The organism is Rhizobium sp. WSM1274 (assembly GCF_025200775.1).
GTDB classification, from domain to species: Bacteria; Pseudomonadota; Alphaproteobacteria; order Rhizobiales; family Rhizobiaceae; genus Rhizobium; species Rhizobium leguminosarum_I.
Genome location: NZ_CP104138.1, coordinates 2,670,313 through 2,726,210, shown reverse-complemented (window position 1 = coordinate 2,726,210; position 55,898 = coordinate 2,670,313). Strand labels below are relative to the sequence as shown.

The 55,898-nt window shown below is 61.2% G+C and carries 55 protein-coding genes and 4 pseudogenes (2 of these 59 only partly in view); 32 read left to right on the top strand and 27 right to left on the bottom strand.

All coding sequences use genetic code 11. The features are described 5' to 3' along the window. Both N2600_RS13785 and N2600_RS13780 read left to right on the top strand, forming a co-directional pair. Positions 1–271 carry the 3' portion of an ArsR/SmtB family transcription factor gene (locus N2600_RS13785; protein ID WP_222384039.1) on the top strand. Its footprint begins 374 nt before the window's first position, so the window shows 271 of its 645 coding nt (coding positions 375–645); its start codon lies beyond the left edge, outside the window; the stop codon is at positions 269–271. Beyond that, a complete protein-coding gene (locus tag N2600_RS13780; protein WP_260108979.1) occupies positions 268–1,497 on the top strand; it encodes an MFS transporter in 1,230 nt (409 codons plus the stop codon). Before N2600_RS13785 ends, N2600_RS13780 begins: the two co-directional genes overlap by 4 nt. On the opposite strand, the gene N2600_RS13775 is transcribed toward N2600_RS13780, so the two are convergent. Together N2600_RS13775 and N2600_RS13770 are read right to left on the bottom strand one after the other, a co-directional pair. Beyond that, positions 1,484–2,419 carry a LysR family transcriptional regulator gene (locus tag N2600_RS13775; protein WP_260296523.1) on the bottom strand — a complete coding sequence of 312 codons (936 nt, stop codon included), beginning with the start codon at positions 2,417–2,419 and terminating at the stop codon, positions 1,484–1,486. The genes N2600_RS13780 and N2600_RS13775 overlap by 14 nt on opposite strands. A 194-nt stretch (positions 2,420–2,613) precedes the next feature. Further along, positions 2,614–3,537 carry a phytanoyl-CoA dioxygenase family protein gene (locus tag N2600_RS13770; RefSeq protein WP_260296522.1) on the bottom strand — a complete coding sequence of 308 codons (924 nt, stop codon included), beginning with the start codon at positions 3,535–3,537 and terminating at the stop codon, positions 2,614–2,616. 97 nt (positions 3,538–3,634) lie between these two features. Here N2600_RS13770 and N2600_RS13765 point away from each other — a divergent pair. From N2600_RS13765 to N2600_RS13755, 3 genes and pseudogenes are all read left to right on the top strand, one after another. After that, a pseudogene (locus tag N2600_RS13765) lies at positions 3,635–4,457 on the top strand (AraC family transcriptional regulator). Positions 4,458–4,655: 198 nt separating this feature from the next. Then, positions 4,656–5,762 (top strand): AI-2E family transporter, encoded by a 1,107-nt coding sequence (locus N2600_RS13760; protein ID WP_260108977.1) that lies wholly within the window; start codon positions 4,656–4,658, stop codon positions 5,760–5,762. Beyond that, entirely contained in the window at positions 5,759–6,208 is a 450-nt protein-coding gene (locus tag N2600_RS13755) for a potassium channel family protein (RefSeq protein WP_222384044.1), read from the top strand. Before N2600_RS13760 ends, N2600_RS13755 begins: the two co-directional genes overlap by 4 nt. 96 nt (positions 6,209–6,304) lie before the next feature. On the opposite strand, the gene N2600_RS13750 is transcribed toward N2600_RS13755, so the two are convergent. Further along, the gene (locus N2600_RS13750) at positions 6,305–7,327 is read right to left on the bottom strand and encodes an LLM class flavin-dependent oxidoreductase (protein WP_260108975.1); all 1,023 of its coding nucleotides are present in this window, start codon (positions 7,325–7,327) and stop codon (positions 6,305–6,307) included. A 161-nt stretch (positions 7,328–7,488) separates the two neighbouring features. Here N2600_RS13750 and N2600_RS13745 point away from each other — a divergent pair, with 161 nt between their 5' ends. After that, complete coding sequence (locus N2600_RS13745) at positions 7,489–8,271, top strand: class I SAM-dependent methyltransferase (RefSeq protein WP_260296521.1); 783 nt, start codon at positions 7,489–7,491, stop codon at positions 8,269–8,271. 125 nt (positions 8,272–8,396) lie between these two features. On the opposite strand, the gene N2600_RS13740 is transcribed toward N2600_RS13745, so the two are convergent. The 3 genes from N2600_RS13740 to N2600_RS13730 form a co-directional block, all read right to left on the bottom strand. Continuing rightward, on the bottom strand, positions 8,397–9,278 hold the full coding sequence (locus N2600_RS13740) for a transglutaminase-like domain-containing protein (RefSeq protein ID WP_222384046.1): 882 nt from the start codon (positions 9,276–9,278) through the stop codon (positions 8,397–8,399). Between the two features lie 72 nt (positions 9,279–9,350). After that, positions 9,351–10,064 (bottom strand): DNA helicase, encoded by a 714-nt coding sequence (locus N2600_RS13735; RefSeq protein ID WP_222384047.1) that lies wholly within the window; start codon positions 10,062–10,064, stop codon positions 9,351–9,353. A gap of 284 nt (positions 10,065–10,348) precedes the next feature. Next, positions 10,349–11,500, bottom strand: coding sequence for an ROK family transcriptional regulator (locus N2600_RS13730; RefSeq protein ID WP_222384048.1), 1,152 nt, complete (start codon positions 11,498–11,500; stop codon positions 10,349–10,351). Between the two features lie 207 nt (positions 11,501–11,707). Here N2600_RS13730 and N2600_RS13725 point away from each other — a divergent pair, with 207 nt between their 5' ends. From N2600_RS13725 to N2600_RS13700, 6 genes are all read left to right on the top strand, one after another. Beyond that, entirely contained in the window at positions 11,708–13,015 is a 1,308-nt protein-coding gene (locus N2600_RS13725) for an extracellular solute-binding protein (protein ID WP_222384049.1), read from the top strand. A gap of 114 nt (positions 13,016–13,129) precedes the next feature. Then, positions 13,130–14,020 carry a carbohydrate ABC transporter permease gene (locus tag N2600_RS13720; protein WP_260296520.1) on the top strand — a complete coding sequence of 297 codons (891 nt, stop codon included), beginning with the start codon at positions 13,130–13,132 and terminating at the stop codon, positions 14,018–14,020. A 4-nt stretch (positions 14,021–14,024) separates the two neighbouring features. After that, a complete protein-coding gene (locus N2600_RS13715; RefSeq protein WP_222384051.1) occupies positions 14,025–14,942 on the top strand; it encodes an ABC transporter permease subunit in 918 nt (305 codons plus the stop codon). 2 nt (positions 14,943–14,944) lie between these two features. Further along, complete coding sequence (locus N2600_RS13710; RefSeq protein ID WP_260108972.1) at positions 14,945–16,051, top strand: ABC transporter ATP-binding protein; 1,107 nt, start codon at positions 14,945–14,947, stop codon at positions 16,049–16,051. Positions 16,052–16,163: 112 nt separating this feature from the next. Next, positions 16,164–16,994, top strand: coding sequence for a glycerophosphodiester phosphodiesterase family protein (locus tag N2600_RS13705; protein WP_017964925.1), 831 nt, complete (start codon positions 16,164–16,166; stop codon positions 16,992–16,994). After that, positions 16,991–17,821 (top strand): inositol monophosphatase family protein, encoded by an 831-nt coding sequence (locus N2600_RS13700; protein WP_260296519.1) that lies wholly within the window; start codon positions 16,991–16,993, stop codon positions 17,819–17,821. The genes N2600_RS13705 and N2600_RS13700 overlap by 4 nt, the downstream gene beginning before the upstream one ends. 256 nt (positions 17,822–18,077) lie before the next feature. On the opposite strand, the gene N2600_RS13695 is transcribed toward N2600_RS13700, so the two are convergent. Continuing rightward, the gene (locus N2600_RS13695) at positions 18,078–18,488 is read right to left on the bottom strand and encodes an RNA ligase family protein (RefSeq protein WP_246709635.1); all 411 of its coding nucleotides are present in this window, start codon (positions 18,486–18,488) and stop codon (positions 18,078–18,080) included. A 455-nt stretch (positions 18,489–18,943) separates the two neighbouring features. On the opposite strand from N2600_RS13695, the gene N2600_RS13690 reads away from it, so the two are divergent. Then, complete coding sequence (locus tag N2600_RS13690; RefSeq protein ID WP_162116106.1) at positions 18,944–19,690, top strand: SDR family oxidoreductase; 747 nt, start codon at positions 18,944–18,946, stop codon at positions 19,688–19,690. 194 nt (positions 19,691–19,884) lie between these two features. Next, positions 19,885–20,526 carry a metallophosphoesterase family protein gene (locus tag N2600_RS13685; RefSeq protein ID WP_260108970.1) on the top strand — a complete coding sequence of 214 codons (642 nt, stop codon included), beginning with the start codon at positions 19,885–19,887 and terminating at the stop codon, positions 20,524–20,526. A gap of 95 nt (positions 20,527–20,621) precedes the next feature. On the opposite strand, the gene N2600_RS13680 is transcribed toward N2600_RS13685, so the two are convergent. Further along, positions 20,622–20,975 (bottom strand): hypothetical protein, encoded by a 354-nt coding sequence (locus N2600_RS13680; RefSeq protein ID WP_222384055.1) that lies wholly within the window; start codon positions 20,973–20,975, stop codon positions 20,622–20,624. A 5-nt stretch (positions 20,976–20,980) separates the two neighbouring features. Next, a complete protein-coding gene (locus N2600_RS13675) occupies positions 20,981–21,790 on the bottom strand; it encodes a DUF899 domain-containing protein (protein ID WP_260108969.1) in 810 nt (269 codons plus the stop codon). 119 nt (positions 21,791–21,909) lie between these two features. Here N2600_RS13675 and N2600_RS13670 point away from each other — a divergent pair, with 119 nt between their 5' ends. From N2600_RS13670 to N2600_RS13660, 3 genes are all read left to right on the top strand, one after another. Further along, the gene (locus N2600_RS13670; RefSeq protein WP_260296518.1) at positions 21,910–23,130 is read left to right on the top strand and encodes a helix-turn-helix domain-containing protein; all 1,221 of its coding nucleotides are present in this window, start codon (positions 21,910–21,912) and stop codon (positions 23,128–23,130) included. A 49-nt stretch (positions 23,131–23,179) separates the two neighbouring features. Continuing rightward, complete coding sequence (locus N2600_RS13665) at positions 23,180–23,836, top strand: Vgb family protein (protein WP_260056377.1); 657 nt, start codon at positions 23,180–23,182, stop codon at positions 23,834–23,836. Positions 23,837–24,051: 215 nt separating this feature from the next. Beyond that, positions 24,052–24,966 carry a phosphotriesterase family protein gene (locus N2600_RS13660; RefSeq protein WP_260296517.1) on the top strand — a complete coding sequence of 305 codons (915 nt, stop codon included), beginning with the start codon at positions 24,052–24,054 and terminating at the stop codon, positions 24,964–24,966. A 127-nt stretch (positions 24,967–25,093) separates the two neighbouring features. Here the strand turns inward: N2600_RS13660 and N2600_RS13655 are convergent, their stop codons facing one another. Next, on the bottom strand, positions 25,094–25,648 hold the full coding sequence (locus N2600_RS13655) for a GNAT family N-acetyltransferase (protein ID WP_260296516.1): 555 nt from the start codon (positions 25,646–25,648) through the stop codon (positions 25,094–25,096). Between the two features lie 87 nt (positions 25,649–25,735). On the opposite strand from N2600_RS13655, the gene N2600_RS13650 reads away from it, so the two are divergent. Both N2600_RS13650 and N2600_RS13645 read left to right on the top strand, forming a co-directional pair. Beyond that, positions 25,736–27,481, top strand: coding sequence for a sensor histidine kinase (locus N2600_RS13650; RefSeq protein WP_260296514.1), 1,746 nt, complete (start codon positions 25,736–25,738; stop codon positions 27,479–27,481). A gap of 9 nt (positions 27,482–27,490) precedes the next feature. Continuing rightward, positions 27,491–27,892, top strand: coding sequence for a response regulator (locus tag N2600_RS13645; RefSeq protein WP_260296513.1), 402 nt, complete (start codon positions 27,491–27,493; stop codon positions 27,890–27,892). 240 nt (positions 27,893–28,132) lie between these two features. Here N2600_RS13645 and N2600_RS13640 read toward each other — a convergent pair whose 3' ends face one another. Continuing rightward, positions 28,133–29,521 (bottom strand): aminotransferase-like domain-containing protein, encoded by a 1,389-nt coding sequence (locus N2600_RS13640; RefSeq protein ID WP_260296512.1) that lies wholly within the window; start codon positions 29,519–29,521, stop codon positions 28,133–28,135. 111 nt (positions 29,522–29,632) lie between these two features. Between N2600_RS13640 and N2600_RS13635 the strand changes: the two genes are divergently transcribed. Beyond that, complete coding sequence (locus tag N2600_RS13635; protein WP_260296511.1) at positions 29,633–30,496, top strand: DMT family transporter; 864 nt, start codon at positions 29,633–29,635, stop codon at positions 30,494–30,496. 191 nt (positions 30,497–30,687) lie between these two features. Here the strand turns inward: N2600_RS13635 and N2600_RS13630 are convergent. After that, positions 30,688–31,023: pseudogene (locus N2600_RS13630) on the bottom strand (antibiotic biosynthesis monooxygenase family protein). A gap of 445 nt (positions 31,024–31,468) precedes the next feature. Between N2600_RS13630 and N2600_RS13625 the strand changes: the two are divergent. Then, positions 31,469–32,203 (top strand): phosphotransferase family protein, encoded by a 735-nt coding sequence (locus N2600_RS13625; protein WP_260108963.1) that lies wholly within the window; start codon positions 31,469–31,471, stop codon positions 32,201–32,203. 80 nt (positions 32,204–32,283) lie between these two features. Here N2600_RS13625 and N2600_RS13620 read toward each other — a convergent pair whose 3' ends face one another. The 3 genes from N2600_RS13620 to N2600_RS13610 form a co-directional block, all read right to left on the bottom strand. Continuing rightward, positions 32,284–32,811, bottom strand: a complete 528-nt coding sequence (locus N2600_RS13620) for a cupin domain-containing protein (RefSeq protein WP_260296510.1) — start codon at positions 32,809–32,811, stop codon at positions 32,284–32,286. Between the two features lie 281 nt (positions 32,812–33,092). Continuing rightward, complete coding sequence (locus N2600_RS13615; RefSeq protein WP_222384064.1) at positions 33,093–33,479, bottom strand: cupin domain-containing protein; 387 nt, start codon at positions 33,477–33,479, stop codon at positions 33,093–33,095. Positions 33,480–33,908: 429 nt separating this feature from the next. Continuing rightward, positions 33,909–35,126 (bottom strand): ROK family protein, encoded by a 1,218-nt coding sequence (locus N2600_RS13610; RefSeq protein ID WP_260296509.1) that lies wholly within the window; start codon positions 35,124–35,126, stop codon positions 33,909–33,911. 195 nt (positions 35,127–35,321) lie between these two features. Between N2600_RS13610 and N2600_RS13605 the strand changes: the two genes are divergently transcribed. The 5 genes and pseudogenes from N2600_RS13605 to N2600_RS13585 all read left to right on the top strand — a co-directional run bounded on the left by N2600_RS13605 (position 35,322) and on the right by N2600_RS13585 (position 41,884). Then, positions 35,322–36,596 carry an ABC transporter substrate-binding protein gene (locus N2600_RS13605; RefSeq protein WP_260296507.1) on the top strand — a complete coding sequence of 425 codons (1,275 nt, stop codon included), beginning with the start codon at positions 35,322–35,324 and terminating at the stop codon, positions 36,594–36,596. Positions 36,597–36,798: 202 nt separating this feature from the next. Beyond that, a pseudogene (locus tag N2600_RS13600) lies at positions 36,799–37,682 on the top strand (carbohydrate ABC transporter permease). Next, on the top strand, positions 37,682–38,533 hold the full coding sequence (locus N2600_RS13595; RefSeq protein ID WP_164578906.1) for a carbohydrate ABC transporter permease: 852 nt from the start codon (positions 37,682–37,684) through the stop codon (positions 38,531–38,533). The pseudogene N2600_RS13600 and the gene N2600_RS13595 overlap by 1 nt, the downstream one beginning before the upstream one ends. A gap of 58 nt (positions 38,534–38,591) precedes the next feature. Further along, the gene (locus N2600_RS13590; protein WP_170282609.1) at positions 38,592–39,737 is read left to right on the top strand and encodes an ABC transporter ATP-binding protein; all 1,146 of its coding nucleotides are present in this window, start codon (positions 38,592–38,594) and stop codon (positions 39,735–39,737) included. Between the two features lie 14 nt (positions 39,738–39,751). Next, positions 39,752–41,884 (top strand): beta-galactosidase, encoded by a 2,133-nt coding sequence (locus N2600_RS13585; RefSeq protein WP_260296504.1) that lies wholly within the window; start codon positions 39,752–39,754, stop codon positions 41,882–41,884. A gap of 350 nt (positions 41,885–42,234) precedes the next feature. Here the strand turns inward: N2600_RS13585 and N2600_RS13580 are convergent, their stop codons facing one another. The 8 genes from N2600_RS13580 to N2600_RS13545 all read right to left on the bottom strand — a co-directional run bounded on the left by N2600_RS13580 (position 42,235) and on the right by N2600_RS13545 (position 50,844). Continuing rightward, on the bottom strand, positions 42,235–42,888 hold the full coding sequence (locus N2600_RS13580) for a hypothetical protein (protein WP_260296503.1): 654 nt from the start codon (positions 42,886–42,888) through the stop codon (positions 42,235–42,237). 213 nt (positions 42,889–43,101) lie between these two features. Next, on the bottom strand, positions 43,102–43,440 hold the full coding sequence (locus N2600_RS13575) for a slr1659 superfamily regulator (protein WP_222249534.1): 339 nt from the start codon (positions 43,438–43,440) through the stop codon (positions 43,102–43,104). Between the two features lie 7 nt (positions 43,441–43,447). Continuing rightward, positions 43,448–44,008 (bottom strand): slr1658 superfamily regulator, encoded by a 561-nt coding sequence (locus tag N2600_RS13570; RefSeq protein WP_260296501.1) that lies wholly within the window; start codon positions 44,006–44,008, stop codon positions 43,448–43,450. Positions 44,009–44,011: 3 nt separating this feature from the next. Further along, positions 44,012–46,375: a SpoIIE family protein phosphatase gene (locus N2600_RS13565; RefSeq protein ID WP_222291355.1), complete on the bottom strand. Its 2,364-nt coding sequence runs from the start codon at positions 46,373–46,375 to the stop codon at positions 44,012–44,014. Continuing rightward, positions 46,375–47,547 (bottom strand): class I SAM-dependent methyltransferase, encoded by a 1,173-nt coding sequence (locus N2600_RS13560; protein ID WP_260296500.1) that lies wholly within the window; start codon positions 47,545–47,547, stop codon positions 46,375–46,377. The genes N2600_RS13565 and N2600_RS13560 overlap by 1 nt, the downstream gene beginning before the upstream one ends. Beyond that, complete coding sequence (locus N2600_RS13555) at positions 47,544–48,035, bottom strand: hypothetical protein (RefSeq protein WP_162116128.1); 492 nt, start codon at positions 48,033–48,035, stop codon at positions 47,544–47,546. Before N2600_RS13555 ends, N2600_RS13560 begins: the two co-directional genes overlap by 4 nt. A 55-nt stretch (positions 48,036–48,090) precedes the next feature. Continuing rightward, a complete protein-coding gene (locus N2600_RS13550) occupies positions 48,091–49,743 on the bottom strand; it encodes a putative bifunctional diguanylate cyclase/phosphodiesterase (protein WP_260296499.1) in 1,653 nt (550 codons plus the stop codon). Between the two features lie 222 nt (positions 49,744–49,965). After that, positions 49,966–50,844 (bottom strand): LysR substrate-binding domain-containing protein, encoded by an 879-nt coding sequence (locus tag N2600_RS13545; protein WP_260296498.1) that lies wholly within the window; start codon positions 50,842–50,844, stop codon positions 49,966–49,968. A gap of 130 nt (positions 50,845–50,974) precedes the next feature. Between N2600_RS13545 and N2600_RS13540 the strand changes: the two genes are divergently transcribed. Then, positions 50,975–51,361: an ectoine synthase gene (locus N2600_RS13540; RefSeq protein ID WP_026154216.1), complete on the top strand. Its 387-nt coding sequence runs from the start codon at positions 50,975–50,977 to the stop codon at positions 51,359–51,361. 118 nt (positions 51,362–51,479) lie between these two features. On the opposite strand, the gene N2600_RS13535 is transcribed toward N2600_RS13540, so the two are convergent. After that, entirely contained in the window at positions 51,480–51,953 is a 474-nt protein-coding gene (locus tag N2600_RS13535; protein ID WP_260296497.1) for a DUF4168 domain-containing protein, read from the bottom strand. Positions 51,954–52,268: 315 nt separating this feature from the next. Between N2600_RS13535 and N2600_RS13530 the strand changes: the two are divergent. Further along, positions 52,269–52,411: pseudogene (locus N2600_RS13530) on the top strand (GFA family protein); the annotation flags it as partial. A gap of 217 nt (positions 52,412–52,628) precedes the next feature. Further along, positions 52,629–53,072 carry an SRPBCC family protein gene (locus N2600_RS13525; protein ID WP_064247377.1) on the top strand — a complete coding sequence of 148 codons (444 nt, stop codon included), beginning with the start codon at positions 52,629–52,631 and terminating at the stop codon, positions 53,070–53,072. A gap of 37 nt (positions 53,073–53,109) precedes the next feature. On the opposite strand, the gene N2600_RS13520 is transcribed toward N2600_RS13525, so the two are convergent. Continuing rightward, on the bottom strand, positions 53,110–54,036 hold the full coding sequence (locus N2600_RS13520; RefSeq protein WP_170255109.1) for a hypothetical protein: 927 nt from the start codon (positions 54,034–54,036) through the stop codon (positions 53,110–53,112). Between the two features lie 133 nt (positions 54,037–54,169). Continuing rightward, positions 54,170–54,343: a hypothetical protein gene (locus tag N2600_RS13515; RefSeq protein ID WP_017964889.1), complete on the bottom strand. Its 174-nt coding sequence runs from the start codon at positions 54,341–54,343 to the stop codon at positions 54,170–54,172. Between the two features lie 104 nt (positions 54,344–54,447). Here N2600_RS13515 and N2600_RS13510 point away from each other — a divergent pair, with 104 nt between their 5' ends. From N2600_RS13510 to N2600_RS13500, 3 genes are all read left to right on the top strand, one after another. After that, a complete protein-coding gene (locus N2600_RS13510; RefSeq protein WP_260296496.1) occupies positions 54,448–54,858 on the top strand; it encodes a hypothetical protein in 411 nt (136 codons plus the stop codon). Positions 54,859–54,941: 83 nt separating this feature from the next. Next, complete coding sequence (locus N2600_RS13505) at positions 54,942–55,142, top strand: hypothetical protein (protein ID WP_017964887.1); 201 nt, start codon at positions 54,942–54,944, stop codon at positions 55,140–55,142. 1 nt (position 55,143) lies between these two features. Next, entirely contained in the window at positions 55,144–55,353 is a 210-nt protein-coding gene (locus N2600_RS13500; protein ID WP_260296495.1) for a hypothetical protein, read from the top strand. Positions 55,354–55,446: 93 nt separating this feature from the next. On the opposite strand, the gene N2600_RS13495 is transcribed toward N2600_RS13500, so the two are convergent. Then, on the bottom strand, positions 55,447–55,898 hold the 3' portion of the coding sequence (locus N2600_RS13495) for an SDR family oxidoreductase (protein ID WP_260296494.1). It continues 433 nt past the right edge of the window; 452 of the gene's 885 nt are visible here — the last part of the coding sequence; its start codon lies off the right edge, out of view; the stop codon is at positions 55,447–55,449.

The window sequence follows — 55,898 nt, the reverse complement described above, 5'->3', positions numbered from 1 at the left end:
CGGCCAGATGCAACAGGCGCTGGAGGAATATGCCGAGCTGCCGGCAGAATGGCGCAAGGCGAGTACGGCCAGCGACATCATCATTCCGATGACGGCGGAACAGGCCGAAGCCCTGACCAAGCGGCTGACCGATATCATTCTCGAAGCGATGCGGGTGGCTCCGCCTTTGGGAGAGCTGGCACCCCAGGATATGGTTCCGTTCTCGATCATGCTGCACGCCTTTCCCTATCCGGGCCGGCTTCCGCACCGCGAGGGGGATGACGAGCCATGAGAAGGGGTGGGCCATTCCTGGCGCTTGCCGCAGCCGAGACGCTTTCGCTTTCCGGCACGCGGCTGTCGACCATCGCTATTCCCTGGCTGGTGCTGAGCACGACGGGCAGCCCGGTTCTGACCGGGCTGACGGCGATGATGGAAATGCTGCCCTATGTCGCCGCCAAGGCGCTCAGTGGGCCGCTGATCGACCGCGTCGGCCCGACGCGCATCGCCGTCGTCTGCGATACCGCCTCGGTGGCCGTGGTGGGGCTGGTGCCGCTGCTCGATCTCTTTGGCCTGCTTGATATGCCGCTGCTCCTGCCTGTCGTCTTTGCCATGGGCGTGCTGCGCGGCCCTTCCGATGCCGCCAAGCAGGCGATGGTTCCCGAAATCGCCACGTTGGCGGCCATGCCGCTCGAACGGGTCACCGGCGTCGTCGGTGCTATCGAGCGGCTGGCCTCGACGGCGGGGGCAGCCGGCGCCGGCGCGCTGATTGGTCTGATCGGCTCGGGGCAGGCGCTCGTCGTCAATGCCGTCACCTTCGCCGCCGCTGCGCTGATTGTGGGAGTCGGCATCCCCGGGCCGACACGCGGCGCGCCAGAGGCTCGGCCCGGCGGGATGTCCTCCTATTTCAGCGATCTCAGGGAAGGCTGGCGCTTTCTGCGCGGCGATGTGGTGCTTGTCAGCATCGCCACCATGGTGGCGACCACCAACCTACTGGACCAGGCTTATCACGCCGTGCTGCTGCCCGTCTGGACACAGAGGTCGGGCCATGGCCCGGAATTGCTGGGGGCGATGTTTTCGGCCTTCACCGGCGCCTCGATCGCTGGTGCTGCAATTGCCGCTGCGATCGGCGAGCGGATGCCGCGCCTGATGGTCTATACCGTGGCATTCCTGCTGACCGGATTTCCGCGTTTTCTCGTTGTTGCGCTGGATGCGCCGCTCGCCCTCATCTTCATCACCCTGGCAGCCGCAGGATTTGCATCGGGTTTCCTCAATCCGATCCTGTCTGCGGTGATCTTCGAGCGCATCCCCAAGCCGTTGACCGGCCGCGTTACCGCGATGAACGCCGCCCTCTGCTTTGTTCTCATCCCCTTTGGCGGTCTCGTCGGTGGCGCGCTGATCAGCATGATCGGTCTTGCCGCGGCGCTTTCGCTCACAGGCTTCGCCTATTTCGCCGCTACCCTCTTTCCCCTGGCGCTGAAAAGCTTTCGCGGATTCGACAAGGCTATCACCCAGAGCTAGCGTCGCGGTTGCGTGCCTGGCCCTGGTCTCCAAGCTCCTCGACCATCAGATCGATGAAGCGGCGGACACGCGGCTCCAGCAGGCGCTTGTCGGGATAGAGAGCGACGATCTTTGCGTCGGCAGTTTCGAGGCTGGGCAGGACCTGCTGGAGGCGCCCGGCGACGAGATCGTCGGCGACGAGAAAATCGGGAAGGAGGGCAATCCCCAGTCCCGCCAGGGCGGCGTCGCGGATCGCCTGTACGCTATCGAGCCTCAGACGGCTGCGCCCTTGCGCTTTGACCCAGGGACCGCCTTCGCCGCGAAAGCGCCAGCCCTGCCTTTGATTGCGGCTGGCGAAGATGAGGCAGTCGTGGGCCGTAATATCGTCGATATCGCCCGGCTCGCCGCGCTCGGCAAGGTAGGACGGCGAGGCGCAGAGCCGCGCCTTGTAGCTGGCGATGCTGCGCGAGACCAGGCGGGTGTCCAACGTCGTCGTTGCGCTGATCCGGATCGCCAGATCGAAGCCTTCCTCGATAATGTCGGCCAGGCGATCGGTGAAGTTCACTTCAACCTGGATATCGGCCCAGGCCCGAAGATATTTTTCAAGCAAAGGCAGGACGACGAGCCGCCCGAAGGCATCGGGAACGGTGAGCCTGAGAACACCTCGCGGCGTGCTGTTCTGCCCTGCCACGCTCGCCTCCGCCTCGTCGACCGATGCAAGGATCTGCAGCCCGCGCTCGTAGAACATCCGGCCTTCGTCGGTCAGGCTCAGCGTTCTCGTCGTGCGGTTGAGCAGACGCGCGCCGAGCCGGTCCTCCAGACGGATGACCGCCTTGCCTGCCGCGGAACGGGACAGGCCCATCGCCTGGCCGCCGGCGATAAAGCTCCCCGCATCGACGACGGCCATGAAAACCAGGATATCGTTCAGGTTCGTACGCGGCATGAGGCAACTCGAGCGGTTCGGCTACGTCAATAAGTCGGGCAATCATGGGATCGTTCAAGGCCCGGAACATCAACGCCGATCGCGGCAGTAAGGTCCCCACGCTTCGCTTTATGTAGACGTCCCTTCGCCAATCAACCTGCTACAGCAGCCATCGCCCCGGATCGCAGGTCAAAGATGGGCACTGGAAAGTCGGGCTACAGCATGTCGCCGAGGCTCCAGTGGTTGTTCCATCGGACGTCGATCTCGTCGTCGACATTCTGATATCTTATGTCGGTGGAGAGGCGCAGCCGCCGGCTGCGGTCCTGATTGATGGTCGAGGCGTGGATCATGTAGGGCGAGTGGAGCACCACGTCGCCGGCCTCGTAATCGGCGGCGAGCCAGCGGGTGTCGAAACGCTCTGCCATGTAGGGGAGATCCTTCGAGACCCAGCCGCCTTCGCTCATGTGGCTGTTATAGGCACTGATCTGCTCTTCCGGAGAAAGATCGCCGCTTGCCGCCCTGAATTCGGCTTCCAACTTGGTGCCCAGAGCATGCGAACCTTCGAGATAGACCAGGCCGCCCATCTCGGCGGGGGTGTCGCCGATCGGTATCCAGGCCGTCACCAGGCGGCTGGTGCCGCCGCGGAGATAGACGAGATCGTAGTGGGCGGGCGTGGCTGTCAGCGATCCCGGCTGGACGAAGCGCATGATCTTGTGCTTGTGCAGATAGGAGATGCCCTGCAGGAAATCGTCCATAAAGCCGGCGAGCAGTGGTTGCGCACAGAAGCCTTCATAGGCGGCGGAGCGGACGAGCGACATCAGGCGCCGGTCCGCCAGGCTTCTGTCGAAGCCACCGGCAGGCGCGATCCCCAGAGAAAAATCGCTGCCCGGCTCGACCAGTCCGGTTTCGGCAAGGCGTTCGAAGACCCAGTGGCGGAAATCGATGACATCGGCCCGCGGCAGAAGGCCTTTTAGCCAGACATAGCCATCGTGCTGGTAGCGACACCGGATGGCGTCGACGCCGATGGCGGGATCGGTCGGCATCAGCCAGCCCGTCCGCTCCGCAGGCAAGGTTTTGCCATGGGCGGCAAGGGGAAATTCCGGCCTTCGGATCTGCACGGCCTCCGCAGCAATTGACATTTCACTCCTCCGTCGCTTGAGTTGCCTTACCATCAATTACCTGACCCGGCGCGCCAACCGACATAGAGGAAATTCGTAGCTGGACTTTTCGCTCACCATGAGAGACCCAGAGGCCATCTATAGGACGCCGCTTGCCGTTGCCGGCGGACTTGCTGTTACCGGCAGTGGCAGGCAGCATGCCCGCCGTGCGGTGACGGACCGGAAATTGCCGAGTTTCGCCGTCGTGCTGGTGGAGCGCGGGCAGGGCTGGCTGGACACCTCGGCCAGCGGCCACCTGAGCCTCACCGGGCCGATCCTCTTCTGGCTGTTTCCGAACCGCGTTCATTCCTATGGCCCCGATGAAGGCGGCTGGGACGAGCGCTGGGCGCTTTTCGAAGGATCGTTTACGCGAGACTTCGTCCGGTTGAGGCTCATGACCGAGCGACAGCCCGTCGTGGGCTTACCTCACGTAGATGAGATGGCGCGGCTATTCGGCATCCTGCATGCCGACCTGCTCGACGATAGCAACCTCGGGCAGGCATCGGCGGCCTTGATGCTGCATCGCATCGTCATATCAGCCGCAAGACAGGCAAGCGGCGCGGCCGATCAGCCGAGACAGGCCCGACATGGCCGAAATCGTCGAGACGCTGCGGCAACGCGCAATGCAACCGCTGGACCTTACAGCCTTCGCCGCCGAGCACGGCATGTCGCCGGCGACGCTGCGCAGGCGGTTCGTGCTCGAAACTGGGCTGCCGCCCAAGGCATTTCAGCTTCGGGTGCGGATGGACCAAGCCAAGCAGCTCCTGGCAACCACCGACGAAAAGATAGAAACGGTCGCCGCCACGGTCGGTCTGGATGACCCGTTCTATTTTTCGCGTGTCTTTCACGAATACGAGGGCTGCAGTCCCCGCGAGTTCCGCGCCAGGTACACCAGGGTTTGAGAGCCCGGCGGTAGTGACCGTATCCGGTTTACACAAAGTCATGTATGATGGGGGCATTGGGGACGACCTTTCATGGCGTCGGCAAAATCTTCGCCGCACCACCAATTGCAGGTTCGATACCGGGTGGAAGGTTTCGTTGTCCGATTGGGGAACGTCCGGTTTCGCTCATTTGCGGAGATTCCGGACCGGGAGGGGAAAATGACGTACAGCGCATCGAATGTCGATCTCGCGCCGTCGAGACCGTCTATCATCCATGTGGCGGTTCAATTGGGACTGGTCGCGCTTCTGGTCTATGTCTGCGCCAGGATCATGGTGCCGTTCCTCGGCATTCTGCTTTGGTCGGTGATCCTGGCGGTCATGCTTCATCCCTTGCATCTGCGCCTGTCCGATCGGATCGGCAATCGCTGGTCCGCATCTCTCATCGGGATCGTCGGCGTTGCCGTCGTTCTGGTGCCGATGTTCGTCGTGATTACGTCGCTTGGGTCTTCCATCTACTGGCTTGTTTCCGGCTTGCAGAACCACAGCCTCACGATCCCGCCGCCTCCAACGCGGCTTGCCGACCTGCCGGTGGTCGGAGCGAAGCTCTCGGCGGGCTGGTCGCTTGCTGCCGCCAACCTGCCCTCGGCACTGCGTCAATACGGAGAGATGCTGAGCAAGCCTGCCGCGTGGCTCGCATCCTTCGCCGGCGGCCTGGCCTCTGGCGGCCTGTCCTTCGTTCTTTCCATCGCGATTGCCGCCGTGCTTGTCGCCTATGCCAAGGGTGCTGCGGCATTTGCCCTCAGTCTGCTGGAGCATATCACCAACAGCAGGGCGCGGGGTGCCCGGCTCATCCATCTGACCGCCACAACGATCCGGAGCGTGGCGGTCGGCGTGGTCGGCGTGGCGGTGATCCAGTCGATGCTCGTTGGCATTGGTTTCTTCGCCATCGGCCTTCCCGCGGCCGGTGCCTTGACGCTCGTCACGTTTCTATTGGCAGTCGTGCAGATACCGCCGCTGCTGCTGACGCTGCCTGTCATGGCTTATGTCTTTGCTACGGAAGCAACAACGCCGGCAATCATCTTCGCCATATGGTCTTTCATCGCCGGGCTGAGCGACAATTTTCTCAAGCCATTGATGCTCGGTCGTGGATCTGATGTGCCAATGCCGGTCATCCTGGTCGGTGTCATCGGAGGGATGATAGCCGATGGCCTTCTCGGCATATTTGTCGGCCCCGTGCTGCTGGCCGTCGGCTTCGTGTTGCTGATGGAATGGCTGCATGAGCGCCCGGTCGAGGACGGACCCCGGATCGAGGGTCCGGCCCTATGATTACAGTCATTGGCCTCGGGCTGCTTGCGATGTCGATATGCCTCGTGCTGCAGGCAGCGGCTTCATTGCTGGCGGCGCGTTATTTTGTTCATGCTCGCGCACAGCCCGTTGGCCGAAAGCCCTGGCGGACGATCTTCGTGCAGTTCTCGGTTCTGATGATCGTGCTCATGCTGGGCAATATCCTCCAGGTCGCTTTCTGGGCACTGCTATATCGCGTGCTCGGTGCCTTCGAGGACTTCGAAACTGCCATGTATTTTTCGGGCGTCACCTTCACGTCGCTCGGTTATGGCGACGTGGTGCTAGATGGCCGTATCCGGCTGCTTGCGCCGCTGCAGGCAGCCAATGGGCTGATGATGTTCGGGATCACGACGGCGCTGTTCTTCTCGGCTATCCAGCAGGCCATGGGGAAAATGGCCGCGGCAAATCGAACGGCGCATGAGCCGTAGCGTGCTGGAGCAATTCAAAGTGTTACAGCGTCCTTTGCGCGTCCGAAAAGACGCGCGGCGCTGTAGCCGGCGAAGACAGCCTGTCGTGCCGCGGCGTCAGCGCCAACTCATCGCAGGCGCGACGTGGGTGAGGATCGCTTCAATGACATGGGCGTTGTAGTCGACGCCGAGCTGGTTGGGGACGGTCAGCAGCAGAGTGTCTGCCTCGGCGATGGCTTGGTCTTCGGCGAGTTGCTTGATCAGGGCGTCGGGCTCTGCGGCGTAGCTGCGGCCGAAGATCGCCCGGGTCTTCTCGTCGATGAAGCCGATCTTGTCTTCACCGTCGTTGCCATAGCCGAAATAGGCGCGGTCGCGGTCGTCGACCAGTGCGAAGATGCTGCGGCTGACCGAGACGCGCGGCTGGCGCGTGTGGCCGGCTTCTTTCCAGGCCTCGCGGTATGCGCGAATCTGGTCGGCCTGCTGGACGTGGAAGGGTTCGCCCGTCTCATCGTCCTTCAGCGTCGAACTCTGCAGGTTCATGCCGAGCTTGGCTGCCCAAACGGCGGTGGCATTCGAGCTTGCGCCCCACCAGATCCGCTCGCGCAGGCCCTCGGAATGCGGCTCTAGGCGCAGGAGGCCGGGCGGGTTTGGAAACATCGGCCGTGGGTTCGGTTTGGCAAATCCTTCGCCGCGCAGCACTTCGAGGAAGACTTCGGCGTGATGGCGGGCCATATCGGCCTCGCTCTGGCCCTCTGGCGGGGCATAACCGAAATGGCGCCAGCCATCGATCACCTGTTCGGGCGAACCGCGGCTGATGCCGAGCTGCAGGCGGCCGCCGGCGATGAGGTCGGCCGCACCGGCATCCTCGGCCATATAAAGCGGGTTCTCGTAGCGCATGTCGATGACGGCGGTGCCGATCTCGATCCGCTTGGTTCTCGCGCCGACGGCTGATAGCAGCGGGAAGGGTGCGGCCAGCTGTCGGGCGAAATGATGCACGCGAAAATACGCTCCGTCGGCGCCGAGCTCCTCGGCCGCGACGGCAAGGTCGATCGACTGCAGCAGCGCGTCGCCGGCCGAGCGCGTCTGCGATTGGGGCGAGGGCGTCCAGTGTCCGAACGAGAGGAAACCGATCTTCTTCATGCCGATGCCGCACCTTGGTCTGTTGCGTCTGGGAGTTGATGCGTCATGGCACAGTTTGGGGCCGGAAGACAATCGGAACCGGATGGCTGGATCGATGAAAACCAATTGACATAAACGCGTGTTGCAGCCTCTGCTTATGCGGCGAGAGCATGGAGTTTTTGATGGATCAGCGCAGGGGCTCTTCCTTTTCGGAAATCGACGTTGTCGCAAATTACCGGTATCGGCCACCTTACCCCGATGCCGTATTTCGAAAGCTTCTGGCAATTGCGCCGCGATCACAGCATCTCCTGGATATTGGTTGCGGGCCTGGAAAAATCTCCCGCCCGCTGGCGGGTGCGTTTACAACAGTCACGGCGGTTGATCTCTCGGAGCAGATGATCGCTCTCGGCAGATCGCTGCCGGGCGGTAACGCGCTGAATATCCGGTGGGTAGAAAGTTTCGGCGAGGACTTCCCGACCGGCGGTGAATCTTTCGACCTGACGGTCGCAGCGGCAAGCATCCACTGGATGGATCATGGCAGGCTGTTTCCGCATCTTTTGGCAAACGCCACAGCAGGTCACGTCATGGCCGTGATTTCCGGAGACGACCCGTTCGAACCTCCATGGCAATCGGATTGGCATTCTTTCCTGCGGAAGTGGGTGCCGGAGGTCAAGGGTCAGCCTTTCGATCACGACAAGAGGTCCGAGGGCATGCGAAGCTACCAGAGCTATCTCAACCTCTGCGGCAGCGAACAGTTCGTGTCAGAGCGTCCCTTTGAGCCGAGCGTCGCGGATTTCATCTCCTGCCAGCATTCGCGCGATACGTTTGCACCTTCGAAACTCGGCGACCAGATCGCAAGCTTTGACGCGGAACTCTCGGAGCTGTTGCGCTCTTATTCGACTGATGATCGGTTGAGCTTCATTGTCCGCACCGGGATTGTCTGGGGTGAAATCAAGCCGATCTGACAAGAGACGATGTTCCTATGACGAGTACAGGAATTGTCCCTATGACGAGTACAGGAATAGTGTGCCTACGGCGGTGTAGCGCGCGAACGTGTCATGCACCGACCGATGATAGTCTCATTGCGTGATCACGCGCCGCCGATATCCTCCAGTTGCTTGCGCACGCCATTGAAGACCTGCGCCGGCACGCGCAGTCCGGCATCGTACTGGTAGAGCGCCCGCAGCTCCCCGAAGCGTTCGTCCACGTCGGTCGTCAGGGCGGAGAGACGATCGAAATGCGCCAATCCATCCGGAGATATTTCTTCCTCGGGCTGCGGCATCGCTCCCCAATTGTCCCAGGGAAGCATCTCCATATTGTTGAGGGCGGCGAAGTCGCGCACGAGATTCATCGCGATGAACCATAGGCCCGACTCGTCGAAGATGCCGAAACTGGCGGGGTCGGCGGAGCGGGCGCGGCAGCGCTGCCAGGTTTCGCCAGCGCTGAGGAATTTGCCCGGCGGCTGGTCGAGGGGATCGAAATCGAGCTGCAAGGCGGCGCGCTGACGATCGTCGATCTGGAAGTCCGCAGAGATCCAGCGCTCTCCGTCCCAATATTCGGCGATCCAGTGATCGATGCCCTTACCGACCTCGAAATACATGCCGAAGCCGCAGCGGGCACGCGCCGGGACGCTCTGGGCCTTGAGTGCCGCGCAGGCGAGAACGGTGAAATGGCGGCACACGCCGATGCTGCGCTTCTCCGGTGGGCGCGGGATGTCGAGCGGGGCGGGATCGATTTCCATGATCGTATCGAGTATCTCTCGCGCCGGCCGCGTGTGTGACTGCGCCCTTCGCGCCGGGGTGAGCGGCTGATTGTAGTGCGGAGCCCAGGCTTCATGCAGCAGCGCGCCTTGCACGGCCGCAGCAACGGTTTCGACGCCCTTGAGCGCAGCAAGGGCAGGGGCATGCGACCCGGCCGATGTCATCGGGCCGGGGCGCATGTAGAAATCGACAGGGCTCTGATATCCGCTCATGTCGGGCAGTATGATAAAACCGGCGTGGCAGGGCAAGGTCCCGCGGGCCCGCGACGGGGTCACGGCAGGTCCTTATCGCGCAGCCTGAAATGCCACCTGGCCGTTGTTCAAGAAGCACATCTTGTCGAACAGTTTCAAGTCGAGCGGGTTCGGCAGCCTGATATCGGCGATATCAGGCAGGGGCTTTTGCGATCGCTCGTAGGATCGATCGATCTGGGAGATGAAGACCACGATCAAGCCGCGCTCGCGGGCGAAAGCCTTCAGAGTGCGGACCTGGACGGAGAGTTCGGGGTTCTCCCGCCTCTGGTCGAGCAGTTGTAGATAGTCGATGACGACGAGCGTGCCGCGCGGTGCGGCCGCCAGTCTCTCGGCGATGTAGGCGGAGCTGATAGCATCGGAGCCGTCGAATTCGAACAGACGCTCGAATCGTGCCCGGTCGACACCGATGGCGCGGAAGCGATCGACAATATCCTCTTCCGTATATTCCAGCGAGAAGAACACACCTGGACGGCCTGATTTCATCGCCTCGACGGCGAGTTCGAGCCCCATCAGGGTCTTGCCGTGGCCGGGCCGGGCGCCGACGAGCAGGAGATCGCCGGGCCGCAATTGCTGAAACAGCTTGCCGGCGGGTGCTTCCGCCGCTGCTTTTGCCGCAAGCAGGCTCCAGCCGCCGTAGCCTTCTTCCAGGGCTATGCGGTCGAGCGCCTGGTGCAAGGGCATGTCCTCGGCTCGGGAAAGCTTTCTGGCTTTACGCTTCAGGTGATAGATAGGCGCAGACATCTTCATTCATAAACCTCCTATTGCGAGCGGTTTTCGCAATCCCTCCTTATGCAAGATGCTCGAACAGTCGGCTCGGTTCAGGTGGCCCCGCATGACGTCTGCTTTCCCGACGGAGGGGGGAGGCGTGGGCTGCGCCAGAATCAGATCATAGCGCAGGACCGCGCGGCCGAAAATCGCCTGCTTCGCGTTTCGAGGGAAAATGCGTGATTTCCTCAAGCGGAAGCAGAGAGAGTTGCCGTAAGAGGCCGAGAGGGAATCGATTTCTGCCGACGGCGGCGAAGTCGCTCGGATCAATAATAGGCCGATTTGAACGGGGCGATGGCGGCTCCCATAGCCGATGCGTCGCTTGCTATCTCGGAGATGATCAGCTTCGGGCGAGGGCGTGGCACGCCGTAACGGGGGCGGTCGAAGATCTCGGTGCGGTCGATCAAAAGCTGTGCCAGGGCGGAGGGAATTTGGCCGCCGAAGACGATCCCTTGCGGATCGAAGATCGCCCAGATCGCGTTGATGAGGCGGCTATAGGCAGGCGCCACCTCGTCCACCCATTCCACGACGCCTGGCCATTTCGGGTCGAAATGCTTGCGCATGTAGCTGATCGAGGGAACGTCGACGCCATTGCGGGTGAGGTTTTCGATCAGATATTGCAAAGCCGGCCGGCGCTTATTCTCCTCGGCGTCGTACATGCCCGAGAATTCGCCGGCATTGCCGATGCCGTTATGCAGCAGCTCGCCGTTGCTGACCAGGCCGCCGCCGAAGCCGTAGTTGAAGCTCAGATAAGCGAAGTGCCTGATATAGCGGCCGGCGCCGAACATGGATTCGGCGACCGTTCCCGCCTTGCCGCCATTGTGCACCCAGACCGGCTTGCCGAAAAATTCCGACAGTAGCGGCCCAAGTTCGATGAGCGACCACTCGTGCAGCGGCAGCGGGGCGTTGTAGCGGGTGCCGCTGACGTGGAAACCGGCGATGGCAAAGCCGATCCCGAAGAAAGTCTCCTCGGAGAGGTCGTTCTCTCTCTGGTGTTCGACCAGCTGCTCCAGGACGAGATCGAGCGACTGGGCCATCGAACGTTCCCGCAGGATGATGCTGCTTTCGGCCAGCACCTTGCCAGATATATCCATCAGGCAGATGCCAATCACGTCGGTATTGACCGAGATGCCGCAGGAATAGGCGTAGCGACCGTTAAGCCGGAGCGTTGGGCTCGGCTGGCCACGACCGGCGCCGGGTTTCGGCGAACCGAAGGAAATGATGGCGCGTTCCTCCAACTGGTCGATGATCCGGTAGACGGATTGCTGGGTGAGGTCGGTGTGGCCGGTGACTTCGGAGCGCGACAGGCCGGGGTGACGCCAGATCAACCTCAGCAGATCGCGTTCGTTCGAGGAGACGACGCCCCCGCCTTCGCGAAGGAAGTGCTGGGCGATCAGCGGCTCCGGGAAATAGGTCATATCAGCACTTCCTTCGTCAATAATTACTATAGGCGTGTAGTAATTATTGCTGTTGTCTCCAGTACTTGCGTCCATGCGCTATAGCAGCAGCCCTGCTTTGCGACAAGCGGCTTGCGCCCGTCACCAAATTGTTACACGTGATGTGTAATAAAGTGCTGTCACGGCGTCGGCGCTGGAGGCCGGCCAATCAAATCAGGTGAGGGCAAGATGAAGATTTCCATTCTGGCGGCTGCGGCCGCGCTGATGGCGGGCGCATGTTCGGCGCAGGCCGCTAATATCGAATTCTGGTACGGCAATACGGGCGTCGTCGAAAAGGCGATCCAGGACCAGTGCAGCGCTTTCAATGCCGCACAATCGGAGCATCACATCACCTGCGTCGGCCAGGGCAGCTACGAAGTGTCGATGCAGAAGGCAATCGCCGCCTTCCGTGCCAACAACCATCCCGTCCTCATCCAGTTCTTCGACGCCGGCACGCTCGACCTGATGCTGTCAGATGCCGTCGTGCCGGTCCAGGCGGAGCTGCCCGAGGTCAAGTGGGGCAATTATATCGCTGGCGCGCGGGCCTACTACGAAACCTCCGGTGGCGCGCTTTTCGCGCAGCCCTACAATGCCTCGACGTTACTGTTCTACACCAACAAGACCGAGCTTGAGAAAGCCGGCATCACCAAGACGCCTGCGACCTGGGAAGAGATCATCGAGGCCGCCCGCAAGCTTAAGGCTTCAGGTAATGCCTGCCCCTTCACCACCGATGGCGATACATGGCGCGTGCTCGAACAGTTTTCCGCCCGCCATGGCCTGCCGATCGCCTCAAAGCATAACGGCTATGACGGTCTCGACGCCGAATATGTGTTCAACACGACCTTCGCCGCCAAGCATCTCCAGAATCTGATCGACTGGCGCAAGGAAGGCCTCGTCAAGCTCAATGCCGATACCAAGGCCGGCAACTTCACCGCCGCCTTCAACACCGGCGAATGCGCCATGATGGAGAATTCCTCGGGTTCCTATACCGCCTCGGCGAAGGCGTTCGAAGGCAAATACGAGCTCAGCATCGGCATGGCGCCGATGTATGATGGCTACGAGCGACACAACACCTTTGTCGGCGGCGCCTCGATCTACATCATGAAAGGTCACGACAAAGCCGAGATCGAAGGTGCCAAGGCCTTCCTCGACTTCCTGCGCCGTCCCGAACAGCAGATGTTTCTGACCGCGGCCACCGGCTACGTCCCCGTCACCAACGACGTGATGGATGCGATCGCCAAGAGCGGCGAGGCGAACTCGCCGAAATATGCGACGGCGGCCGTCGGCATCGAATCGATGAACCAGCCGCGCACGCCGGATACCCGCGGCATCCGTCTAGGCTTCTACGTACAGTTCCGCCAGGTGTTCATGGAAGAGACCCAGAAGGCATTTGCCGGCCAGGAGACCATGCAGGTGGCGCTCGACAACGCCAAGAGGCGTGGCGACGAGCTGCTGCGTCGCTTCGAGCAGACCTACAAGGGCGTGAAGATGCAGTGATCCCGACATCTCACGCGCGGGACGTTTGGACGTCCCGCGCACGGGCGCGCGTGCTCCCGTGTCCGGCATGTGACCCATACACCCATGCCGGTCCTCCCAATGCAGGGCTTCTCCATGATGTCGGAATCTTCTCTCTTCAGCCATCGCTGGCTGCCGCTTTTGCTGGTGGCGCCGCTCATGCTGCTGATCGCATTTTTCTTCTACGTGCCTGTTTTTCAGGCCTTCTACTGGTCATTCTTCCTCGAACGCCCCTTCGGTGGCGGTTCGATGTTCGTCGGCTGGGACAATTTCGCCCGGGTGTTCTCCGATCCGGAGTTCTGGGAGGGCTGTTGGCGCACCATCGTCTTCATGGTCACCGCCTCCTCACTCGCGGTGGTGGTCCCGCTGATCCTTGCGTTCGCGGCCGACCGGAAGATCCGCCTGTCGTTGCCGGCGCGCAATGTGCTGGTCTGGCCGAAGGGGGTTGCCGGCGCTTCGATCGGCGTCGTCTTCGCTTTCATCTTCAATCCGTTCGTCGGCGTGCTCGCGCCACTCAACTCAGCCTTTCCGGGCATCTGGGCGCCCGGCATCGACGGCACGGATGCCTTCATCACGCTGATCGCAGCGCATGTCTGGGGCGGCATCCCGTTCAATTTCGTCATTCTGCTCGCTGGACTGCAGTCGATCCCGAAGACCATGCACCAGGCAGCCGCAATGGATGGGGCGGGGCCGTGGCGGCGGATTTTCGACGTGCAACTGCCGCTCATCATGCCGCAGCTCTTCCTGACGCTGGTGCTTGAGTTCACCGAAAGTGTCACCTCGGCCTTCGCGCTGATCGATACGATCACCCGTGGTGGTCCGGGCGGGGCCACCACGTTGCTCGTCTACAAAATCTACACCGACGGTTTCAGCGGCTACGACCTCTCCGGCGCCTCGACCCAGACGGCGATCCTGATGGTCTTCGTCGTCCTCCTCACCGCCGCCCAATTCCTCTTCCTCGGCCGGCGCATCAACTACGAGCGGTGACCCCATGATCGAAAACGCACGTTCCCTCAATATCGCAGCCAGCCTCGTCCTCATCGTCGGCATCGTCTATATCCTCGGGCCGCTGTACCTGACCCTGACGACAGCCTCGCAATCCTATGAATTCATGTTGCGCAACGGGCTCGCCTGGTATCCCGGCGACCAGTTTTTCGCCAATGCGGCGCACATCTTCACCGAGACGCACATCCCGATCCAGATGCTGAACAGTCTGGTGGTCGCCTTCGGCGACGCATTCGCGACCTGCGTCCTGTCGCTTCTGTCGGCCTATGCCATCGTCTATTTCCGTGTTCGCTGGGCGGGTGTGGTCTTCGCGCTGATTCTGGCGACCATCATGCTGCCAATCGAGATCCGCGTCATCACCACCTACCAGGCCGCGTCGAACGTGTTTTCGCCGGTTAACGCGCTGCTCGATATCACCGGTTTGAACGGGCTGATCGCCCAAGTCTTCGGCGCGCCGGTAAAGCTTGAATGGAGCGTGCTGAACACGCATTTCGGACTGATCGCGCCGCTTGTGGCGCATGGCACCGGCACCTTCCTGTTCCGCCAGTTCTTCCTCACCTTGCCCAAGGATCTGCTCAAAGCGGCGCGCATGGATGGGGCGGGGCCGATCCGCTTCCTTTTCGATATCCTGCTGCCCTTGTCGCGTACCAGTTTCGGCGCGCTTTTCGTGCTGACCTTCCTCAGCGGCTGGACGCAATATCTCTGGCCGCTGGTCGCCGCCTCGACGTCAGACATGCAGACCGCCGTCGTCGGGCTGGCGCGGCTCGTGCCGGATTCGGACGGAGAGATTCCCGACTTTCCGATGATCATGGCCGGCGCCGTCATCGTTTCCATATTTCCGCTCGCGATGATCGCGCTGCTGCAGCGCTATCTCGTCCAGGGCCTTACTCTCACGGAGAAATAGCCATGAACGCCATCGACATAGCCATTCGCGCTGCTGCCGCCAACATCACGCTGTCAGGCGTCACCAAGGCCTATGACGCGGAGACCGTCATCATTCCGCCGATGGATGTCGAGCTCAGGGCCGGTGAATTCAGCGTCGTGCTCGGTCCCTCCGGTTGCGGCAAGTCCACGCTGCTGCAGATGATCGCGGGGCTGGAGCGGGTAAGCGGCGGCACGATCGTCATCGGCGGCCGGCAGGTGCAGGATCTGGAGCCGAAACACCGCGGCTGCGCCATGGTGTTCCAGAACTATGCGCTCTATCCGCATATGAGCGTCTTCGACAACATCGCCTACAGCCTCAAGGTCGCCGGTATGCAAAAGGCCGAGCGCATCGAGCGGGTCGGGGCGGTGGCGAAGATGCTCGGGCTGTCGGATTTCCTCGGCCGCAAACCGGTACAGCTTTCCGGCGGCCAGCGCCAGCGCGTCGCGATTGGCCGCGCCATCATACGCGAGCCCGGCGTGCTTCTATTCGACGAGCCGCTCTCCAACCTCGACGCGCAGCTCAGGCACGACATGCGTGTCGAACTTGCCGAACTGCACCGGCGCATCGGCGCCACCACCATCTTCGTCACCCACGATCAGGTGGAGGCGATGACGCTGGCCGACCGCATCCTCATCCTCAACAAGGGGCGGATCGAACAGTTCGACACGCCGAAGGCGATCTATCACCAGCCGGCCTCGGTCTTCGTCGCCAAATTCATCGGCGCGCCGCCGATGAATATCCTGCCGGTCACCGGCGACGGCACGGTGCTCAGGCTCGCCGACGGGCAGGTGGTGGCGCAAGCCCGGCTCACCGGAGACTATAAGCTCGGCATCCGGCCAGAGGATATCCTGATCGGTGGCGGGGCCAACGGACATGTGGTCACGTCAGCTCTGCGGTTTCGCGAGGATCTCGGCTCGCACGCGATCCTGGCAGCCGCGCTCGGCGGCTCAGTCATCAGGATCGCGACACCCTTCGGCGTCGAGATGCCGGATCACAGCCAACTCTCTCTCAATTTCCCTGCCTCCCGCCTGCATCTCTTCGATGCGGAAAGCGGCAGGGCCATACCAGGCGCATTCGGCGCAAACTAGAACATTACCGTTTTTCTCCGAAACACGGAAACGTTCTATCTCTTTGTTTTAACACAATTCCGGACGCAAAGCCGCTGCGCACTTTTGCTGGAATTGTTCTAGAGGAAATCCCATGAAATACATCGACCACATTGCCGACCCGTCGCGCGCCTGCGCCATCGTCGCCCATCGCGGTGCCTGGCATCAGGCTCCCGAAAACAGCCTTGCGGCAATCGAGAATGCGATTGCCGGCGGCTATGACATCGTTGAGGTGGATATCCGCCAGAGCGCCGATGGCGTGCTGTTCATCCTGCACGACGACACGCTAGAGCGCATGGCTGGCATCGATCGCATCCCCGAGGAGATGACGATCGCCGAGATCACCAGCCTGCGGCTGCGCATGGCCGATGGCGGGCCGGACCAGCCGTTCACGACGCAGACCGTTCCGACGCTGGAACAGGTGCTCGAAACCGTGCGCGGCCGCATCTTCGTCGATCTCGACCTCAAGGACCTTGAGATGATGGGCATCGTCGCGGCCAAGGTCAAAGAGATTGGCATGGCCGACCAGGTCGATCTCAAGGCTCGCGCCGACACGCCGGAGGCGCTGGCTTGGCTCGCCAGGCAGCCCGGGATCGACGGCATTCCGTTCATGGGCCAGGCGTTCTTCAGGGTCGGGAGCGCCGAAGAGACCGCCAAGGCAGTTATCGCGGCGCGCCCCTTCATGTGCGAAGCCAAGTTCGATGCGCTTGAGACGCTGGCCGGCCAGCACGCGCGTCTGCGTAACGCCGGAATCTCGCTCTGGGTCAACACGCTCGATCCGGTCTCCTGCTGCGGCTTGACCGATAGTGCGGCGCTTGCCGATCCCGACGCGATCTGGGGACGGATGATGGCGGCCGGCATCAGCGTCATCCAGACCGACCAACCCGCCGCGCTTAAGGCCTATATCGAGGCACGCCGCGCATGAGGGAGGTGTCGGATGACGTATTCTTCGCCGTGATGGAGGATATGCGCCGGGCGGCGAAGGCGGAAATCCTGCCCCGCTTCCGCGGCATCACCGCCGAGGGCATTCGCACCAAGACCGCGCCCGACGATCTGGTGACCGATGCCGATCTCGGCGCCGAGCGACGGCTCACCGAGGCGCTTTCGGCGCGCTTTCCCGAGGCACTGCTCATCGGCGAAGAAGCGGTTTCGGTCGATCCCGCCGTATTGGCGCGGCTTGCCGACGCCGATCTCGCCGCGATCATCGATCCGGTCGACGGCACCTGGAATTTCGCCCACGGCCTGCCACTGTTCGGCATGATCGTGGCGATCGTCTCCGGCGGAGAGACCGTGGCCGGGCTGATCCACTATCCCGTGACCGGCGAATTCCTCGCCGCCCGGCAGGGGCGAGGGGCGTGGCATATTGCCGGCGACGGCACGCAGACCCGGCTCATCGTCGCGCCGCCGAGGCCGATCGGGGAAATGCACGGCTTCGTGCCGCTGCATATGTTTCCCGCCGAGGAGCAGCCGGTCTACGCTCGGAGCATGCTGCACTTTGCCCGCACCACCACATGGCGCTGCTCGGCCTATGAGTACCGGTCGGTGGCATCGGGGGCGATGAGTTTTTCGCTGAACGCCGAGCTCAAACCCTGGGACCACGCCGCCGGCGTGCTGATCCATCACGAAGCCGGCGGCTACGGGGCATTGCTCAGCGGTGAAGCCTATCGTCCCGCGATGACCAAGGGCCGGCTGCTCTTGGCGCCGGATGCCGAGAGTTGGAAGGCGATCCGCCGCAGTTTTACGGAGGGGTGATCGCGGGTGTGGTTCGGCATTGCGCCGGTGTGAAGTTTGGCAGAAGCGCCACCCCATCCGCCATGCCTGTGACAATCACAGGAATGGCGGATGGGGTGGCGAGCGGCCGTCAGTGATTCGCCAAGCGATTGGGAATGAGTTCCGACTGCATCCAATGCGTTTCACTTTGAACGTGGTTGTCCCGCACATATTTGCCCATGCGAACTGGCATTTCGGTTTCTGGGAAGGCATCAGCGATCCGAACGACAAACCCCTCCTAGCTGGTCCTATCCAGCGAGGCCGCAGTATCCTCGAACAGGCCGGCTTTGTATGGTCCCCGATACAGAGTCGACACGGGAACGATGCTCAGTTCTTCGAACCGAGCCAGAGTCAGATCCCAGGACTGAACTTCGCCTTCGATAATCCATGCAAAGCCGAGGAAGTATGACGGCAGATCATCATAGCCGATCGAGTGCCGGGCATAGAGGTTCTCGCCCACGATGCGTTCGCCGTCTGCCAGTTGCGGGCTGATCCCGGCGGCAAAGGCTTTAAGCCAATCGCGCGACGAATGGTAACGGCTGTCGGGGCTGCGGGCGTGAGACCCACTCCGATGAATTGTCGTGTTCTCACCATCCATTTTCTCGGTGATGACAAGATCGGCGATCATCAGCCCGTCAAGCTTCGCCATGACCTTATCGTCGCTTGTCGCTCCGGGCGAAATCGGCAGGTGATAGGTTCGTCCGTATTTTTTCATGGGATGAACGCATACCCGGTGGCGACCGCACAATGCAAGGTCGCCTTAGGGCTACAAGCTGCCCTTGATGGTACGCAACGCCCGGCTTTATTGATGCGCCAAGCGTCCGTGGATCGGCATCTTCGGCGACTGTCACGGCGATCGCTGACGGGTGCCCTGTCTGGTTGTCATCCTACGATCCATTGCGGTTTCTTCGAGCGGTCTCTGCTGCCCCCGGAACCGCGCCTGCGCGACGATGGTCACGAACGCCTTGAGCTCCGCGGAGTCGCTGCCGCGCATTATGCCTCGAAGTCCACATAGTCTGTTCGATTTATATAGCATTGTTGCTATGATCATCGCAGCCTAATTGCCGATAATTTCACCCTGAACCAAAAGACGGGAGAGCCGGTATGCAGACAGACAAAAAGCTCAGTGGCAGGGTCGCCCTCATTGCCGGCGCTTCGTCTGGCATAGGTGCGGCGACCGCTCTGGCGCTGGTGGAGGAAGGGGCAAGTGTGGTGATCGCCGCCCGCCGCATGCCGCGCCTCGAGGCGTTGGCGGAGCGCATCCGCGAGCGCGGCGGTGAGGTCCTGCCGATCGAGGCCGACGTGTCCGACGAGGCACAGGCTGTGGCGATGGTGGAGCGGGCGATCGGCGATTTCGGCAGGCTCGACATGCTGCTCTGCGTCGCCGGCGTCGGCGTTGCCGCGCCGTTCCGGAACACGACCACCGCCGAGTATCGGGAGATGGTCGAGGTCAACTTCCTCGGGCTGCTCTATCCGATCCATGCGGCGTTGCCGGCGATGCAGCGGCAGGGGACCGGCCATATCGTCATCGTCTCCTCCGGCACCGGCCGGTACATTCATCCCTCGACGGTCTATTCCGGAACCAAGCATGCGGCGAGCGCTATGGCGGAATCGCTGCGGCGCGAGATTGGCCGGGATGGCATTCGCGTCACCTGCATCGAGCCCGGCGCCGTCAGGACCGAGTTTACCTCTCATATGCGCGCCAGTGTCCGCGAGGCGGTGGAGCAAAGGCTGGGCGACATGGAGCAACTGGAGGCCGCGGACGTCGCCGCGGCCATTGTCTATGCGGTGACGCAGCCGCGCAGGGTCAATGTCAATATCCTGACGCTCTACCCCACTGAACAGGCTTGAGCGTTGTGGCGATTGCCTCAAGCGGAAGGAGAGCCAACCGCCATAAATGCCGGAGATTGAGTCGGCTTTCGCGACGGCGACTGGCTTTCGTTGGTGATGGGCGGGCGGCGAGCGGTGCGAGCCTCGGCACAATGTCCTGGCGCGCCTCCACGTCCTTGGCCGCGGGCCGTCGCAGCAGCCGAGAGGGTTGAAACATGCGCTACACATTCGCCGTAGGTGATATCCACGGCTGTATCGATCCCCTGAATAGGATGATCGATCTTATCGAGGCCTATGCGCCTGAAGGGACAGTGGTCTTCCTTGGCGACTATATCGATCGTGGGCCTGACAGCAAAAGTGTCCTCGACCGGATCATTGCCGGTCCATCTGAGCCGTGGAGATGGATCTGCCTGAAAGGCAATCATGAGGATATGATGGTCGCAGCCTATGCCGACGGTCAGAGCAGAGCCGTGTGGCTCGGCAACGGCGGGCTGGAGACCGAAATATCCTATGGGGGCAGGGTTTTGCCTCAGCATCTTCAATGGGCGGCCGATCGTCCGCTCATGCATGTCGATCGGCATCGTATCTTTGTCCATGCCGGTGTCGATCCGGCATTTCCGCTGGACCGGCAGAGCGAGGACGATCTTCTATGGATGCGGTTCGTGGCCGGTGAGCCAGGCGAATATTGGGGCAAGCACCTCGTCCACGGCCATACGCCATCACTGTCCAACCCCATGACGACGGGAAACCGCACAAACATCGACAGCGGCTGCGTCTTCGGCGGCAAGCTTTCCTGCGCGGTCTTCGACGACGAGTTTGCTGGCGGGCCGATCGATTTTATCGAGGCGAGGGCGTGAACGTGGGAGGGCCGGCAGGGAGATATTACGGGAGGGGCAGTGCGGCTTGCTGCCTCTTCTCTCCAGCGGGGAGAAGAGGGCGCGACGCCACCCACTCAGACCCGCCAGCCGGCGGCGGCGAGCCGTAGCCAGGGCGCCAGGTGGAAGCCGCTCATCAGCAGGTACATCGGCACCATTCCGCCAATCGGGAAGGCATCCGGCGCCGTCATGCAGATCATGTCGATGCTGCCGGTCGTGGCTGTCAGCAGCGCCATGACAGCGAATGTCGGGGCGGCGGCGAGCGACAGCCAATCGGCGGTGTGGGCGGCGATCCGGCCGCCCCGGCTAGCGATGCCGCTGCTCGGCTTAGCAACTGATCCGTCTGCTGCGGCGGCCAGCGAGAGCCATTCGGCGGCGTTGAGAGCGACGTTGCCGTCGCCTCGCTCTGGAGTGTGGGCGGAAAGCAGCATCGGCGTCACTCCTTGCCGTACCGGTCGTGGTGGCGCCACCAGATGCCGGTTTCGTTGCGGCCCTTGGGGGCGCGGTCGAGCCATTGGTACATGCCCCATAACCCGTCCAGGCCGCGGGCATAGCTGGAATAGCTGTGGTAGACGGCGCCGTCGGCAAGCTCGAAGGCGCTGACTCCGGGCCGGTCGCGGGTGTAGGTCGCGACATCCGTTTCGGTCATGGCGGCGATCTGGGCGACCGGTCCCTCGCTGCCGCGCAGTTGCCATTCCTGCACGGTCCTGCCGGCCAATGGTTCGGAGGCGGACTGTTCGGGAGCGGGCGGCTCGCGGCGGTAGTTATATTCTATCCCGCCCTGGCGCTGCTGATCGGGGGTGAACCAGACGCTGAAATCGCTGTTGAAGTCGCTGCCGGAGGAGGAGGCCCAGGGAAAGCTCCAGTCCATGCGCTGCCGGAATGCCAGAAGCTTTGCCAGCGGCGCGCGCGAGATCGCGGTGAAGGCGACGTCGTCGTTTTCGAGATGGACGAAGAAGCCGTTGAAGCCGTCGGCGATCGACGAGCAGGAGGGGCATCCGGCGGTATAATCCGGCCCGAACATGAAATGATAGACGAGGAGCTGCGAACGGCCGCCGAAGAGATCCTTCAGCGAAACGTTGCCGGCCTCGGTGTCGAAGCGGTATTCCTTGTCAATCCTCACGCGGGGCAATTGCTGGCGCTTCATCGCCAGCGCGTCGCTCTGCCGCGTCAGCGCCTTCTCCTCTTGGAGCAGGTCGAGCCGCGCTTCCAGCCACTGCTGCCGTGTTCCGAGTTGTATCGTCATGGGTCTTCTCCTTTGCCTGTTTCTCGTCGTACCATCCCGGCGCGGGTTGCTTGCCGGTCGACGACAAAGCTACGGCCGGGCAGGGCAAGGGTGGGAGTGACAAGTGTGACGGGATTTGAATGGACTCGCTGATCACGGCAGCTGCGCGGGCGCTGGCAGTGGGAGACGCGCTCGGCGCGCTGAAGCGGGTGGCATTGCGCGACGATGCGCCGGCGCTGGCGCTGCGCGGCATTGCGATGGCGCAGCTCGGCGATCTCGTCCGTGCCAAGGCGCTGCTGAAGAGTGCGGCGCGTGCTTTCGGCCCGCGGGAGGCGGTGGCGCGAGCCCGCTGCGTGGTCGCCGAGGCCGAGATCGCGCTGGTCTCGCGCGATCTCACCTGGCCGCCAAAAGCGCTGGAGGCGGCGCGCAAGGTGCTCGAAGCGCATGGCGACAGGGTCAACGCCGCCCACGCCAGGAATGTCGAGCTTCGCCGGCTGGTGCTGATCGGCCGGCTCGACGAGGCCGAGCGGGCGCTCGAAACACTCGACCCGACGCCGCTGCCGCCGGCGGCAAGGGCTGCCCACGAACTGGTGGTCGCGGGTATCGCGATCAGACGCCTGCAGACGAAAGCGGCGCGTACGGCGCTTGATAGGGCAAGGCAGGCGGCGCGCGAGGCCGGTATGCCCGTATTGACGGCGGAGGTGGAAAATGCCGCCGACGTACTCAACGCACCCGTGGCACGGATGATCTCGCGCTGGCGGGAAAACCCGCTGCGGCTTGAGGAGGTGGAAGAGTTGCTAGGTTCGGGTGTGCTCGTCGTCGATGCCTGCCGTCATGTCGTGCTCGACGATCAACTTTCCGTGTCGCTGGCAACGCGGCCTGTGCTCTTCGCGCTCGCCCGCGCGCTTGCCGAAGCCTGGCCGGGGGATATGGCCAGGGGTACGCTGGTCGCGCGTGCCTTCCGCGGCAAACATGCCGATGAATCGCATCGTGCCCGGCTGCGCGTCGAGATCGGCCGGTTGCGCGCCGAGTTGCGGGCGCTCGCCGAGGTTTCGGCGACGAAACGCGGCTTTGCGCTTTCGCCTCGGCGCGCCGGCGAGACCGTCGTGCTGGCGCCGCTGGTCGAAGGCCAGCATGGGGCGGTGCTCGCCTTTCTCGCCGATGGCGAGGCGTGGTCGAGTTCGGCGCTGGCGATCGCGCTCGGCGCCAGCCCGCGCACCGTGCAGCGGGCGCTGGATTCTCTTGCCGGGGAGAGCAAGGTGCAATCCTTCGGGCGCGGGCGGGCAAGGCGTTGGATGAGCCCGCCACTGCCCGGTTTCCCGACGATCTTGTTACTCCCGGGACCTTTGCCAAGCGACTAATATGGCCTGACAGATGAAGATGGCCCTACGGGCGAACAGGATAGAAGAGATGAAAAAATCGGCTGCGACCATCATCCGTGAATATGGACCTTTTCCCGGCGCCGAGCGCGTCAACGGCGTCACCTTCGATGGTGAGCACGTCTGGTTCGCCTCGGGCGACAGGCTGAACGCGCTCGATCCCGCAAGCGGCGAAGTGGTGCGCTCGATCGAAGTTGCATCGCATGCCGGAACGGCCTTCGACGGCGAGTTCCTCTATCAGATCGCCGAGGACGTCATTCACAAGATCGACCCGAAGACCGGACGTATCGTTTCCACCGTCCCGGCGCCCGGCAATGGCGGCGATTCCGGCCTTGCCTGGGCCGAAGGCTCGCTCTGGGTCGGCCAGCACCGGGGGCGCCGGATCCATCAGATCGACCCGGAGACGGGCAAGATCCTCCGCACCATCGAATCCAACCGCGTTGTGACAGGCGTCACCTGGGTCGACGGCCAGCTCTGGCACGGTACCTGGGAGGGCGATGACAGCGACGTCAGGCGCATCGACCCCGAAACGGGGGAGGTGCTGGAGCGGCTTGATATGCCCGAGGGAACCGGCGTCTCCGGTCTCGAATCCGACGGCGGAGACTGCTTCTTCTGCGGCGGTGGCGGCAGCGGCAAGGTCCGCGCGATCAGCCGGCCGGCGCAGAGCAAGGAGGCGAAGGGGAAGTAGCCGATGCGACGCCGAAGAGGCCGATGCAGCATATCTTTCCCCAGCGACATTCAGTTCGTCAGCAATCCGGGAGCCAAGTTGGAAGTCGACACCAAGGGTCAAGTTGTGGGAATTTCAATCGAGTGAGCGATTGATTTCGTTACGTGACGATCTACTTTCGCGGCAGTGTCGGTCGAGGCCTGTACGCAAAGCCGGTATGATCGCGGGGAGAGACTTTGAAACATCTGCGCACGACGCTCGGGCCTAAGAGCAAATCCGAACTTGGGATGATCCTCCCGCACGAGCACGTCTTCGTCGACCTCAGGACGCCGGACCAGCCCGGTTATGCCGAAGCGGTGACCGAAGACGTCGTTCGGCTGATGGCTCCCGAAATCGAGCGGATCAAGAAGCTCGGGGTGACGGCACTGGTCGAATGCTCGACAGGCGGCGTCGGGCGCCGCGCGGATATCGATCTTGCCGTGTCGCTCGCGACGGATTTTCCGATCGTCGTGCCCACCGGCAATTACCGCGAGCCCTGGATTCCCGAATGGGTCCGCCAGGCTTCCGAGAAGGAGCTGGAGGCGTGGATGCTTCGCGAGCTGACGGAGCAGATCGACGAGACCGGATTCCAGGCAGGCTGGATCAAGCTCAGCGCCGGCGATGACGGGATGACGGCGCTCGAGACGAAAATACTGCGGGCAGCAGCGCGCGCCGCGGCCCAGACAGACGCCGTCATCGGCAGTCATACGATCAGAGGACGGGTCGTCATGGACCAGCTCGATGTCATCGAAGCGGAGGGCTACAGGGCCGACAGGTTCATCTCGATCCACACGCAGGAAGAAAAGGACTTCGCCTATAACGTTGCCGTCGCCGAGCGAGGCGCCTGGATCGAGTATGACCATGTCGGCCGGGGCGGGGACAACGAGGTGGCTGAGTTGGTGATCAGGGCGCTGCAGGCGGGCTGCGGCGATCGCATGTTGTTGAGCCATGACCGCGGCTGGTTCGATCCGGCGTTGCCGATGGGCGGGATACCCAAACCGTATACCCATCTTTCCACGGTCTTGCTGCCCGAGTTTAAACGGCGGGGCATAGACGACGGGACCCTGATGCGCCTGACCCATGAGAATCCATTCGAGGCTTTCGCCCGATAGGGGAAGTGGCCGGGCGACTGGAGCCTGCATAATCATGTCGCGATACCTCGAATTGCCTCAAAACCCGGTCCAGCGATCGCCCTCGCTAAGCCCGATGCATGGCGTCGCATTCGTCAGCTGGATTCCTTCAAGAATTCTCGGCGATAACAGCCGCCCCGCGCTCGTCGAACAAAAGCGCCATGCTGATCGCATCGATGAACCGACCGTCGATACGTGCCGCACGTCGGACGATGCCTTCGCGGGCAAATCCCATCTTTTCGTAGAGAGCGATAGCACGGGCGTTGTCTTCATAAACATCGAGTTCGACCCGGGCAAAACCGCTTTTCTGTGCGGCTCTCAATGTCGTCTCGATGAGCCGTCGTCCGAGACCCTTGCCCCGATAGGCGGGAAGAATCCCCATTCCGAGTTTTCCGCGATGGGCGTGCGACGGGAAAAAATGCCGGCTGATGTCGCACCAACCGACGACCTGGTGCTGCGCGATGGCAACGAATTGCGGATTGCCTTTCGCAATCATGCCCATCACGAACTCGCGCGTCTGCGGCAGTGGAGTTGCTTCCAGCATGGACAGGTATTTTTTCTCCCGCGCGACCACGTCGAGCGCGTGATGAAAGCTGTCAATATGAACGGGAGCGATCGGTTCGAACCTGATGCCTGGCGTATCCGATAATGCTGCTGCATCCATATGCTTCTCCTTCAACGGTTGCGAAATGCCTATCGGAGACCTGCCGCAGACCCGCACGGGAGCGCATAATTCACGGTCCGTCAACCTTTGCGTGTCAATTTCTCGGCAGCGGGCGCCATCAAAAGGTTGCAGGTATTGAAGGTTGGGCTCACATCCCACATTACATTCGTCTTGGTGACGCTCACCTGTGCGGCTGCTGCGTTGCTGTGCGGATTTGCGTGGCTTGCCGCGGTGAAGGTCGATGATCTCTCCTTGCGCCGGCAGGCCGACTTCGTCGGCCAAGGATTGGAAGAGCAGATCGCGGCCCTTCCCCGGGAGCAGGAAAGCGTCACAAAATGGGACGATGCCTTCCTTTATGCCAAGCAGCGGAACCATGAATGGCTGCTCGATAACGTCGGCCGGTGGACGAGCCGGTATTTCGGGCACGACAGGACCTATATCTTCGACGATGCCAATCGCCTGATGTTTGCATTCCGCGACGGCGCGGATGCCATGCCGCCCCGCCTCGGTAATGACGACGGCCGAGAAATGACCGCGCTTGCCGGAGAGATGCGCGCCGCTCTCGTCGAGCGGGCTGCAAAGCCCGGCACAGAGGCGCTTGGTCAACTGGCTGTGGTTCGCACGATCATGATCGGCAACAGGCCGGCAATTGCCAGCGCACGTCCCATTCTGCCGAGCTCGGCCCGGATGCAGATCGAGGCGAGTCAAGAGTTCATCGCCATCTCGGTCAAGTTCATCGATGGGAAAGCTGCCGAAAGCATCGCCCATTATGCGCGGCTCGAAGGATTGCATTTCGCGCCTTCGAAGGGTGAGGACGAGCGGGCGCAGGCGCCTGTGTCGTCCCATGACGGCGGTACGATCGGCTATCTCGTGTGGCCGCCTATCCTGCCCGGATTCATGCTGCTTCGGCAGATCGCGCCGGCGGGGCTCGGCTGCCTGGCGCTGCTGATCACCGTCGTGTTCTGGCTCGGACGAGGTCTGCATCGGACCTCGCTGACCCTGCTGGACAGCCAGGCGCAGCTCACCCACCACCGCAACCATCTGGAAGAGATGGTGGCCGATCGAACAGGCGAGATCGAAAGGCAGAGAGAGGAGCTGGATCGCCTGCTGGTGCACGAACGCCAGGTGAACGTGCTCCAGCGCCAGTTCGTCGCCATGGCTTCGCACGAGTTTCGCACGCCGCTCGCCATCATCGATGCCGCTGCCCAGCGGCTCTGCCGCTCGATCACCAACGTCAGCGGCGATTACGTTCACGAAAAAGCCGGCGTGATCCGCAGCGCTGTCGTACGCATGGTCGACCTGATGGAGAGCATCCTCGCCAGCGGCCGGCTCGAAACCGGGCAGATCACACTGAAGCGCAGCCAAGGCGATCTGAAGGCCCTGCTCGTCACCTGTTGCGACAGGCAGCGCCAGCTCAGCCGCTCGCATCTGTTCCATCTCGATCTCGAGCGCATACCTGATGTATTGACATTCGACCGCAGCGCGATGGAACAGGTCTTCACCAACCTGATTTCGAACGCTGTCAAATATTCGCCGAACGCGCCTAATATTCATCTTCGCGCCCGGACCGACGAGAAGACGGTGGAGATTGCCATCTCCGACGGCGGCATCGGCATGGATGCCGAGGATCTGCCGAAGCTGTTCCAGCCCTATTACCGTGCCCGCAGCGCGACGGGCATTGCCGGAACCGGCATCGGTCTCAACGTCGTCAAGCAGGTCGTCGAACTGCATGGCGGCACCGTCGAGGTGACGAGCGCACTCGGCAAGGGCACAACATTCACCATTCTTCTGCCGATAGAGTTTCTATTGTCGGATCAACAAGTCGCAGCTTAAGGAAGAGTCATGGTTACGGTCCTGTGCATAGAAGACGAAGTCGAGATCCGGAATCTCCTCGTCGAAGAATTGAGCGAAGCCGGTTACAAGACGCTCGAGGCCTCGAACGGCGCCGAAGGGCTGGAAATGATCCTGTCGAAATGGCCCGATATCGTCATCAGCGATATTTCGATGCCTGTGATGGACGGGCACCAGCTTCTGGCGGAAATTCAGATCAATCACCCGCAGCTCTCCAATATTCCCTTCATCCTGCTGACGGCGCTGACCGACCGGGAAAACACGCTTGCCGGCCTTCGCGGCGGAGCGGCGGACTATCTGACGAAGCCGCTCGACTTCGATCTGCTGCTCGCCAAGCTCGAAGGCTGTGTGACGCGTCTTGCCAACGACAAGGCGGTCCACCGGTCGTTCTGAGGGTTACCGGGCAGAACCAAGAGAGCCCCACCCTGAGGCGCTCCGCAGGGGCCTCGAAGGGCGAGGCGGGTGCGCAGATGATGCAAGGAGCAGCGCTGCGGCGTGTCCTTCGAGGCTTCGCCCCGTGGGCTACGCGCCTCAGGATGAGGGGCGTGGGTGAATGCCGCGCCAGTCAGAAGCGTTGGAGGATGTCGTGCCTATCAATAAGAGCCGAGATGAGGGCGATCCGCTCCCGTTGCTCTATCCTCTTCTTGCCAACACATCGCCTAGCACCTCGAACACCTGCGGATCGAGTGTCTGGGACACGTTGAAGCGCATGAAATTCGTTGCCGATTGCGACAGGCTGAATGCGTTTCCGGGAGCCAGAACGATCCTCTTTCCCAGTGCGGCGCGCGCCACATCAGCCGCATCGATGCCATCGGGCAGCCGGCACCAGAGGAACATTCCGGCCTGAGGCTCCAGCCAGGGCGTTATGCCGAGATTCTTCAGCCTGGCCGAGACCTCGCTCATCGCCCGGGAGAGCCGGTGTCTCAGCGTCTCCATGTGTTTGCGATAGCTGCCGTCGCTCAAGACGTTCAGCACCAGTTCCGCCGTTAGCCGGCCGCCGCCGAAGGAGGTGGCGATCTTGAGGTCTGTCAGGCCATCGATCCATTCCGGTTTCGCCACGACGAAACCGCAGCGCGCCGAGGCTGACAGGGTCTTTGAGAAACTGCCGATGTGAATGACCCGCTCGAGCCCGTCGAAGGCGGCAAGGCGGGGCGCCGGCGTGTATTCGAAATCGGCGAAGATATCGTCCTCGATGATGGTCAGATCGAACTGGTCGGCGAGTTTTAGAACCCGGTGAGCCGTAACGGGAGACAAGGTTGCGCCGGTCGGATTGTGGATGGCGGAGTTGGTGATGTAGAGCCGCGGACGCTCATCGGCGACGACTTGCGCAAACAGCTCGATATCGGGACCGGACGGCGTGTAGGGCACACCGACGATCTTTGCCCGATGGGCGCGCAGCAGCGCATGGAAATTGAAATAGCAGGGATCGTCGACCAGCACCGTGTCGCCGGGTTCCAGCAAGAAACGGCAGAGCAGATCGATTGCCTGCGTGCCGGAATCGGCCAGCATGATTTGGTCCGGGGAGGCTTCGATTCCCCGTTCGCCCATGCGGCGGGAAATCAGCTGGCGCAATTGCGGCAAGCCGAGCGGCGAGCCGTAATCGGCAAGCGCCGGCCCGTCGGCGCGGGCAAGTGTTCTGAGCCCGCGGCGCATGCCGTCTCCCGGCAGCCAGGAGGACGGCAGCCAGCCGCAGCCGGGCTTCAGGTCGGCTTCGCCGGCCTCCAGCGATTGCCGCGATATCCAAAACGGATCGACCGCGCGGTCGAGCTTCGGCCCGGCCTCGGCAAGCGCAAAGGGTGCTGTCTGGTTGGCAACGTAGAATCCCGAGCCTGGCCGGGCCAGAATCGCGCCTTCGGCGACCAAGCGCTCATAGGCATCGACGACGGTCGAAGTTGACAGCTTCAACGTCGCAGCCAGCCCCCGGACGGAAGGCAGTCTTGCGCCCGGCGTCAAGCTGCGCCCGGCGATGCGTTGCCTGATCGTCGCGGCGACCATCTCCACGCGTGTACGTCCTTCGCTCATCTGTATTGCTTTCTACATCACTACAGTTTCGCAAAATCGTATCAGACTGTCACTGTCATGACCATCCGTGTTGGCCGATAAGAGTCAGAGAATGAAGGAGTGCAGCGCATCATGGACCGCATGGCATCGGGATGGATCAATGGTTTTATCGGGGTGGTGATCTTCAGCGGATCGCTGCCGGCGACGCGCGTGGCGGTGATGCAGTTCGATCCGGTTTTCCTCACCGTGGCGCGCGCGGCGATCGCCGGCTTCATCGCCCTCGGCCTGCTGATCGCTTTCAGAGAGAAGCGGCCGAGCCGAGGTGATATCCTCTCCTTGGCGGTCGTGGCGCTCGGCGTCGTTGTCGGCTTTCCCCTGCTGACGGCCTTGGCGCTGCAGCATGTCACTTCAGCCCATTCGATCGTCTTCATCGGCCTGCTGCCGCTCGCAACCGCGATCTTCGGCGTGATCCGTGGCGGAGAACGGCCGAAGCCGGCATTTTGGGCCTTTTCGGTTCTCGGCAGCGCGCTGGTGGCGGGATTTGCACTGACACAAGGCCTGACGGCCTCGCCGGTCGGCGATCTGCTGATGCTGGCGGCTGTCATTGTCTGCGGCCTCGGCTATGCCGAAGGCGGCAGGCTTTCGCGCACGCTTGGTGGGTGGCAAGTGATTTCCTGGGCGCTTGTGCTGTCGCTGCCGGTGACGGTCGCGGTGGCACTTTTGCAGCGGCCGGCAACCTTCTCCGGCGTCGAAACGCCGGCGCTGCTCGGCCTTGCCTATGTCTCGCTGTTTTCCATGCTGATCGGCTTCATCTTCTGGTATCGCGGCCTGTCGCAGGGCGGCATCGCCGCCGTCGGCCAACTGCAACTGCTCCAGCCGTTCTTCGGCCTGGCGCTCGCCGCAACCCTGCTGCACGAGCCCGTGACCTCAGCCATGCTCGCCGTGACCGTTGCCGTCATCCTCTGCGTCGCCGGCGCCCGCAGGTTTGCGCGGTAGGCCTGTCAGTCGCTTTACAGAGGATAAGTTTAGGAGGGCGAGACCGCTACAGCGTTCTCTTCTTAAGCGGGGGAGGTGCCGGCAGGCGAATAAGACGCTTCGCCAATTCGGCCGTGAAGTCATTCAGCATCTGAGTATGAGGAGATTGAATCTGCTCTTGGGCTGTCGTAGAACTCCTTCAACAAGCCAACTCATGTCTCTTCAATATTGAATCCATAGGCTCGCTCGACGAGCGCAATACGGATTTCATACCGAGTATACCAGTCTGACCGACCGCGATTTTGCGCCTCAACGTGATCGACGACGGATTTCCAGGCTCGAATGCTGTCCTCATCCTTCCAATACGAGATGAGTATGCCGAAACCGTCGGCCCCGCGTGCGCTTTCGAAGCCTAGATAGCCCGGCTACTGTTTTGCGAGTTCCGTCATCGCATAACCCATCTCGCCATAGCCGTTGTCGACCTTTGTTCGTTGAGAGGAAAAACTGACCATGTAGTATGGCGGTTCAGGCAAAGCGGCGATGGACATTTGGGCTCCGATCCGTTGCTATGAACGTCATCATGCGCGGCTCAGCGCCGCGATCGCAATGCTCTCGGCATACTGCGAAAGCGAGTAATCTTAGATGCGGCGGATTGCCTTTCATCGTGAGGCATTCCGCCATGGCTGCCATGATATCGGAGCGCGGCCGCTGCCGAGAAGATATGCGGCGGGCCGATGTGCGACAAGGGAATGACACGTCCAACTGACGAGTTTTGTTTTGGCTTGACGGGGATGATCGTGTCAGCCTGCGCGATCGGCACCCCGCGATACGCTTTAATCCGGCGATAAAATCAGTGTGATTGGCGCCGATCTTGTGCCGTCGGCGGGTGCGGGCCTCGACATTCGTTACACTGTTTTCGCCGACATGACAGACTGCGATGACGGTGAACGCGACAATTCCGCGAGCTGTCCTGGCTTCAGAGGAGGTTCTGCAATGACCGAAATCGGTCGGATCCTTGGTTCGGGTAAAGAGGCCGAAGTCTTCGAATATGGCGCCTTGGTGCTGAAGCTGTACAGGCGAGCCGCCTCCAAGGCGTCGTCATTCAGGGAGGCCGCGAACCTGTCGATCCTTGAGAGGCTCGCGCTGCCGGCGCCAAAGGTTCACGCGGTCGGTGAATTCGATGGGCGCTGGGGCGTGTTGATGGATCGCGCGTCCAGCTACTGTTTTGCCGACCAATTCGTCTCGACGGCAGGAAGAGCGCCACTTGAAGACATGGCGCAACTGCATCGAAGAATTCACGAAAAACCCGGCGACGGGTTGCCGTCTCTCATGGCCAGGCTTTTCGCCAGGATCCGCCGGGCCGAGCACTTGGATTCTTCATCCAGAAATCGGCTTCTGGCGCAACTCGAATCCCTGCCAGATGGCGACAGCGTGTGTCATGGCGATTTCCACCCCTGGAATGTTCACGGCTCGGGGCAGGGGTTCATGATCGTCGATTGGCTCGACGCCTCCTGTGGCAATCCTCTGGCCGATGTCTGCCGAACATACGTGCTGTTGCACCATGCGATGCCGGACCGAGCGATGGGCTATGTCGAAGCTTACGCCTCGCTCACCGGATCGGAAGTCAGCGGCATTCTGGCCTGGCTTCCCCCGATTGCCGCCGCCCGGCTGACGGAAGGCGTTGCGCACGAAAATGACGAGCTGTTGCGGTTGGCTGGCGTGAGTTGATAACTGTCGAAGCTCCAGCCGACCGTTGGTCTCCGCTTTGCGCGAGGCCACCATTGCGGCCGGCTATCGGCCTGGCTGATCTATTCGCTGCTTCCTCTGTCCTTTGCTTCCCGCACCAGGTCCGGCATTCCGTCGTGCGGACCGAGGGCGTGAGTGGGATGGTCATCCCACCAATCATCGAGCAGCGGTCGGCGGTGAGGATGGAGTGGATAGAAGATCCGGTTTTCGGCCTTATGGCGCTCCCCGACGACGAGGAGGTGCACTTCGGCTTGCGTGTTGTTGAGGAAACTATGGGCGATCCCGGTGCCGGCGGGAAATCCGACAGCGTCGCCGGGCCTCAGCCGATAGAGGTAGCCATCGAGCCAGACGTCGGGTGCGCCTTCGATGACATAGACGAATTCTTCCTCGGCGCTCTCGGCATGCGGAAAGGATGTGCGCCGGCCAGGCGGCAAGCGCTCGTGATGAATGCCCAATTTCGCCAGGCCGAAAAAGCGTCCGAAAGGCGCACCGATGCTCATCAACTCGTCGTCATGGCCATAATGCGAGTTGTCAGGCTGTTCGATCTCGCTCCAATGGACGACAAAGGCCGGCCGCTCCAACGTTGCCATGGTAATCCTCCTGATGTGAGAGGTGAGATGACTGGGGACACGTGCATGCTGCCGTGAATGGAAGGCGGCAGCAAGGGCGAAACGGCGGCCCGCACACGAGTAACGTGGTTGGTCGTCGTCGGTGGCTCAGACATCTTTCCACCGTAACCCTCTCCCGGCAAATGGGTCCAAAGGGCGGCGCGGCAAAGCGAATTCTTATCAATGGGCAGCCAAACCCACGTTTCCGCCGTTCCTGCGACGAACACAGGAATGGGAAGAAAGGTGGTGCCGGCCCGAACGGCTCACTTGGCGGGCACGACGAGCGGCGCACCTTTGCGGACGATGTAGGTTGCCAATTCCGACGCCTTGCCGCTGCCGACGTTCTTCGCAGAGTGAGCGACGCCCGTGGGAATGAACAAGGATTGGCCGGCTTTAAGGGTAACCGGCTGACTGCCTTCGAGCTGGTATTCCAGCATTCCTTCGATAACGAAGGCGATCTCCTCGCCGGGATGCGTGTGACTCGGGGCGAGAACGCCGGGCGCGAAATCGACGCGCACCTGAACGACCTGGTGGCCGGGCACATCGATATCGTTCTTGATGAGATCGGTGCGCTGCAGCGGCTGTTCCGCATGTGCTGTTGCTGCGCCGCCGAGAACAAGGGCGAGCGCGATAGCCTGGATCATTTTCATGTCGTCATCCTTCCTGAATTGACCATTTCCTTCCGGTTGGCCGTATCGGGATTTAAGTCGATCAGTGAACCAGGGATGTGTCGAGGGACCCCCATTTTTGTATGCCAGTGTATCTGCGGCGCGGCTGGGTTGTTCTGCGTGAGATAACTGTCCAAGATTGGGCCGGCATCGGTTGGCCTACGTTGCTTGTGATAGGGTGTGCCCTGGAGCCCCCCTCTGCCCTGCCGGGCATCTCCCCCACAGGTGGGAGATCACAAGTGGCTTGAACTTCCTGCCCATCTAGCGTTTCGTCGTGCTGGACGCTCATTGTTTGGGAAGCCGGTGAGCCCAGCCAATCTCCCCACCTGTGGGGGAGATGGCCGGCAGGCCAGAGGGGAGCTTAGCACGGCACGCCTTATCCGGCAAGCAATCCCGCCGATCTCTCGCGGCTTACGCCGCCGACGACGAACCCGCGGTCATGGCACTCGCCAAGCTGGCGATGTCGGTAACGCCGCCCGACGACTCGAAGTCGAAGATTTTCTGGGTGACCAGGGCGGCGGCACCTCGTGCCCAGGAATTGTCCTCCCAGTCGGGCAGGAGGGGAGGCGCAGTCCGGAAAGTCCGGGCGGCGAGCGCTTCGCGCAGCGGTGTCAGGAAAGGATCGCCGAGGGAGACGGCTTCGCCGCCGGCGACGATGACTTCGGGGTCGGTGATATTGACGAGATTGGCAAGGGCGGTGCCGATGCCGCGGCCGGAATCGGCGACGAGGGCGAGGGCGACGGTATCGCCTGATGCGAGCGCAGCCGACAGTTCCGGTAGACCGAGTTTCTCGCGACCGGTCGCTTCCCGCCAGCGCCGGAGCATCGAGGCTTCGGAGTGATAGGCCATCAGACAGCCGCGTTTGCCGCATTCGCAGAGCCGGCCGTTCTCCTCGTAAAGCGTGTGGCCGAATTTGCCGGCAGCACCATTGGCACCGCGATAGAGCTTGCCGTCGATGACGAGGGCGCAGCTGATGCCGACGCCGACGGCGAGAACGGCCATGTTGCGATGCTGGCGGCCGAGCCCGAAGAGTTGCTGGGCGATGGCATAGGCATTGGTGTCGTCTTCCAACCAGACCGGCACATGGACGCGGCTGGCGACCAGCGAGGCGAGGGGGACATTGTCCCATTTGAATCGGTAGCTGCGCACGCAGGCCGTCTGTTCGTGGTTGATGACGCCCGGCATGGAGATGCCGATGCCGGCGAGCTTCGCGTTCGGCCGGCCGGCGAGCTTCACCAGTTCGGGAACGGTGCCCGCCAGCAGGTCTGCGACCCTATCGGGCTGGTGGCCGTCGAGGCTTACCCGCATGGCGGCGACGGGGTTGGTGGCAAGATCGGTTGCCACGCACTCTACCGAATCCACCATCAGCTTGAAGCCGACGGCAAGCGCGTGTTCGTAATTGATATCCACCGGGATCGGCCGGCGGCCGGTGAGGCCGGGCACGGTCTTCCCTTCGATGACGATGCCTTCCTCCAGAAGGTCGGCGACGACGAAGGTGACGGCGGCCGGGCTCAAGCCGATGACGGTGGCGATGTCGGCACGACTCCTCGGCCCCTCCCGCCGGAGTAGATTGAGGATGAGGCGTCGGTTCATGGCTCTTGCCGTGGTCTGGTCGCCTTTCAGTTTCACGATGCATTCCTTAATTTTGTAAATTAATTATTGCGGGCCGGTTCGATCTATGCATAAGTTCGGCCGCGGATCAACTCAGCCAAGCGGATTATCGCAGGAATCGCGGAGCGGATCGCAGCATTGAATGCCTGGTCGGTCGTTTCATGGAGGAGGCGACGGTCGGGAGATGTCGATCGATCAACTGGGAGGAATTCAATGACGTTTTTGAAGCAATTTCCGTCGACCACCCGCAGACGCTTCCTCAAGGGCGCGGGGCTGGTTTCCGCCGCAGCGGTTAGCGGCAGCTTTCCGATCCCGGCGATCGCGCAGGCCCAGGAGGTCACGATGATCTCTGCCGAAAACAATGGCGCCGCACTCGACGCGCTGAAGGCGATCGCTGCGAGCTTCAGCAAGGAAGCCGGCGTCAACGTCGTCATCAACAATATGGACCACGAGGCCCACAAGACGGCCATTCGCAACTATCTCGTCGCCGGCGCGCCTGACGTCTGCTCCTGGTTTTCGGGCAACCGCATGCGCGCCTTCGTCAAGCGCGGCCTGTTTGACGACATCTCCGACCTTTTCGAGAAGGAGAAGTACAAGGACGTGCTGGGTGCTACGGCCGGCGCCGTCACCGACGGGGGCAAGCAATATGGCCTTCCCACCGGCGGCACCCTCTGGGGCATGTTCTACCGCAAGGACGTGTTCGAGCAGCATGGTCTCACCGTGCCGAAGACGGCCGAAGAGTTCATGGCCTATGGCGACAAGTGCAAGGCCGCGGGCATCACGCCGGTCGCGATCGGCACCAAGGAATTATGGCCGGCGGCCGGTTGGTTCGACCAGATGAACCTGCGCATCAACGGCCTCGACAAGCATATGGCGCTGATGAACGGTGAGATGAGCTATCTCGATCCCGCGCTGACGGCGGTTTTCGATCAGTGGGAGGCGATGATTTCGAAGGGGTTCTTCACGGAGAACCACACGTCTTTCGGCTGGCAGGAGGCCGCGGCACTCCTGGCGCAGAAGAAGGCCGGGATGATGAACCTCGGCGCTTTCCTGCGCTCGGCCTTCACCGCCGAAGATCTGCCGCAGCTCTCCTATGCGACCTTCCCGGTGCTCGATGCCAAGGTCGGCCACTTCGAGGAATTCTCGGTCAATTCGATCCACATTCCCGCCAAGGCCAAGAACAAGCAGGGTGCACGCGAATTCCTCGCCTATTTCTACAAGCCGGAGAATCTGGCGGCCTACCTGGAGCCAGGCGGCAACGTGCCGCCGCGCAGCGATCTGCCGCCGAGCAAGGATCCGCTGGTGAATGTCGCCGTCGAGACGATGAAGACGGTGCAGGGCACGTCGCAATATTACGACCGCGACAGCGACCCCGACATGGCGCAGGCAGGTCTCGTCGGCTTCCAAGAGTTCATGGCCAAGCCAGACCGGCGCAAGGCGATCCTCACGCGCCTCGAAGGCACGCGCAAGCGGATCTATAAGATCTGAGCCTGGAAGGCATTTTGACGCTTGCCCCTCACCCTAACCCTCTCCCCGTAAGGACGGGGAGAGGGGACGTGCCATACCGGACGTCGGCGAGGGACGGAGAGGTTGCGGCACATCCCCTTCGCCCCGTTTAGGGGAGAAGGTGGCGGCAGCCGGACGAGGGGCAGGCTTCACCGCTTGCTCTGTCGCAAATGAGGTCCTGGACATGCAGACATTATGGCGCCGCCAGCGTTGGTGGCTTACCCCGACTTTGCTCATCGCGCCGGCATCGTGCTGTTCTTCACGGTCATCCTGCTGTCGGCGGTCAGAAGTCTCTGGATCAGCCTGCACGACTGGGATGGCTTTGGCCCGATGGCGTGGATCGGCTTCGGCAATTACGTCGAGCTTTATAACGATCCGCAATTCTACGTTTCGCTGAAGAACAACCTGATCTGGCTGGTGATGTTCATGGCGGCACCACCTCTCGGGCTCGCGATCGCGCTGCTGCTCAACCAGAAAATCCGCGGCATGCGATTCCTCAAGTCGCTGTTCTTCATTCCGCTGGTGCTTGCCTCAGTGACGGTCGGCGTCGTCTTCACATGGGTCTATACGCCGGAGTTCGGGTTGCTCGCGCTGATCTTCAGGGCGTTCGGGGCGACGGCGCCGGCGGTTCTCTCCGACGAGCATTTCGTCACTTTCGCGATCGTGATTGCCGCGCTATGGCCGCAGATCACCTTCTGCATGGTGCTTTATCTCGCCGGCCTCAACAATTTGAGCGAAGAGCTGATCGGGGCAGGGCGCGTCGACGGGGCGAGGGGCTGGAACATGTTGTGGCACATCGTGCTGCCGCAGCTGACCCAGGTCACCTTCATCGCCATTGCCGTCACCGTCGTCGGGGCACTCAGGTCCTTCGACATGGTGTCGGTGATGACGAATGGCGGTCCTTTCGGTTCGTCCTCGGTTCTCGCCTACCAGATGTTCGAACAGTCGATCTTCTCCTACCGCTTCGGTTACGGCGCGGCGATTGCCTCGGTGCTGTTCGTGATCATGGCCGCCTTCATCGTCTGGTACATCAGCCGCATCATCCATACCGAAGAAAGGGGAGGCTGATGTATCCTCGTCCCATTCCCGATGCCGCCATCTGGCAGCGCCGCCTCTATGTGCTCGCCGTCGTCATCGTCCTTCTGCTCTGGCTCTGCCCGCTGTTCGCGATTATCCTCACCTCCTTCCGCTCGACCGAGGATGTCATGGGCGGCAATCTGTGGGGATGGCCGACCGGGATCGGCGTCATCGACAACTATACTGATGTCTTCACGCAGACACCGATGGCCCGCTACTTCCTCAACAGCCTGACGATCACCATTCCCTCGGTGATCGGCGTGCTGGTGCTCTCCACTCTCGCCGGCTATGTGCTGTCGCGCTACCGCTTTCCCGGCAACATGCTGATCTTCGCGCTGTTCGTCGGCGGCAATTTCCTGCCGCACCAGATCATGATGATCCCCGTGCGCGACCTGATGGTCCGGCTCGATCTGATCGATACGACGGCATCGCTGATCATCTTCCACGTCGCCTTCCAGACCGGCTTTGCCACGCTGTTCATGCGCAATTTCATCGCCGCACTGCCCGACGAGCTGTTCCAGGCGGCGCGCGCTGAGGGGGCGTCTCCCTTCCAGACGTTATGGCATGTGGCGATCCCGCTGGTGCGGCCGGCGCTGGCCGCACTCGCCATCCTGATCTTCACCTTCATCTGGAACGATTATTTTTGGGCCGTGGTGCTGACCGTCAGCGACTCCGTCAAGCCTGTGACTGCCGGCCTTGCCAATCTTCGCGGCGAATGGGTGTCAGCCTGGAACCTGATTTCCGCCGGCACCATCGTCGTCGCTGTGCCGCCCGTCGTCATGTTCTTCCTGATGCAGCGGCACTTCATCGCCGGTCTGACGATGGGCGCGGTGAAGGGATGAGCGATCTCGACAACGGGCCCTTGGAAGTTCCGATTTCAACAGCAGAGAGCCAGGACGCATGACCAGTCTCGAACTCCGACAGATCAACAAGAATTACGGCGCTTATCATGCGCTGCGCGGCATCGATCTTTCCGTAGCGCAGGGCGAGTTCATCGTCATGGTCGGCCCCTCCGGCTGCGGCAAGTCGACGCTTTTGAAAACGATCGCCGGCCTGGAGGAGATCTCCTCCGGCCAGATCCTGATCAACGGCCGCGACGTCAGCAAACAGGAGCCCGGGGATCGCGGCATCGCCATGGTCTTCCAGTCCTACGCGCTCTATCCGCATATGACGGTGGCGGAGAACATGGGCTTCGGTTTGCGCATGGCCAAGCGCCCGAAGGCCGAGATCGCGGCAGCCGTGGCGCGCGCGGCCAAGATCCTGAGGATCACCGATCAGCTGGAAAAGCGGCCGAAGCAGCTTTCCGGCGGTCAGCGGCAACGCGTGGCGATCGGCCGGGCAATCACCCGTTCGCCCGATGTCTTCCTGTTCGACGAGCCGCTGTCGAACCTCGATGCGGCACTCAGAACCCAGATGCGTGTCGAGCTCAGCAGCCTGCATGCCGAACTCGGCGCCACCATGGTCTATGTCACCCACGACCAGGTGGAGGCCATGACCATGGCAAGCCGGATCGTCGTCTTGAACCAGGGGGTGATCGAGCAGGTCGGCTCGCCGCTCGAACTCTACCGCAACCCAGACAATCTCTTCGTCGCGGGCTTTCTCGGCGCGCCGCGGATGAATTTCCTCGGCGTTACCGTCGATGAGGTTTCCGGCCGCAATATCACGGTTTCGGCGCCGGGCCTCATGCCGGTGACGATCGAGCTGGCGGAGGCCACCGTGCTGGCGAAGGGCGCCAGCCTGACGCTCGGTGTAAGGCCGGAGAACATATCGGTGGCCGCCGACGCTGCTCAAGGCGGGGCGATCAACGGTGCGGTCCGGCTGGTCGAGCATCTCGGGCGCGAAACCATTCTCTACGTAGATGCCGGCAATCTTAGGACCATCGCCTCGGAAAGCGGCACCGGCAACATCACGGTGCAGCTCAGCTACGTCGCGCCTTTTGCCGCCGACCAGAACGTGGCGCTGAAGCTCGACGCCAGCGAACTCTATCTCTTCTCGCCCGATGGCGGACGCACGATCAGCGCCCGCAAGACGATCCTCGACAGATAACAGGAAACATCGCCGTGTCCGACAAGACCCTCTCCGTATGGAACCCCGTCAAGACCGACCGCTTCCTCGTCGGCGCCCCGCATTATCCCGAGCATGTCGATGAAAGCTACTGGGAGCGCGATGCCGAGCGCATGGCGAAGGCCGGCTTCAACGTGGTCAGAATGGCCGAATTCGCCTGGCATATTCTCGAGCCGAAGCTCGGCACCTTCGATTTCGACCTGTTCGACCGTGCCATCGCCATGCTCGGGCGCTACGGCATCGACACGATCATGTGCACGCCGACGGCAACGCCGCCGCGCTGGCTGACGGTGGCGCATCCGGAGATATTAAGGGTTGACGGCAAGGGCCGGCCGATGAGCCATGGCTCGCGCCAGCATTGCGACACGGCAAGTCCGGTGTTTCGCGAACACAGCCGGCGCATCACCAAAGCGATGGCCGAGCACTATCGCGACAATCCTTTTGTCGTCGGCTGGCAGACCGACAACGAGCTGAACACCAGCATGCCGGAAAGCTTTTCCAAGGCGACGCTCACCGAATTCCAGGCCTTCCTCGCTGGCAAATACGGCGAGATCAGCAGGCTCAACACGGCGTGGGGCGGTGATTTCTGGGCGACGGCCTATGACAGCTTCGACCAGGTTGTGCTGCCGATCGAGTTCGGCCCGACCTTCCCGAGCCCCGGCCATCTGCAGGATTATCATCGTTTCCTCGCCTTCTCGACGGCGCGCTTTCAGCACGATCAGGTGGAGATTCTGCGCGCCGTCAAAACCTCCTGGTTCGTCTTCCACAATCTCGGCGGTCTTAGGGATATCGACTTTCGCGGCCAGTTCACCACCGATCTCGATTTCGTCGGCTACGACATCTACCCGATGCTCTATGACGAATTCCAGCGGCTCGGAAACCACGCCAAGGTCCAGGCGCTGCATCTCGATATCTGTCGCGGTTTTTCCGGCAACTATATCGTTCCCGAGCAGCAATCGGGCTTCGGCAGCCAGCCCGGTTTCTGCACGCTGACGCCGGAGCCGGGCGAACTGCGCCGCATGGCGCTTTCCTCGGTCGCCCATGGCGCCGACGGGTTGATGTTCTTCCGCTGGCGCCCAGCGCATTTTGGCGCCGAAATTTACTGGATGGGCATCATCGACCACGACGACGTCGCCCGCCATCGCTATGACGAGGCGAAGCGCTTCGCAACCGAGATGACCGCGCTGGCGCCCAAGATCCTCGGCACTTATGTACGCATGGATGTCGGCATTGCCGGCTCCGACTTCGATAATCAGGAAGCCCACAAGACCTATCCGATCGGCCTGCCAAGCCCGCAGGACGATGCGATCCTGCTGCACCAATATTGCTACGACCGCGGCATTGCCTGTGGCTTCATTCATCCCGAGGACGATCTTTCCAAGCTGAAGCTGCTCTATGTCCCCCACTGGGTGATGTGGAAGGACGAATGGACCGAAAGGCTGAAATCCTTCGCGGAGCAGGGCGGCACCGTCGTCATCGGCGCGCGCACCGGCACGCGCAACGAAGACAATCACGTCATCCGCGAGACCGCGCCCGGCACCTCGCTGTCGCAGCTCACGGGCGTGCGCGTCGAGGATTTCGGCCGTCTCGCCGCCCCCGGCGCCAACGGGCTCTTCGACGTGATGGAACGTTCCGGCGGACTTGTCATTCCACCGAACAAGCCGGCGGAATCGCACCGGCGTGAGCGCCGCTTCAAGATCGGCAACCGCGAACTGGTCGGCGGCTATTTCTATGAAAACCTGGCGATCGCAAGCGATGTCGACGTGGTCGCGGCCTGGTCCAACCGCTATGCCGAGGGCCAGCCGATGGCGACGTCGCGCAAACTCGGCAAGGGGCAGGTGGTCTATGTCGGCACCTATCTCACCCCGGATCTGACGGCAGCGCTTGCCGAGCGGCTGTTTGCACCCGTCGGCATCGAGCCGCTGATCGGCGACCTTCCCGAGGGCGTCGAGGTGACCATGCGGATGAACGAAGAGCGCCGGTTGCTGTTCATCCAGAACTACACCGACCAGCCGGCCGCCATCGGCGGCGTTCCCGCTGGCCGCGACCTTCTCGGTGACGAAAAGCCGGTTGCCGGCAGGCTCGATCTCGAAGGCTACGGCTGCGCGATCATCGAGCTCGCGGGGTGACGCGGCTTTCGCGTGCAAGGCAGGGGCCGCAGACCGGCCTCTGCCTGATCAAGGCGGGTTCGTAAACGACCGATAGTTTTCAATACGGCGACACCGTTGTCCGTCGGGATGTCGACAAACTTGACTGCCGACGTGAAACGAATTCGGCACGCTCGAAGGCTCATCACAACATAGGGACTTCGAGGCGGCGGGTGATCAACCGTCATCTTGGAGCAATCGAGCAAAGGGTTCTGCGTCTGAAATTGATAAAAAAAGAGCATCTCCATACTCAAACAGAACGGAGATGCTCTTCGTAGTTTAGTGCGGAGCCATACTTGTCGGCTCCACACCGCTCGCAACTAATTTATCGGCTATTCCTCGGATGTCGCCGGCGCGGGGTTCTCCAGAGAGGTGCGGATTTGATCGATCTTCCCGTTTGCTTCGCCAATCCCCAAGATGGTTTTGGCTTCGTCCAAAACCGCCGGGCTGACTTCACCGGTTTTCGTCGCTGAAGCCAATGCGTCCTCCAGCGCCTGATCCCCCAACAGAGGGTCATCGGCTGCGGGCTCGATTCCATTGTCGAGTTCATACTGGGCATAAGCCACGGCATAGGCCGCAATGGCCGTCATGCGTGGGTCGGACGTATGCATCAACGCCTTGTAGTTTCGCTTCAAGGAGTTCAGGCCCGCAAGTTGCGCCGACAGGTTCTTTTCTTTGGTGCTGACTTTGGTCTCGTCTGCCTTGACGGACTTGGACTTGCTTTCCGCCTCGGTGGATTTGCCTTTCACACCTTGAGATTTGGAGTTGCCATGGGTTGAACCGCTATCCTGGCTGCTGCTGCTGCCATGGTTGCCGCTGTTTCCGCCGCCGCCGCCGTGACCGCCGCCGCCATTGCCCCCACTGTTGCCGCCACCGTTTCCACCGCTCTTTGCCAGCGCGGTCATGTCGATCCCGGCAATCGTTGCCGGGCTTGCTGCAAGAGCCAGCGAGAGCACGGCCAAGGACGCTAAGGTTGCTATCCGCATTGTTTTCCTCCAAATCCGATCAAGCGCCGTGCAGATGCACCGCTTGCACAGATACGAGAGGTTAGACGGTGATCGCCGACCGCACATCGGACCGAGGTCCGATGTCGGTCACGTCTATGGTCCTAGATGGCGTGGAATACTTAACGAATCCCTTTTTCATCCCCGCGCGGCGGCGAACACCTCTCGGCGCAGGGCACTTTCGGCCAAAGAGAATCACGCCAGGCGCAAATCGAGAAGCGGGTGCAGTTTCTTGAGATTCGGGAGGGACTTCGCTTGCCAAGGATATTGATTGGTGCCTTTGACTATGAGCAGGAGGTCGCCCATTTTTCTGGCTTCAATTGTCAACTTGGCCAGGAGATTTATGCCAGAGGAATTGAGGAATTCGAGGCCTGTGAGGTTGAACGTCACCTGTTTGTGCCCCTCATGGAGCAGGCCTGATACCAATGAGTAAATGGGCGCATAGGCGTCCGGTCCTGCCAGCCGGAATACGCCATCGAAATACACTTCGTTTTTCTCAGCCCATACGCGGAAGTTTTCGTCGCTGATTTCCATTCTTCGCTCACAGATTGGAGGAGGGCGGCATCGCCACAGCTGCAGTCGTCGTCAGTATGATACGCTGGTCGTTGTTCTCTTCGAATGCCCATGCCATTTTTGCATCGTAATCGCTCAGAAGGGTGAGCAACCCCAATCCCGAACCGCTTTCTACCGATATGGCATTGGTTTCGATTTGCTCAAGAAGAAGTTCCCCGGGGTCCCTCGATTGGAGGCGATGCAGCAGTTGCTGAAAGCGAGAGGATGTCACGCCATCGATCGTGTTCCTCACCCTTATCAAAAAAGTACCGTCGAATATGCCGGCCTCAATGAGGATCTCCCCAGGCTGTCGAAACTTAACGGCATTTTCGATCAACTCATTGCTGAGATATCCGATGTCATGATGTGCCTGCACATAGTCTTTTCTTGAACGGGAATACCGCAGAGCCATGACCTCCGCGATAAAGTCCGAAGTCATTCCTGAGTGCTTCCATCCAAGCTGAAGCGGTCCGTCGCTTAACGTGAGGCGAGTGCTTGAATCCAGGCTTATGCCCGCCAGAGATTCGATACCATATACCGTTGGCGTCATGCCTCACCTATGCCGCACTGCGAGAAGCGTGATGTCGTCGTAGATCTTCTGAGATCCAATGAAGAGCATCAGTGTCGTTACAATTCCGGAAACGACTTTCTCAGCGCTCTGATCCTTCAAGCGAAGTGCTTCGCGGCACAGACGTTCGATGCCGAATAGTTCTCCCGCGTCGTTTTCGGCTTCTGTTACGCCGTCCGTATGCAGGAGTATGAGGTCCCCTTTATCGAAGGCTATTTCACGGGTTTTAATGAAGGCAGAAATGTCGGCTTCCAACCCGATCGGTATGCCGAGATCCATGGTATCTATGCGCTCGACTTCGCCGTTCGCCCGCACGACAACAACTTCCTCGTGTTGTCCCGACAGGATCATCTCTTTTCCGTCGTAGTCAAGGAACGCCAGCGTGAGATGCTTGTCGATTTTAGTCCTCACGATATTTTTAAACAGGGCGCTGTTCAGGTCCGTGAGAAATTTGACTGCGTCGGTGTTTCCGGCTTCCTGCAAGGCGCGGGCGACGGACTGAACCATCAACATCAACACGCCGCTTTCGAGCCCGTGTCCGGTGACGTCGCCGATGCCAATCTTCAATCGGCTTCCGTTCTTCAATACATCGTAATAATCGCCACCGACTTCTTCCGCCGGTCTCATATAGGCTGCGATCTCGAGGGCCTGAAATTCTTCAAGCTCCTGATGCAGCGGAAGAACCATGAGCTGGATTCTCTCGGCGACGGCCAGCTCTGTTCCGAGACGTCGATTTTCACGCTGGAGCTGTGCGTTCAGTGTCGAAATCTCTTCCTTTGCATCTTCGATTTGAGCGGTTCGCTCTTCGACGAGCTGCTCGAGATTTTCGGTGTGATAGCTGATCTCTTCGGCCATGCGATTGAAGGCTTCACCGGCCTCACCGACTTCGTCCCTGCTTGTGATGGCCACTCTGACGGAATAATCCTTCGCCTGAATCCGTTTGGCGGCCCCTGCCAGGGCGCTGATTCCGCTGGTTATTCGTTTCGAGGCCGCAAAGACCGCGATCGTCACGACCAGCAGGGACATCAGGATCGCCAGAATTTGGTAGAGCACGATCCGGTTCGTTGCTTCAGAAATCTTGGCCTGGGCCGCATAGAGCGAGGCATCGATTTCTCGCTCGGGCACAACCACCCCCAGCAACATCGCCTCTTGCCGAACCGGGCCACTGACCCAGAGATTGGTCGCCGGCAGTTTCTTGACGATAGCGATATAGGGGACCTCGTTGCCGTCCTGCTGCAGTAGCAGGTGCTGAATGCCCTGTTCTCGGTCAAGAGCCAGTTTGGCGATGGCAGGCTGGGAGCTTCCCTTCAGGGAGCGCTCCAGGCCGGTCAAGGCGCCGGCTCCGCTCGCATCGCTCGCAGAACGCAGACCGAGGGTTTTTTCTCCTGTGCTGTTGATCGCCACAACGTTTCCGTCGGACATTGCGAGAAATCCAAAGCCGGACTGGGCCACTTTCACATTCTCAACAATCTGCGCGAGCTGGTCGAGTGTGATGTCCGCGCCAGCCGTCCCGGCGACATCCTTCCGGTCGGCTGTCCACAATGGATGAAAGAAACTGACGATCAGCTTTCCGGTAATGGCATCGGTATATGGAGCGGTCTGCGTGATATCGTCGGCGACCGGCCGCGTTTTCGCGTCCTTGGCCCAGCCCTGCCAGGACTCGTAAAGCCCGGGGAAAAAGAAGTCCCAGAAATCGGCTTCGTTATGCCCCGAATAAAGGCGATCGAAGGTCTGAGCCTGGTCGGTGTAAGGCGCCGTCCTGAAGATTGGCCGTTCTTTCGGTCCGATGTAGTACATCTGCAGCTTGGAAGCGCCGTGCTGCAGCAGGCTCGGCGCAACGATGTCGAGAACCGCGCTCGTCTCTAGATCGCGCTGGATGTCGGGTTTCGGCCGATGGTCAGGTCCGAGCAAGTAACCCCAGACGCTCACAACCGAAGCGGAGCCGGGCAGGTTCTGAGACCATTTTCCCTTCTCGTCGTAAACAAGGCTGACGCTGCCAGGCGATGTGCGGGCGATCGCCGCGCCGACATCGGAATTACGCTCGGGATCGTCGATCTGCGCCTGGAGCACACCCGCCAAGGTGCCGACGTCGCTATGAACCTGCCGCAGGAGCAAACTCACCTGGGCTGCGGTGGAATCGGCATAGGTGCGGATGTATTCCTGGCTTGCTGCTTCGAGACCCTGTCCGACTTCGAGGGTGGCGTCGCGCGACAGCCTCTGAACATTCCAAAGCGCTAGGCCGCCGCTGACCAGCAAGTCGAAAAGGACGGCGCCACCGACGACCAGGATGAACTTCGCCCGAAATGAGCCCAGTCGTGCCGGTCTCTTCGATGATGATCTCCCGTCCATCACAGCGGCTTTCGGCCGGAAGCGGCCCAGATCGGCCAGCCTGCATAACCCTTGGGGTGAAGAGCAGCAAAGATATGATCTCTGAATCCTTGCCGGAACCTGCGAATGAAATCTGATGAGTCCCCCCGCCGGACGGCCATCTCGCCAGCATAGACATTCTCCCAAGCTTCGATGATGTCTGCGAAGTCTTGGGGATCCCCGTCAAGGTTCGTGACCATAAAGCAATCGACCTTGATGCTATCGAACCCGGCGTCAGCAAGAAGATGGCGGCTTTTCGGCCCCATCTCGACATCCATGTCGAAGTGCTTGAACAGTTTGGCGACCTCCTCATAAGTCCATTTTATGGATTCAGCATGTGGCTCGCCCAGACAATGCGAATTTTTTTCATTGGTGATGTAGACGCGGCCGCCAGGTTTACAGATGCGGTAAAGCTCCCTGAGCAGCGTCTCGGGACGGTTGAAAATCTGCAGTGAATGTCGGCAGGTGACAAAGTCGAATTGATTGTCTCGCAGCAGCATTTGCGACGCGTCACCATAGGTGTATTCGATTCCCTGCAGATCGAAGTCGGCAGCGACCCTGCGTGCATATTCGAGGCTGCGCACGGAGTGATCCAACGCGACAAGGCGTGCCGGTTTAAATTCTCGTTGAACCAACGCCGCGAAGTCCCCAATTCCGCAACAGATATCCGCGATGACAAGACCGCTGCGCAAACCGTGGCGAGGCAACAGTTCGCGTTCGTGCTGCCATGTCATCTTCGTCTGGGTGCGCAGAATGGGAATGAAGCTCTCATCCTCGACAAAGCTCTGGCCGGGATAAAACGCCGAATCGTAGACTTCAACCGACAGGTTTGGTTGTGCTGCCGCCAAGGTCTGGAACAACGAGGTCGACCATGCCACCACGCTCGACGTAACGATGACGATCTTCCGTTCAGGCATGATCCGGCAGCTTTCCGTGAGCACCTCGGAAAGGGCTGCGAAGGCCGTCATGTTGATATGCGTCAGGCGTTTGACATTGAGATAAACGACGCCGCTGTAATTTTCCAAACTTTGCCGCACGAGTTCGAGAGCATCGGCAATCTCGTCGGAGCTTTCAGGCCGCATCTTGCCGGACAACAACAGCTCCTGATTTGTCGGATCAAAATGAACGGTGAAGGGGCGGGCAAGCAGGGTCATCGGAAATCCTCGGCCGAGGGGAAATCCGCGATGATTTGCATCCTGCGGGCGCCGTCTTGCTCAATTCGGATAGCGGCGCGGAATATGGTTGCCAGATCTCTGAGCAAAATCGTCCCGCCGGACTTCAGGTCAGACCCGGCGCCCGGTAGAGACTGGCGTTCACTTGATTTCATACTCGTACTCTCGCGGTCCTCGCGGGCAAAGGCAATTCTCAGCCGGTTGAACGTCGCGCCCCGATAGAGGCTGAAACTTATCCTTCCCGGCTCACCCGTCGAGCGAAAGGCTAGTTCAACGAGCTCGTTGGCTGCGACGGAAAGAAAATTCGAATATCGAGCGGGATCGCTGTGACCTTGGCCGAGAATGTCTGAGAGATATTCGGTAATCCTGTCGCAAAACTGCCACTGAGATTTGAACGTCGCAACGTTCAATTCCAGCGATACCATCGGCGCCAATGCATGGTCATCGAAGCCAGATGCTTCCTCTTCCAATACAGCCTCCACCAGTTGTCTGGAGCGTCAGATGCCCTCAAAAATCACTCGTTCTTTATACCAGAACGTGGCTCACGGATGTTTCAGCCCGGTTGATGAACTCGCCGATCGCCTCGACCGGAAGCGGCCTGCTCACCAGATAGCCCTGAAGCCTGTCGCAGCCCACACTGCCCAACCATTCCGCCTGAGCCGGAGTCTCGACCCCTTCGGCCGTCACCTGCATGTCGAGACCATGTGCGAGGTTGACGATACAGCGGACGATCGTCTGGCTTTTCGGATCGCTTTCCAGATCGGTGATAAAGTATTTGTCGATTTTGATCGTGTCGAAAGGGAATGTCTTCAGATAACTCAGGGAGGAATATTCGGTCCCGAAATCATCAAGCGAGATTCGTATGCCCAGCACGTTGAGAGTGTTCAACGTATCGATATTGTTGACGGTCCGCTCAAGGAGCACGCTTTCGGTTATTTCAAGCTCCAGACGGTCGGGCGGTAGCCCGACCAGGTCCAGCGTCTGGGACACCCGATCCGTGAGGCCGCTCGTCAAGAATTCAGCCGCGGACAAATTGACAGCGACGATATAGTTCTGCGGCCACTTCATTGCCTCGCGACATGCCTGCTCCAAGACCCAGGCACCTATTTCCGGCATCATTCCATCGGCCTCGGCCATCGGAATGAATGCCGTTGGTGGGATTATTCCAAGGAGAGGGTGGTGCCATCTGAGCAATGCTTCGAAGCCGACAATGCTGCCGCCCTCGGCAATGGGTTGGTACTCAATATAGAATTGTTGTTGGACCAGAGCCATGCGAAGGCTGCGGCGCAGCAGTTCGCGTTGTTCCAGCAACTCAAGCATTGAGGGATCAAAGGGTCTCGCGCGACCGCGCCCGTCCTTCTTCGCGGCGTAGAGTGCGACGTCGGACGCCTTCATCAGCTGCTCCGGACTTGTACCGTCCGGTGGAGCAGCTGATATGCCGATGCTGGCACCGACAAATAGCGCGATGCCATCTATCGTGAAGGGCTTTTTGAATGCATCAACCAAAGCTTCTGCTAGCTGGTGTCCTTTGGCGGGATGTCCCGGGCCTCTTGATATGACGGTGAATTCGTCACCCGCCAGTCGATAGGCTCTGTCGTCCTCGGTAAGGCACTCTTGAATGCGGCCTGCAGCGAGCTGAAGAAGCTTGTCGCCGGCCGGATGCCCAAGCGTGTCGTTAACGGGTTTGAAATCGTCAAGATCGAGTTGCATCAGGGACAAAGTCTCGTTCGAACCGGCGGTCTCCTGTAGCAATATAGTGAGGTCCTCACTGAACTGGCGTCGGTTCGGCAGTCCAGTGAGCGGATCGTGGGTGGCCAGGTGCAAAAGGGTTGCGCGTTCATCGTCGACAGATTCCTCGGACCGAACTACGGCAAACAGATCTCCGATCCGATAGATCGTCAGTCCGTGCGACGCTGGCGTGCCAAGATTACCCGATATTCGCAAAGGCTGAGCGCTGTCGCCCAATGAACGGAGGGCGAGCGTAATCGCCGATTTGTCCAATTCTGGAAAATGCTGCCAAAACGACACTGCTGGTTTGACAGAAGCAGGCAGCTCATTGCCCAGCAAATTCTCGACGGGATTGAAATCGCGGTCAAAGAACAAAAGCCGGTCGATCGAGCTCGAAGCTTTTGACTGTGTTTGTCCGAGCGCCGAGGGGGCCGCATGAATTTTCCGCATGTCCAGGCCCTCCCTACTCGCATGTAAAACCAGATAATGTAGCAAATCAGATCCCGCACAACCTGTGCACGCCAAGATTTACATTAGGTATTTCTGATTAACAATCCCCAACCTCTGCCCAACTCGCACACGGATGGGCTTATGCCATGTCTTTATTACCGCGACCCATTTGCATCCATCGTCTCGGCGGCGACCCTCTCGACAAACTGAGGGCAAGGGATCTCACGCTCCCGATCCGCACTCTGTCATGAACCAGTCGATGAAGCGGCGCACCGGCTTTTTCGCCCAGCTGTTCGATATGACGTAATAGCCCTGGTTCTCAGCCGTCGCGATGTCGGAAAGCACCAGCAGATCGCCGCGCTCGATCTCCCGGCGGAACACCTCGACTGGGCAGAGCGCCACACCATGCCCGGCGATCACGGCCGTCGCAAGCATGTTGAAATCCTGGAATATCGGGCCTCGAAGCGGCTCCGGCGCTTTCTGGCCGGCCTTGCGGAACCATTCCTTCCAGCCGTCGATGGATTCGTCGTGCAGCAGATCGGTGCCGCCGAGCGAGACGTCGCCGATCGTCCAGTTGCGTTTGGTAATGTCGTGGCGGCTGGCGACAGGCTGGTTGCGGCGGGAGAAGAGCAGGCGGCTTTCCCTGCCGCCGCTCAGATCCTCGCCCATGGTGATGAGCACGTCGAGGCTCTCGTCGTCGAAGCGTTCTTCGGCGCGGGCATAGACGATCCTGACGTCGAGATCGGGGTTGCTTTCCTGGAACGAGGGCAGGGCAGGGACGAGCCAGCGCGATGCGATCGAGGGAATGCAGCCGACGGTGATGGCGCGCATGTCGTGATCGCGTCGCATGTTGCCGGTCGCATGCGCAATCGCCGCCAGCGATCCGGAGATGGCCCGGTAATATTCGCTGCCGGCTGCGGTCAACGCAACGCCGCGGCCCGATTTCTGCAGCAGCTTGCGGCCGAGCCAGTTTTCCAGATGCTTGATTTGATGGCTGATCGCCGCATGGGTGACGTGCAGCTCGTCGCCCGCTTTCGAAAGGCTCATCAGGCGGGCCGTGGCTTCGAAAGCGCGCAAGGCATTCAGCGGCGGCAACTGCATGTGTAAAATTTCCTAACAGATGACGCAGGAATCATCATTTGAAAACGCCAGCCATTTCAATAGCTAATTGTGGTTGGCGATGAAAATGAATCATCGCTACATCTTCAATAATTTGTCAGGAGAATCGGCGATGTTCGTCAGAAATCTGAAGGAGGTGGAACTCACCGAGCGTTTCGTCGACTGGGGCAACGGCACGAGCCACCGCCTGCTGACCAAAGACGACGGCATGGGCTTTACCGTGTGCCATACCGTCGTTCGCGCCAATAGCGAGGCCCTGCTTCAATACCGCAATCACCTGGAGGCCTGCTATTGCATCAAGGGCGAAGGTGAAGTGGAGGATATGGACGGCAACGTCTTTCCGATCCGCGCTGGCGACATCTACGTGCTCGACAAGCACGACCGGCACTATCTGCGCGGCGGCAAGGATCAGGACCTTATTCTCGTCAGCATCTTCAACCCGCCGCTGACGGGAACCGAACGGCACGACCTGCACAATAAGAGCGGGTCCGAATATTGAGTGATCCCGTCGTCGACGTAGCGAGGTGAACAGAGCCCGGCAAATGGCGGGCTCTGCTTCCGGCGCGAACGGTAAGGCGTCCGCTGCCTATTCGTGGCGACATAAGCGCTGCGTTGCCTTATTGCTGCGGCGGCTGCTGCCCCTGCTGCTGTTGTTGCTGGCCCGGGGGCGGCGTGCCGATCTTTTCCAGAACCTTCTTGGCCAGAGCCGGGTCGCTCTGCGCGGCCGTCAGGATCGACGAGTATTCCTCGACGGAGATATCGGGAGAAGCCTGGACGGTATCGACCATCTGCTTCTTGGCTTCTTCCTGCAACTGCTGCTTGGCGGCCTCGTCCTTCGTCGCGCCGATCTTGGCGGAATATTCCTGTCTCACCTTGTCGACCTGCAGATAGGCAACGGCGAAGGCCTCGATTTTCTGATCGCTGACGGGAGCGGTCGCACCGCTGCCGCCGGGCTGTCCCTGCGGTTGCGCCTGCGCCGGCTGCTGTTGCACCTGGGCCATGTCGACAGCGGATGCCGGGCTGAAAGCAAGCAGACTGAAGACTGCCGCGCTCAATGTTGCGACAGATGTGTAACGAGTGATCATATTCATTCCTCTTCAAGTGCATGATTTGGTTGGCAGCAGGACCGCCTCGGTCAATCGCTCAGCCCTCAAAGGCAGGGCGAGGTCGTGACGATGGAACCTTTAAGAGGGCACGGTGCGGCGATAAGGGGGCGATTTGCTGACGATTGAGCGGCAGCTTTGTGACAGTCGGCTCGTTGGCACGCGTGGAAAATTCCAGTCATTGTCGGACTCTGCGGCCCGGATCTTCGGCGGTGTTCATCGCTTATCTGGATCAGAAATGCCGGCAGGAACGTGGCGACGACTGCCTCGGCGTGGCGGTAAATCTCCTGATTCGTCAGAACGGCCTTTCCCGGCCTCGTCTTCGTAACGCTAAGCAGCCTCGACCGGCCCGAACTGATCGAGCCGGGGTGGAGATGTTCACCCGGCGCCGGCGGGCCTGGGCAAGGCCGCTCGATCTTCCGCAGTTCGAAGGCATGCCCGGTTGAGCCGCGATGCCCTAAAGCGCGTCCCAATCTTTCAGCGTTTTCTCTTGCGCTTTAGGTCTTTGTTTCCACGCATATCGTTATCGCAAAACGGCTGCACACTTTTGTGTGACATGCTTTTAGCAATTTTTCTTGAAGAAAAGTTCGATCCGGTGTCGGATCGGCCAAGCCCCACCCGTCCTAGGTTCGTCCATTCAGTCCATTCAAAAGGATCATGACCATGCCGAGTACCATTCGCCTGCACCGCGTTCTGGCGACCAGCCCGGAGAAAGTCTATCGCGCATTCCTGGAGGCGGACGCGCTTGCCAAGTGGCTTCCGCCGAACGGCTTCCTCTGCACCGTGCATCATTCGGAGCCGGTTGTCGGCGGCACGTTCAGAATGTCCTTCCGCAACTTCACGACGGGCAATAGCCACGCCTTCGGCGGCGAATATCTCGAGCTCGTCCCGGGCGAACGCCTGCGCTACACCGATAGGTTCGACGACCCCAACCTGCCTGGCGAAATGGAAGTCACCGTGACGCTGAAGAAGGTTTCGGTCGGCACTGAGGTGGATATCGTGCAGGCAGGTGTGCCTGACGTCATTCCGCCCGAGGCTTGTTATCTCGGCTGGCAGGAGTCGCTTCGAAACCTCGCGAGAATCGTCGAACCCGACATCCAGGAATAGCAAAAGATCGCGCCGGATTGAGTCGATCCGGCTGAGATCATCTGATGGCGCGTTTGGCGAGAGCGTGCCGGGCGGCCGTGGCGCCCCAGTCGTCGGAAAGGTCCTGCCCTTCGATTTCGGCTTCGGCGATCGGGGTCGCGCGGATCAGCGGTACGGAGCCGAAAGGCAGGCCATCGATCCGGCCTGCGTCGCGGCTCAGCATGATGCGGGACATCGGGAGATAATCCTCGGTCAGTCGGCAGAACAGGATGGCGCCGTGCTTCTCGACATCGCGGGCGACGCGATGACCGTCTGCCACGAGGTCTCCGATGTTGATCAACAGGTTCGCCCAGTTTTCGATCCCCGCCGTATCCAGTCTCGCAGCGTCGAATTCCATGAAAAGCTCGCATTCGACGCCGTTCTCCGGCTCGGATATGCCGGCCCAGGGGGTCGACAGCCCGTCAGTGGCAAGTGTCAGTCTTCCCGGCGTGTGGATGGCGAGGATGCGGCGATGCGGGCCGAACCATTTTGTCTGGGCGTGAATATTGGCCGTTCCGCGCTCGACGGCGAAGTCCTCCTGCAGTGTGCCGCGGCTCTGCCAGAAGGCGCGCCGCGCAGCCGCAGCAATCTCGTAGATCGGGTCGTCGGGGCCGCGCGGTACGATCGTCTGGTCATAACTGGTTTCGAGCGCGATCTTCGCCTGCATGAACGGAAATTTCGGCTTCTTCCAGCGGATCACCATCTTGTTGAAACGTGGCCCCTCTGAGGCAGCGAGCTTTTCGACGACATCCGCGATGCTGTCGAGCGGATGCCTGGAATCCTCCGGGACATGCTTTCCCTCGGCATCGAGGTAGCCGCCCGTCCGGGAGGAACGCCCCGCCTGCATCGTGGTGGCGGTCCATTCGCCGCTGACCGCGCCTGCCGGCGCCTTGCCGAGAGCCGGGGCAAGTTCCCGGATCGCATCGTCAATCGAATAGGATGCCACGTCGCCCCTCCGCCTTCGCCCGAAGATCGTATCCCGCGGCCGCTCGGCCGCGACCAGAAGCTAGTGCGGCGGCGTCTCCATTCAATAGCGGCTGGAGCAGGGGGCTTTCCTGGGAGGTGAAACGCACCGGCGATTATTTGCTTCCGTCATTCGGCCGCGCTTTGGCGCTGTCGTTGGTCGTCGACGAGGCAGTTTTTCCGTCCGGTTGCTGCCCGAAATATGTACCGCCGAGATGGCCGCCGGCGCTGGTGTTCTTGACCTGCTGTTCGGCGCGTTTCCGAAGTTCACGAACGTTGGTCTTGCTCATTTTTCGGCTCCATGGTTGAGGTGGACCTCTGATCAACCGATGGCGGACGACACTGTTCCATATTTTCTGCTGGAACCCTTCGTCCTTCGGATGGTTTATCCGCCATGAGATTCCTGGCCATCATCATAACGGGCCTGGCGCTCGTGGCACCTGCAGCGCACGCCTTCGCGCTCCTGAACAAGATCGGGATGGCGAAGGCGGACTATTTTATCGCGCAGCAGGCCTATGCCGGATGGTGGATCGTCGGTCTGCTCCTGGCCAATATCGGCAACGCCGTGACCCTCAGGGCTGATGGAAGCGCAATGATGTTGTCGGTTGCGGCAGCCGCGCTGATCGCGCTCAATCTCGTCATCTTCATGATCTTCACCCAGCCGGCGAATGCGGCGACGGAGAACTGGACCGTGCAGCCGGAAAATTGGGAAAGCCTTCGCACCCAATGGGAATATTCGCACGCGGTCAATGCCGTGGTCACTTTGCTTGCTTTCTGCTGCGCCACGCTTGCCTCGCTACGATAAAGCGCGCTTCGCGCGAAAGTATTGCCGCGGGAACACTTGCTGGTCTTTTCGGTTTTCCCTGTTCCAACTAAGGAGGAACCACGATGGGCATGACGACACCGAAAGACGGCGCCCCCGGCACGACCGATCAGTCACCCCGCTGGGAAGGGCCGAAGGCAAATAAGCCCCGCGGCTACATGAAGGCCAAGGACGATCCGGATCGCGACCGCGATGCGTATGGCGAAAACAATCGCGACCCCGAGACGAGAGATCTCGGCGACGCGCTGAAGCAGAAGGGCGATTGACATGAGCAATCCGAAAAAAGATGCCACCGGCCAGTTCGCCAAGTCGCGGGCTGACCGGAAGAGCAGCGGCGTCGCCAGCGCCAAGCCGACCGTCATTACCGGCTCCGAGGATGCGACGGTGAACAAGAACCCGCCTGGCAAGAACAAGCCCGAAAAGGATTGGGACATCAATTACGACCCCGCCGACATGAACGAGGGCCGCTCGCGTTAGGCAGCTGTTTTTGGGAAGGCGCTCCCTAATTTCCGACGGGCGCGCCCACCTCTTCCTTCCAGGCCCCGAGCGCCTCAGCAAGGATGGGCTCTCTTAAAAATAGGCCGGATGGTCGATGTCGGCGAGCAGGCCGGGTTCCTGCGGCTGCCAGCCGAGCAGCGCGCGGGTGTGCTCGCTAGAGGTTGGGATGTCGAAGCCGGCGAACATGGCGAACCAGCCGAAATGCTCGGCCGCTTCTTCCCGTGAGAGCGACACGGCGGGCACATCGATCCGCCGGCCGATGACCTCGGCGATCTGCCTGAAGGGAACTCCCTCTTCCGCGACTGCTAGGAACGGGCCGCCGGCGGCGCCGCGCTCCAGCGCCAGCCGATAGACACGAGCGGCATCGAGCCTGTGCACGGCCGGCCAGCGGTTCTGGCCTTCGCCGATATAGGCAGAGACGCCCTTCTGCCGGGCCAAATCGATGAGGATCGGCACGAAGCCGTGGTCCCCATGGCCATGCACCGAGGGCGGGAGCCGGACGGTGGATGCCCGCACGCCACGCG

Bases quoted from the DNA above. Each gene is read 5' to 3' on its own strand.
- N2600_RS13695 (WP_246709635.1), bottom strand. From the start codon at position 18,488: ATGGCGAAGCTTGACGGGCTGATGATCGCCGATCTTGTCATCACCGAG.
- N2600_RS13535 (WP_260296497.1), bottom strand. From the start codon at position 51,953: ATGAATATGATCACTCGTTACACATCTGTCGCAACATTGAGCGCGGCA.
- N2600_RS13760 (WP_260108977.1), top strand. From the start codon at position 4,656: ATGACGTACAGCGCATCGAATGTCGATCTCGCGCCGTCGAGACCGTCT.
- N2600_RS13640 (WP_260296512.1), bottom strand. From the start codon at position 29,521: ATGAGCGAAGGACGTACACGCGTGGAGATGGTCGCCGCGACGATCAGG.
- N2600_RS13740 (WP_222384046.1), bottom strand. From the start codon at position 9,278: ATGAGCGGATATCAGAGCCCTGTCGATTTCTACATGCGCCCCGGCCCG.
- N2600_RS13655 (WP_260296516.1), bottom strand. From the start codon at position 25,648: ATGGATGCAGCAGCATTATCGGATACGCCAGGCATCAGGTTCGAACCG.
- N2600_RS13730 (WP_222384048.1), bottom strand. From the start codon at position 11,500: ATGACCTATTTCCCGGAGCCGCTGATCGCCCAGCACTTCCTTCGCGAA.
- N2600_RS13725 (WP_222384049.1), top strand. From the start codon at position 11,708: ATGAAGATTTCCATTCTGGCGGCTGCGGCCGCGCTGATGGCGGGCGCA.
- N2600_RS13780 (WP_260108979.1), top strand. From the start codon at position 268: ATGAGAAGGGGTGGGCCATTCCTGGCGCTTGCCGCAGCCGAGACGCTT.
- N2600_RS13625 (WP_260108963.1), top strand. From the start codon at position 31,469: ATGACCGAAATCGGTCGGATCCTTGGTTCGGGTAAAGAGGCCGAAGTC.
- N2600_RS13515 (WP_017964889.1), bottom strand. From the start codon at position 54,343: ATGAGCAAGACCAACGTTCGTGAACTTCGGAAACGCGCCGAACAGCAG.
- N2600_RS13500 (WP_260296495.1), top strand. From the start codon at position 55,144: ATGAGCAATCCGAAAAAAGATGCCACCGGCCAGTTCGCCAAGTCGCGG.
- N2600_RS13720 (WP_260296520.1), top strand. From the start codon at position 13,130: ATGATGTCGGAATCTTCTCTCTTCAGCCATCGCTGGCTGCCGCTTTTG.
- N2600_RS13755 (WP_222384044.1), top strand. From the start codon at position 5,759: ATGATTACAGTCATTGGCCTCGGGCTGCTTGCGATGTCGATATGCCTC.
- N2600_RS13620 (WP_260296510.1), bottom strand. From the start codon at position 32,811: ATGGCAACGTTGGAGCGGCCGGCCTTTGTCGTCCATTGGAGCGAGATC.
- N2600_RS13605 (WP_260296507.1), top strand. From the start codon at position 35,322: ATGACGTTTTTGAAGCAATTTCCGTCGACCACCCGCAGACGCTTCCTC.
- N2600_RS13775 (WP_260296523.1), bottom strand. From the start codon at position 2,419: ATGCCGCGTACGAACCTGAACGATATCCTGGTTTTCATGGCCGTCGTC.
- N2600_RS13745 (WP_260296521.1), top strand. From the start codon at position 7,489: ATGGATCAGCGCAGGGGCTCTTCCTTTTCGGAAATCGACGTTGTCGCA.
- N2600_RS13575 (WP_222249534.1), bottom strand. From the start codon at position 43,440: ATGGAAATCAGCGACGAAAACTTCCGCGTATGGGCTGAGAAAAACGAA.
- N2600_RS13645 (WP_260296513.1), top strand. From the start codon at position 27,491: ATGGTTACGGTCCTGTGCATAGAAGACGAAGTCGAGATCCGGAATCTC.
- N2600_RS13595 (WP_164578906.1), top strand. From the start codon at position 37,682: ATGTATCCTCGTCCCATTCCCGATGCCGCCATCTGGCAGCGCCGCCTC.
- N2600_RS13665 (WP_260056377.1), top strand. From the start codon at position 23,180: ATGAAAAAATCGGCTGCGACCATCATCCGTGAATATGGACCTTTTCCC.
- N2600_RS13770 (WP_260296522.1), bottom strand. From the start codon at position 3,537: ATGTCAATTGCTGCGGAGGCCGTGCAGATCCGAAGGCCGGAATTTCCC.
- N2600_RS13715 (WP_222384051.1), top strand. From the start codon at position 14,025: ATGATCGAAAACGCACGTTCCCTCAATATCGCAGCCAGCCTCGTCCTC.
- N2600_RS13675 (WP_260108969.1), bottom strand. From the start codon at position 21,790: ATGACGATACAACTCGGAACACGGCAGCAGTGGCTGGAAGCGCGGCTC.
- N2600_RS13705 (WP_017964925.1), top strand. From the start codon at position 16,164: ATGAAATACATCGACCACATTGCCGACCCGTCGCGCGCCTGCGCCATC.
- N2600_RS13540 (WP_026154216.1), top strand. From the start codon at position 50,975: ATGTTCGTCAGAAATCTGAAGGAGGTGGAACTCACCGAGCGTTTCGTC.
- N2600_RS13735 (WP_222384047.1), bottom strand. From the start codon at position 10,064: ATGAAGATGTCTGCGCCTATCTATCACCTGAAGCGTAAAGCCAGAAAG.
- N2600_RS13580 (WP_260296503.1), bottom strand. From the start codon at position 42,888: ATGCGGATAGCAACCTTAGCGTCCTTGGCCGTGCTCTCGCTGGCTCTT.
- N2600_RS13525 (WP_064247377.1), top strand. From the start codon at position 52,629: ATGCCGAGTACCATTCGCCTGCACCGCGTTCTGGCGACCAGCCCGGAG.
- N2600_RS13505 (WP_017964887.1), top strand. From the start codon at position 54,942: ATGGGCATGACGACACCGAAAGACGGCGCCCCCGGCACGACCGATCAG.
- N2600_RS13510 (WP_260296496.1), top strand. From the start codon at position 54,448: ATGAGATTCCTGGCCATCATCATAACGGGCCTGGCGCTCGTGGCACCT.
- N2600_RS13590 (WP_170282609.1), top strand. From the start codon at position 38,592: ATGACCAGTCTCGAACTCCGACAGATCAACAAGAATTACGGCGCTTAT.
- N2600_RS13635 (WP_260296511.1), top strand. From the start codon at position 29,633: ATGGACCGCATGGCATCGGGATGGATCAATGGTTTTATCGGGGTGGTG.
- N2600_RS13545 (WP_260296498.1), bottom strand. From the start codon at position 50,844: ATGCAGTTGCCGCCGCTGAATGCCTTGCGCGCTTTCGAAGCCACGGCC.
- N2600_RS13680 (WP_222384055.1), bottom strand. From the start codon at position 20,975: ATGCTGCTTTCCGCCCACACTCCAGAGCGAGGCGACGGCAACGTCGCT.
- N2600_RS13565 (WP_222291355.1), bottom strand. From the start codon at position 46,375: ATGGACGGGAGATCATCATCGAAGAGACCGGCACGACTGGGCTCATTT.
- N2600_RS13570 (WP_260296501.1), bottom strand. From the start codon at position 44,008: ATGACGCCAACGGTATATGGTATCGAATCTCTGGCGGGCATAAGCCTG.
- N2600_RS13560 (WP_260296500.1), bottom strand. From the start codon at position 47,547: ATGACCCTGCTTGCCCGCCCCTTCACCGTTCATTTTGATCCGACAAAT.
- N2600_RS13710 (WP_260108972.1), top strand. From the start codon at position 14,945: ATGAACGCCATCGACATAGCCATTCGCGCTGCTGCCGCCAACATCACG.
- N2600_RS13750 (WP_260108975.1), bottom strand. From the start codon at position 7,327: ATGAAGAAGATCGGTTTCCTCTCGTTCGGACACTGGACGCCCTCGCCC.
- N2600_RS13700 (WP_260296519.1), top strand. From the start codon at position 16,991: ATGAGGGAGGTGTCGGATGACGTATTCTTCGCCGTGATGGAGGATATG.
- N2600_RS13670 (WP_260296518.1), top strand. From the start codon at position 21,910: ATGGACTCGCTGATCACGGCAGCTGCGCGGGCGCTGGCAGTGGGAGAC.
- N2600_RS13685 (WP_260108970.1), top strand. From the start codon at position 19,885: ATGCGCTACACATTCGCCGTAGGTGATATCCACGGCTGTATCGATCCC.
- N2600_RS13690 (WP_162116106.1), top strand. From the start codon at position 18,944: ATGCAGACAGACAAAAAGCTCAGTGGCAGGGTCGCCCTCATTGCCGGC.
- N2600_RS13615 (WP_222384064.1), bottom strand. From the start codon at position 33,479: ATGAAAATGATCCAGGCTATCGCGCTCGCCCTTGTTCTCGGCGGCGCA.
- N2600_RS13550 (WP_260296499.1), bottom strand. From the start codon at position 49,743: ATGCGGAAAATTCATGCGGCCCCCTCGGCGCTCGGACAAACACAGTCA.